This is a genomic window from Streptomyces kronopolitis (assembly GCF_014646275.1).
GTDB classification, from domain to species: Bacteria; Actinomycetota; Actinomycetes; order Streptomycetales; family Streptomycetaceae; genus Streptomyces; species Streptomyces kronopolitis.
The window spans coordinates 1-56,819 of record NZ_BMND01000034.1; the positions used below are offsets into that span (position 1 = coordinate 1).

Below are 56,819 nucleotides of genomic sequence, written 5' to 3' on the forward strand. Positions count from 1 at the left end.
TTGCGCCCGCCGGGGCGGCGGCGGCCGCGTGGCGGGCGGCGGCACACGGGGCGCCGGGCCGCCGGCTGCGCAGGGTCGGGCCGGTGATGATCCCGGTGCTGCTCGCGGTCGCCGACGCGATGCTGGTCAACGGCGTCGGACTGGGCCTGGAGCTGGGCGTCTCGATCGCCGCCGCGGTGGTGCTGCTGGTGCGCCGGCGCTTCCCGCTGCTGGTCTTCCTCCTCACCCTCCCCGGCCTCTACATCGGCTACATCTGGTTCGCGCCGATGATCGGGCTCTACACCCTGGCCGCCCTCCGGCCCGGCCGGAAGCGGCTGGGCGTCTGCGCGGTGCTGCTGATCGCCGCGCACTTCTTCCCGTATCCGATCTCCGACTTCGAACTCACCGACTACCGCGAGAACACCCTGGTGCTGATCGACGCCACCGTCACCTCGGCCGCGCCGATCGCCCTGGGCCTGCTGGTGCGCACCCGGCGGGAACTCGCCTCCCGCGTCGAGGACCTGACGCGCAGCCTGCGCCGCGAGGACCGGCTGCTCGCCGACCGGGTCAAGACCACCGAACGCGCCCGGCTCGCCCGGGAGATGCACGACGTGGTGGCCCACCAGGTCAGCCTGATCAGCCTTCAGGCGGGCGCGGTGCAGGTCAGCACGGAGGACGCGGCGGCGCGCGCCGGAGCCCGGACGATCCGCGAGCTGTCCGTGCGGACGCTGGAGGAGTTGCGGCACATGGTGGGCGTGCTGCGGGCGGACGGCGGCGGCGCCGGGGAGGCGCGGGACCTCGCGCCGCAGCCCGATCTGGCGGAGCTGCCGCGGCTGATCGAGATGAGCGCACTGGACGTGACGTACGAGGGCGGCGTGGTGGCCGGCGCGAAGGGCGCCAAGACGGTGGAACGGGCGGCCTTCCGCACGGTCCAGGAGGCGCTCACCAACATCCGCAAGCACGCACCGGGGGCGCGGGTGCGGATACGGGTGGATCCGCTGGACGCGGTGCGCGAGGACGGCGCGGGCCGGTCGGCGCGGGACGGGGAGAGCCCCGCGGGGCGCGGGCTGCTGGTGGAGATCCGCAACGGTCCGCCGGACGCGACGGCGGCGGCCCCCGGGCTGCCCGGCGGCGGACACGGGCTGGTCGGGCTGCGCGAGCGGGCCCAGAGCCTCGGCGGGACGCTGGAGGCGCGGCGCACGTCCGACGGCGGCTTCGTCGTACGGGCGGAGCTGCCGTACGGGCGGGTGGGGACGGAGGCGGGGTGAGGGCGGGGCCCGGCGCTCCGGGCGGCGGCCCGGGTCGGTGAGCGGGCGGGCGGGGCGTCAGGCGGAGAGCGGTGCGGCGGCCTCGTCGACGGCGGTGTGCAGGTCCGGGTAGACCTCGAAGAGCCGGCGGACGCCGAGCGCGGCCAGCACCCGGTTGACGTGCGAGCCGTCCACTGCGCCCTGCGCCGGGAGGATCAGCCGCAGCCGCCCCTGACAGGAACGCATCAGGCGGCGCGCGGCGATCAGCACGCCCACGCCGCTGGAATCGCAGAACCGCACCTCGGAGAGGTCGAGCACGAGGGAGCGCCGGCCGTCGGCCACCGCGTCGTGCACATGCTGGCGCACCGCAGGCGACGTGACCAGGTCCATCTCACCGGAGACCTGCAGCACGGCCCAGGGGCCTTGTTCGTCTTCTGCCACCTTCAACGACACGCGCTCGAAGCCTTTCGCTCGCTCTCGTACCGGATGATCCCCCCGCACTGTCCGGAACTCACCCTTCCCCGCCTCGACTGCCCGGCCTCTCTCCCCTGAAACACCTGGGAACCCTTGGCACAACAGGCTGTCCTGCCCAAGGCTATGCCTTGGCACCCCCTGCTTTTCGCCGACATCCGGTCACACACGGGTAACACATACCCCTGAGTGGACAAGAACGATCGGCATCGATCCGCTTCGAACGGGCAGTATCGCCACAAAGCGAGGGCATCCGGCGGCCGGCTTTTACCATTCCCCGCCCTCACGGGGCGCGGTTTGCCGCAAAGGAGCGTGCGTTGTCGGACCCGCCCATTACATTCGAGGCACAGCGGGCCCTGTGATCGTGCGCACAGGTCCCGGGAGCGGGTGCAGGAGTGACGGCTGAGGTGTGAGCCCGGTGGCGGCGGGCAGGGATGAGGACCCGATGGGACACGACGCGTCACCGCGTTGGGACAGGCGCATGCAGCAGCGGCTCGCGCACGGCGAGGCCGCCGCCCTCGGCGAGTTCTACGACCGCTTCGCCTCCCTCGTGCACAGCCTCGCCCACCGCGTCCTGGACGACGAGGACGCCGCCGACCGCGTCACCCGCGAAGTGTTCGCCTACATCTGGGAACACCCGGATTCCTACGACCCCAAGCAGGGCACCCTGCGCTCCTGGGTCGCCGCCGTCACCCGCCACCAGGCCGTCCAGCGGCTGCGCCAGACCGAGGCCGCCTCCGCGCGCGACGGCGGGACCGAGGCCCCCGAGCCCGCCGAGATAGAGCAGAAGATCCACGAGGCCTCCACCGCCGCCCGCGCCGACTACATCGTCACGTCCATGCCCGCACCCCTGCGCGCCGCCCTGGAACTGGCGTACTTCCAGCGCCGCGACTACCGCCAGACCGCCGCCGACCTGGGCGTCACCGAGGACGAGGCCCGCCGCCGGCTCCGCCTGGGACTGCAACTGCTGTCCACCGCCCACCACCACCAGGCCCTGCCGCCGGCCCACCGCGCCGCGCACCCGCCCCGCGCCCCGCACGCCCGCGTCCCGCGCCCGCCGCACACCCCGTACACCGCCCCGGGCACCTCCGCACCGCCCGGCCCGGGCCATGGACGGTCCCTGTGAACGGCCCGGACGAGTGGGACGGCCGCGAGCTGCCCAGCAGCCCCGGCGAGCGGCCGCGGATACCCTCACCGCGCACCGCCGCCGAGGACCACGGCCCGCTCCCCGACGCCCCGCCGGCGCCCGCCCCCGATCCGGACGGCGGCTTCCCGCCGGAGGCCGCGGCCGAGCCGCCCGCCGCGCCCGTGATCCTTCCGGCGCCGGCCGGCGCCCCGCCGCACCGCGTCCTCAAGTCGCTGCTCGGCGCCTGGGCGCTGTCGGCCTGCTCCGCACAGGAGACGGCCGCCGTCGAGGCCCATCTGACCGACTGCGCCTCCTGCGCCGACGAGGCACTGCGGCTGCGCGAGGCCGTCGGGCTGCTGCACCCCGCCGACAGCCTGGACCTCGATCCGCTGCTGCGCTCCCGTGTGCTGGAGGGCTGCCTGGGCCGGCGCCCGGCCCGCATCCCGGTGCCCGAGTGGGCGACGCCGTACGACGCGGAGGCCGCCAAGCTGGACGCGCTGCTGCGCGACATGGGCGAGGCGGAGTGGCGCGCCCCGGTGCGGCTGCGCTGGTTCGAGGGCGAGCGGCCGGTCGAGCGGGAGACCACCGTCGGCGGCGTCATGGGACATCTGATGGCGGTGGACGGCCTGGTCGCCACGGCCCTCGGGCTGACCGATCCGCTCGGCACCGCCGCCCCGCCGGGCACCCCCGATCCCCTCGTCCGGACGGAGACGTTCTGGCGGGCGGCGGACGAGGAGCAGAGCCCGCTCGCCACCCACGCCCCGTGGCGCGACCAGAGCAGCGCGCTGATCCGCCAGGTGTCGTTCGCCGGCACCCGGGTCGCCGAACTCGCCGTGCGCTACGGCGACTTCCGGCTCCCGCTGCGCGACGCGTTCCTCGACCGCGCCTTCGAGTGCTGGGTGCACGCCGGCGACATCGCCGAGGCGGTGGACTATCCGTACGAGCCGCCGGCCGCGTCCCATCTCCACCAGCTGGTCGACCTCGCCGCCCGGCTGCTGCCCAGCGCGCTGGCCGGGCGCCGGCGGGCCGGGCTCGCCGCGCCGCCGAAGCGGCTGGTCGAGGCGGGCGCCCCGGGCCGCACCCTCCATCTGGAGGTCGAGGGCAACGGCGGCGGCCACTGGTACATACCGCTGGACTCGCCGGCCGCCCTCGGCGCCCCGGAACACACCGTCGCCCATATCGCCCTGGACAGCGCCGAGTTCTGCCAGCTGGCCGCCGGCCACATCTCCCCGGAGGAGGCCGCGGCGGGCCAGCTCGGCGAACGCGACGCGATCCGCGATGTGCTGTTCGCGACGGCGTCGCTCTCGCGGCTGTAGAGCTGTAGAGAGGTCCAGGCTTCCGGGGTTGGCCAGTAGGGGGCGGTCGAACGGGTCCCGTAGGGGTCCGGGGCACCCCCTCGGGGCCCACAACGTGGCCGGTGCGGAGGGTATTCCGGCTGGCGGAGGCATTCAGCCGGCCAGAGGCAGAGGCGTTCCGGCTGCCGGAGGTGCCGACAGCCGGAGGCGGTCCGACAGCCGAAGGCCCCCCGTCGTCGGCGTCTTCCGGAGGGTTACGCGAAGACCACCGTGCGGCTGCCGTTGAGGAGGACGCGGCGTTCGCTGTGCCACTTCACGGCGCGGGCCAGGGCCTGGCACTCGACGTCGCGGCCGATCGCCACGAGCTGGTCGGGGGTGACCTCGTGGCCGACCCGCTCGACCTCCTGCTCGATGATCGGGCCCTCGTCGAGGTCCGCGGTGACGTAGTGCGCGGTGGCGCCGATGAGCTTCACACCGCGGGCGTGCGCCTGGTGGTAGGGCTTGGCGCCCTTGAAGCTCGGGAGGAAGGAGTGGTGGATGTTGATGATCCGGCCGGACAGCGCCTTGCACAGGTCGTCGGAGAGCACCTGCATGTAGCGGGCGAGCACCACCAGCTCGACCTGCTCGGCCTCCACCAGCTCCAGCAGCCGCGCCTCGGCGTCGGCCTTGGTGTCGCGGGTGACCGGAATGTGGTGGAAGGGGATGTTGTACGAGCCGACCAGCTCGGCGAAGTCCGTGTGGTTGGAGACCACGGCCGCGATCTCGACCGGCAGCGCGCCGATCCGGGAGCGGAAGAGCAGGTCGTTGAGGCAGTGCCCGAAGCGGGACACCATCAGGACGATCCGCATCTTCTCGTCGGCCCGGTGGATCTGCCAGTCCATGCCGAAGGAGTCGCCCACCGCCGCGAAGCTGGCCCGCAGCTTGTCGACGCTCACCGACGAGTCCGCGCTGAAGTGGACCCGCATGAAGAACAGCCCGGTGTCGTGGTCGCCGAACTGCTGGCTGTCCTCGATGTTGCAGCCGGTGATGAAGAGGTAGCTGGACACGGCGTGCACGATCCCCTGCTTGTCCGGGCAGGACAGGGTGAGGACGTACTGATCGTTCCGGCCGTGCGGACCGGGCTGGGTGGGCTGCGACTCGCTCATGACCTCATAGGGTCGCACACCCGCGGAGCAGGTCAGGCCGGGGCGTCCGCCTGACCGGTCATGATGGCCAGCACCTCCAGCGAGCGGGGCGCGGCGTCGGGGTCCTCGGCGTCCGCGGTCGCCAGCCGCACATGCGCCTCCCGGGCCGCGCGGACCGCGTCCGGCCAGCCCTGGTGCTCCACGTACGCGGCGACCGGTGCGTCCGCGCCGACCTGGTGCATGATGCGCAGCACCCGCAGCACGGCGGCGTCGACGAGCTGGGCCTCCTGGGCGTCCCGGAAGATCGTGCCGACGTATTTCTCGGCGGACCAGTTGTCCAGCCAGGTGTCCTCGACGAGCCGGTAGACGGCGTCGGTGACATCGCCGTAGCCGGGCCGGCTGGTCAGCCAGGTCTCCTGCTGGAAGGCGGGGTCGGAGAGCATGTGCAGCGCGGAGCGCACATTGCTGCGCCAGCGCCACCACGGCATGTCGTTGAGCGGCATGCCGCCCATGGTGGGGGAGCGACGGCCGCGACGGGAAGACTTCTCCGAACCTTGCACAGTATTGGATCGTACGTTCCGGGCCGGCGATCTCAAGCGGCCCCCCGGAGTTCACCTCTGCGTCACCCTTCGTTGCCTCGTCGTCACTCACCCGTTCCGGGCAGGACGGAAGGCTGCGGTGTCATGACCGCACGGCGACGCCTCCTCCCCCGCTCCTTGCCCCGCGCGCGCGTGGTCCCGATCGCCTCGGCGACGGCGTGTGCGGCGGCCATCGCGTCGCTGCTGTCGGGCTGCGGCGCGCTGCCCGGTGCGGGGGATTCCGGGGAGAAGGCGCCGCTGACGGTCATGACCTGGGCGCCCGAGGGCACCAAGGCGACCAATATGCCGGGGATGCCGGCCATGGCGCAGGCCTACGCCCGCTGGGTCAACTCCCGCGGCGGCATCCGGGGCCACCATCTGCGGGTGCTGACCTGCAACGAGCGCAACGACTCGGTGTACGCCGCGCAGTGCGCGCAGCGCGCGGTGGCCGAGAACGCGATCGCGGTCGTCGGCTCCTACAGCCAGTTCGGCCGCTCGTTCATGTCGCCGCTGGAGGTCAAGGGCATCCCCTTCATCGGCGGTTACGGCGCCTCCGACGAGGAGTTCGAGAGCCCGCTGTCCTACCCCGTCAACGGCGGCCAGGCCTCCCTGCTCGCCGGGAACGGCCGCCAGCTGGCCGGCGACTGCGAGCGCGTCGCGCTGGTCCGCCCGGACACCCTCCAGGGCGACCAGATGCCCTCGCTGCTCAACTCCGGCCTGACCAGCGGCCACCGGCACCCGGCCAAGGACATCAAGGCACCCGAGGACGGCACCGACTACTCGTCGGAGGTCAACCGCGCGCTGGACGGGGTCGGCGCCGACCCGGCGCTGCACGGCACGGCCCTCTCGGGCGGCACGGCGGACGGCTCGTGCGTGACCGCCTCGCTCGGCGACCACACCGACACCTTCTTCGACTCCTTCCGGCGGCTCCAGGAGGACAGCCCCCGGGTGCGGGTCGCCTCCGTCCTCGGCAGCGTCGGCCAGTCGCTGGTCAACCGCACGGGCGGCACGGCCGGGCCGCTGGAGGGCGCGGACATCACCGGCTGGTACCCGGTCGCCGGGGATCGCCGCTGGGACCCGATGCGCAAGGTCATCACCGACTTCGCCTTCGACGACAACCGCATCGACCCGGCCGATCAGGGCGTGCAGACCACCTGGATCGCCTACACCGTGCTGCGCTCCCTGATCGAGCAGCTCGACGACCGGGGCACCGAGGACATCACCGCGCACACCCTGCAGCAGGCGCTGGACCGCGGGGACCGCGCCGTCGACACCGGCGGGCTGACGCCGGAGCTGCGCTGGCGCGACGAGGACATGCTCGCCGTCCAGGACTTCCCGCGCATCGTGAACGGGACGGTGACCTACCAGGTCGTGCGGGACGGCGAGCTGGTCGCCGCGCGGAAGGGCTTCGTGAACGTCACCGGGACGCTGGAGCGGCGGCGCACCGACAACTGAGCTCTGCGGGGCGGGCCGGTGCCCGCCCCGCGGGGCTCAGAGCTGCTCGGGGCGGCGCTCGGTCAGGCCGTACTTCTTGGCCAGCGGGTTCCAGATCTGCGCCGCCTGCCGCTTGGCCTGGGTCGCCTGGCCGCTGGCCACGTTGGCCTGGGCGGCCTGGCCGGTGCCCCGGGCCCGGCCCTTGTGGCAGCCCTTCTTGCCGCCGACCTGGCCGGCCCAGGCCGCGTAGTGGTTGTCCGCGGCGGCCGAGGACTGCCAGGCCTTGGTGAGGGCGGCGGTCAGCCGGGCGTGGTCGGGGATCTTGTCGACGGAGAGCTGCTGGAGGCGCTTCACCAGGTCGTTGCGCTGCCCGGCCGCGGACCGCAGGTCCTTGGCGGCGCCGCCGAGGTTGCTGCACGTCTTGATGCCGTTGACGGCGCCGATCACCGAGGAGCGGCTGTTGTTGCTGTCGCCCAGCAGCGCGTCCAGGTCCTTGGCCTGCGCCTCGGCCGGGTCGGCGGACGGCTTGGGCTGCTCGGACTGCTTCGGCGCCGTGGAGGCACCGGCACCGGAGTCCTGCTTCTTGGCGCTGTCGTCGCTGCCGCCGCCGCTCAACGCCCAGCCGAGGCCGAGGCCGGCGCCGGCGAGCACCACGATGACGATGCCGATGACCGCGGCCGCGGGGAGCTTGCGGCGCCCGCCGCCGTCGTCGTACGAGGTCTGCGGGGCGTGGCCGCCGGGCGGCGGGAACTGCCGGCCGTACTGCTGCTGCGGCTGGCCGGGCCCGTACGGCGCGTGGCCCGGGTCCTCGAAGCGCGGCAGCTGCGCCGTGGAGTCCGGTGCGCCGCCGCCGGGCGTGCCCGGTCCGTCGCGGAAGAGGCCGTCGAACTCGGCGGGGGTGGGGCGGTCGCCGGGTGCGCCGGGGCGGACGCCGTAGGAGGCGCCGGGCGGCGGGGGCGCGCCCGCGCCCACCGGCGGGATGAGCTGGGTGGCGTCGCCGTCGCCCGCGCCCTGGGTGCCGGGCATCGGCTGGGCGGCGGCGCGGTGGCCGCCGTGCTGCGGCTTGATGGCGCGCAGCATGGTGGTGGACTCGTCGGGCGTCTCGGGCCGCGCCTCGGGCGGCAGCGGCGCGGCGCCGCCCGGCTGCCCGCCTATGGGGGGAATGAGCGCGGTGGCCTCGGCATCGCCGGAGACGGGCGGCAGCGGCGCACCGGTCTGCGGGTCGGCCTTCACCAGCGCGCCGGTGGGCTCCTGGGGCTGCTGCTGCCCCCAGGGCTGCTGGGGTGGTGCCGGCGGGGGCTGCTGGCCGTATGGCTGCTGCGGGGGCTGGTGGCCGGTGTCGTGGGCCCGGCCCTCGGGCGGCAGTGCGCCGGGGGCGCCCTGGCCGCCGTACGTCGGTGCGGCCTGGCTCTGGGGGCCGGCCGGCGGCTGCGGTGCGGCCTGCGGGGGCGCCGGCTGCTGCGGCATCGCGGGCGGGACGGGCGGCACCGGCGGCTGTCCCTGGGGCGGCGGCGGGAAGCCGTGGCCGCCCTGCTGCTGCGGCGCGGCGGGGGCCTGCGGGTGCGGTGGCCCCTGCGGTGCGCCGTAGCCCTGCTGTTGATCTTGGCCGAAACCGTACGGCTGGTCCTGGCCGTAGCCCTGCGGGGGCGCCTCGCCGTACGGCTGAGGTGCCGGGGCGGCCTGCTCGCCGGGGCCCCAGGGCTGCCCCCAGGGCTGGCCGGCGGCCGGCGCGGCCTGCTGTTCGGGCACCCACGGCTCGCCGTTGGCGGGCAGCACAATGCCCTCTCGGGCGGGACCGGCCGCAGAATTCTGCGGGTCGTGACCCTGTCCGCTCTGCGTCACCGTGACTCCTACCAACGTGCAGACCTACGGAATCGTCGGCTGCACGCTACCGGGTCGCAGCAACGTTCGACACGTCGCCTGGTCACCACCCCCGCCCGCCCAGCGGCCCGGCGGAAGGATCGCCTCCGCCGGGCCGCCCGCGCCGTACGACAAACCCGACGCCGCACGACAAATGCGGTGCGGGCGCCCGGACGAGGCGTTTCTCACGCCGCGGTGGCCCGCAGTTCCAGCCGCGCGCTGAACTCCCTGACGACGGGTTCGTCCCGGTAGGGCTCCAACCGCAGCTGGAAGTCCTCCAGATACTCCGCGCCGCGGTCCGAGCGCAGCCCGCCGAGCAGCTCCACCGCCTGGGTGCCCGTGTGGCAGGCCTGCTCCACCTCGCGCTGCTGCGCCTGCGCGCCGGCCAGCAGCAGCAGGCCGATGGCCCGGCGCCGCGCCCGGCCCTCCGGATGCCCGTCCAGCGCCTCCTGCGCGCGCTGCCCGGCGGGGCCCGGCTGCCCCAGATCCCGGTGGCAGTGGGCGAGTTCATCGGCCAGATAGGCCTGGTCGAAGTGGGCGATCCAGACCGGGTCGTCGCCCGCCTCGGCGGTCGCGTCGGCCCGCTCCATCGCGGCGACCGCCCGCCCGGCCACCACCTGGAAGGCCCGCCCGTCGCCCATCAGGGCATGGCCGCGCGCCTCCGCCGCGCAGAACATCGCCTCCGCGCGCGGGGTGACGTGGCCGCGGGCGCCCTCCTGCGCGGCGCGGGCGAGCTGGGCGATCTCGCGCGGGTTGCCGAGCGAGGCGGCGAGGTGGCTCATGCTCGCGGCGAGGACGTAGCCGCCGTAGCCGCGGTCGCCGGCCGCCTGCGCCAGCCGCAGCGCCTGGATGTAGTAGCGCTGGGCCAGGCCCGGCTGACCGGTGTCGACGGCCATGTACCCGCCCAGCTCCGTCAACCGTGCGACGGCGGCGAACAGTTCGCGCCCCACCGACTCGCGGTAGGAGCCGGCCAGCAGCCCCGAGACGACGCTGTTGAGGTAGTGCACGACGACCGGCCGGACGTGCCCGGCGCCGAAGCGGTGGTCGAGTTCGCTGAGCGCCGAGGTCATCGCACGGACCGCCTCGACGTCCGAGATCCCCACCCGGGCCCCGGCGTTGCGGGCGACCTGGACATCGGCGCCGGTGATCAGCCAGTCCCGGCTGGGCTCGACCAGCGCCGAGGCCGCGACCGTGGAGCCGCTGAGGAAGTCGCGCCGCCCGACATCGCTGCGCCACAGCTCGCAGACCTGCTCGATCGCCCCCAGGACGGTCGGCGAGAACTGCAGCCCCACTCCGGACGCGAGGTTCTTCCCGTCGGCCATCCCGATCTCGTCGATGGTGACCGTGCGCCCCAGCTTGCGGCCCAGCGCCTCGGCGATGACGGCCGGTGCCCGGCCCCGCGGCTGCTGTCCGCGCAGCCACCGGGCCACGGAGGTCTTGTCGTAGCGGAGGTCGAGACCGTGTTCCGCACCGCACATGTTGACGCGGCGGGCGAGCCCCGCGTTGGAGCAGGCGGCCTCCTGGATCAGCGACTGGAGCCGTTCGTTGGGCTGCCGTGCGACGAGTGGCCTGGCGGCCATGCTGTACCCCCTGGTTACTGCTGCGCGCGTTCACCGGCGAACGCCGTTCCCCGTGATCGATTCCCCAGGCATATACCGGATATCCGAGAGTTCCGGGATATGCACGATAAATGGGCTCACAGCGCCCTACACCGTGCCGAGGATGCGCGGTTGTGCGCGGTTGATGAGCGGGGTGGAGCCGGTTCCTGTGCGTCCTCGGTGCGCGGCGCTCGTTCAACGGGTGGGACGGTGCGCGGTGTCGCTGCGCGGCTCGCGGCGCCGCCGTGCCGGGCTCCCCCGGGGTCCACGCCGCCTGCCGCCGGGCGGTCTCTCCGCCCGTCACGCAGGTGGCTACCCGCTCCCCGGGCCCGGTCCGCACACGCGCCCCCACCGGTGCCCCCATGCGCCCCACGTGCGAGAACAATGCGCCGGGGCCGTCAGCCATTTGGGCGTAACCCTTGGTCACCACGGGAGTTGTCCCGGGCGTGGAAAAGACCATCGGCGTCACGGGGACCCCGCAGATCCCCGCACAGCGCGGCGAGCAACTGCTGGACACTGCGGTGCGTTACGCGCAGGAGCGCCACTGGGACGTGTTCCCCGGCGCATGGATGGAGCACGACGGCCACACGCCGCGCTGTTCGTGCCGCGCCCGCGACTGCGCTGCGCCCGGCGCGCATCCCCTCGCGCCCGGCTGGGCCGCCGAGGCCACCGGCAGCGCGAGCACCGTCCGCCGGCTGTGGAGCGGCCGGCCGGAGGCCTCGATCCTGCTGCCGACCGGGCGGGCCTTCGAGGCGCTGGAGGTCTCCGAGAGCGCGGGCTGCCTGGCGCTGGCCCGGATGGAGCGGATGGGACTGCCGCTCGGCCCCGTCCTGTCCACCCCCGACCGCCGGATGCTCTTCCTCGTCCTGACCGGCGCCTCGGCGAAGGTGCCCGCGCTCCTGCGGAGCCTGGGCTGGGTGCCGGCCGCGCTGGATCTGCGCTGCCGCGGCGAGGGCGAGTACATCACCGCGCCGCCGACCCGGGTGGGCGCGCACGGCGTGGTGCAGTGGGCCCGCCGCCCCGGTGCCGCCAACCGCTGGCTGCCGGACGCGGAAGACCTGATCAGCCCGCTCGGCTACGCCTGCGCCCGGGAGGCGGTCGCGGCCCGGACCCGCTGACCCGCGGCCCGTCCCGTCGGGGCGGTCCCGCCGGCACTTCGGCGCCCCGAGGGAACCGCCTCCACGGAACGGCTCACTCCGGCGCCCCGGCCGTATCGTGGGACGCCGGACGGGGGTCACGACCGGCCCCTGCGGGGACGTCGAAGGGCAGGACCGGTGGCGAACGAGCCGGAACACATCGAGGGGCGGGCCGAGACGGCGCCGCCGCAGCACACCACGCTCACTCCGGGCGGGCCGGTCACGGCCGCCGGCGGCGAGGTGACCGGCCCGCCGGCCGTCCGCATCCAGGGGCTGTGGAAGAAGTTCGGGGAGCAGACCGCCGTCCACGGCATCGACCTGACGCTGCCGGCCGGCCGCTTCATCGGCCTGGTCGGCCCCAACGGCGCCGGCAAGACCACCACCCTGTCCATGGTGACCGGCCTGCTGCGGCCGGACGCGGGGAAGGTCGAGATCGGCGGGTACGACGTCTGGCAGGACCCGGTGTCGGTCAAGTCCCGGATCGGGGTGCTGCCCGAGGGGCTGCGGCTCTTCGAGCGTCTGTCGGGACGCGAACTCCTCGGCTACATAGGCCGGTTGCGCGGCCTGCCGGGCGAGGAGGTCGACAAGCGCGCCGGGCAGCTCCTGGACGTGCTCGGACTGTCCGGCGCCCAGCACAAGCTGGTGGTGGACTACTCCACCGGTATGCGCAAGAAGATCGGGCTGGCGTCCGCGCTGCTGCACAACCCCGAGATCCTCTTCCTCGACGAGCCCTTCGAGGGCGTCGACCCGGTGTCGGCGCAGACCATCCGCGGCGTCCTGGAGCGCTACACCGCCTCCGGCGCCACCGTGATCTTCTCCAGCCATGTGATGGAGCTGGTCGAGTCGCTGTGCGACTGGGTCGCGGTGCTGGCCGCCGGGCGGATCCGGGCCGACGGCCCGCTCGCCGAGGTGCGCGGCGCGGCCCCCTCGCTCCAGGACGCGTTCCTCGAACTCGTCGGCGCGCAGGGCCGCGGCGCGGGCGCGGACCTCGACTGGCTGGGCGGTGGCCGCGCCCGATGAGCACCGAATCCGCGACGGCCGCCCGCCCCGCCGCCGCCCCCTCCCTGACCGCCGTCTTCGTCCGGCTGAAGCTGTCGCTGCTGCGCAACGGGCTGCGCCGGTCGACCGGGCGCACCCTGGCGTATGTCGCCTCGCTCCTCGTCGGCCTGCTGTTCGCCGCCGGGGTGGTGCTGGGGCTGACCGCGCTGCGCGGCAATCCGCACGCCGGTGCGCTGGCCGTGCTGCTCACTGGGATCCTCACCGTGGGCTGGGCGGTGATGCCGCTGTTCTTCCCCGGCGGTGACGAGACCCTCGACCCGACCCGGCTGGTCATGCTGCCGCTGCGGCCGCGGCCGCTGATCGTCTCGCTGCTGATGGCCTCGCTCGTCGGCATCGGCCCGGTGGTGACCCTCGCGCTGGTGACCGGCGCGGTGCTCGCGGTCGCGCACGGCGCGGTCGCCGCCGTCGTGGCGGTCGTGGCGGTCGTCCTGGTGCTGTTGGTGTGCGTGGCGCTGGCGCGGGCCATCGCCACCGCCTCGATCCGCCTGCTGACCAGCCGCCGCGGCCGCGATCTCGCCGTGCTGGGCGGGCTGTTCATCGCGCTCGGCGGGCAGGGCGTCAACATCGCCGCCCAGAAGCTGGGCCGACCGGACGGCCTGGCCGTACTGGAACCGCTGGGCGAGGTGCTGCGCTGGGTGCCGCCGGCCTCCGCGATCGGCGCGGTCGACGACGCCGGGCACGGGGCGTACGGGCGGGCGCTGGCCGGTCTGGCGCTGACGGCGCTGGCGCTCGGGCTGCTGCTGTGGTGGTGGCGGCGCACCCTGACGACGCTGATGACCTCCCCGGACTCCTCCACCCTCCAAGCGCTGGAGAAGGGCGGGGCCGGCACGTCCGGCACCGGTGAGCGCGGGCTCGCGCGGCTTCTGCCGGACAGCCGCACCGGCACCGTCATGCTCCGCTTCCTGCGCTACGCCTGGCGCGACCCCAAGTCGAAGATGGCCTGGGCCACCGCGCTCGGCGTCGGCCTGCTGGTCCCGATCGCCACCTCCGCGCAGGGCAACGGCAGCATCTACAGCGCCTTCTCGGCGTCCGCGCTGCTCGGCTCGCAGATGTACAACCAGTTCGGGCAGGACACCTCGGCGTTCTGGATGGTCGCCTCGACGATCGCCACGCCCCGGGACGCGTATCAGGAGCTGCGGGCCCGCGCGTTGACGCTGGCGCTGGTGGCCGTCCCGTACGTCACGCTGGTCGTCCTCGGCGCCGCGGCCCTCATCGGGCCGTGGTCGGACTTCATGGAGGTCTACGGGCTCTCGCTGGCGGTGCTCGGCGCACTGCTGGCCACCGGCTCGGTGTCGTCCGCGCTGTTCCCGTTCTCGATCCCCGCGGAGAGCAACAAGAGCGTCGCGCCGGGGCAGGGCGCGATCGCCTGGTTCAGCCTCTTCGGCGGCGTCCTGATCGCCGCGGTGCTGTGCAGCCCGCTGCTGGGCCTGACCATCTGGCTGCACGTGGCGGGCCTGCACCAGTTCCTGTGGGTGCTGCTCCCGATCGGAGCCCTCTACGGCACGGGCCTCGCCGCACTCGGCCTGCGGGTGGCGGCCCCGCGGGTGGTGGCACGCCTGCCGGAGATCCTGGCAGCGGTCAGCAAGGGCTGAGAGCTGAGCGATCCGGCGGCCCCGGCCCTTCCGGCCGGGGTCTGCCGGGGCTGGTGGGTCTGGTGGGGGGGGCGGGCGTTGCGGCTCGGTCCGGCCCGACGGAGTGGCCCGGCCTGGCGGAGTGGCGTGGCCTCTTCGGTTCAGCCGAGCCCGGTGGTGGCCCGGACCCACGCGCTGCCCCGCCCCGTTGGCACGGTGCCGGCGTGTGGTCAGCCCCGCACCGTGGCCGCGTGCAGAAAAGGTTCGATGGCGGCGTACCAGTCGTCGGGTTGTTCCCAGGGGAGCAGATGCCCGGCGTCGGGGATTTCGGCGTAGGCGCCGCGCGGCAGGACCCGGACCATCTCCTGCGCTTCGGCGCGGCCCAGTTCGGCGTCGAGGCCGCGGACGACGAGGGTCGGGCAGGACACCTGGGCCAGCTCCTCCCAATGGGCGTCGTGCACCCAGGTCTCGCGGGCGGTGAGCATCTGCCGGCGGGAGAAGACGGGGCGCCAGCCGTCGGCGCGCTCGGCCATCACCTCGGCGAAATACTCGCCGCGGGCCGGCCGGGGCCGCTCCAGGGTCGGGTCGTCCTCACCGAACCACTTGCGGACGTCGGCGAGGGTCGCGAACGGCATCGGCCAGGAGCGGAACCACTCGGTCCATTCGCGCTGCGAGGCCGCGCCCAGCGCCGACGCCCGCATGTCGCAGATCACCAGCGCACTGACCAGGTCCGGTCTCCGGGACGCTAACTGCCATGCCGTCAGCGCGCCCATGGCATGCCCCACCAGGGCGACGGGCGCGAGGTCGAGCTGCTCGATCGCGGCGATGGCGTCGTCGACATAGGCCTCGCGGTCGTACGGCCCCACGGCGGGCTTCTCGCTGCGGCCGTGGCCCCGCTGGTCCAGCGCGACCGGGCGATGGCGGGCGCTCAGCCGGCGGGCGGTGCCGGCCCAGTGCGAGGCGCGGCCCATCAGACCGTGGAGCAGCAGCACACCGGGACGCCGCTCGGGCTCCTCCAGGCCGCCGCCGCTCTTGGGCGGGTCGGAGAACTCCCAGGCGGCCAGCCGCACGCCGCCGGCCCCTGTTACCTCGATGCGTCGCACCATGTGCCCTGGCACCCCCAATCGTCCCGTGAGCACTTCCACACTATCGAACCCCTATTCGAACGCACCGCTCCGGCGCGGAATACCCCTCGTTCGAGTGACCTCACTCGGGGATTGTCCGCGCCCGCCACGGGGAGACATCTGCCGGGAGGCGGGCCCTACCGGGAAGGGGGCCCGTGGGGAAAGACCCTGGGAGCTCGGGGCTCCGGGTCTTGGGTGGGGGACATGGGGAGGCAGGGCCCCGGCTGCTCGCAGCGCCGGGGCCCTGACTGTTTCCCACCACGGGTGGATGCATCCGAGCCCCCTCCCGGCCGGGACCGGCCGCCGCACGACCATGCGTCAGGGTGCCACGGCCCCGGCCGTATCGCACGGATTCGCACAAGTCCGTTCAACAGGCAAGCACGTGCCGAGCCCGCCGTGCGGCGCGTCGGCGCAGCTCAGCGGGCTCGGCAGGGAAATACGGGCGGGAGTGCGAAAAGGAAAGCGTCCGAAACCGCTTTCAACGCTTGGCGACAAAGACATGCGCGGCGATCTCGGAGCCCAGCTCGGCGGCCTCACCGCTGCTGCCGACCAGCACCCCGGCCGGCGACTCCGTCACGCTCACCACCGCGCCCGGCTGCACACCGGCCCGCCGCAGCGTGTACATCAGCTGGGCGTCGGCCTGGATGGGCTCGCCGATCCGGCGCACCACGGCCGTCTTGCCGTCGGCCCCGGCGTCCAGGTCCATCAGGCTCACCATGCCGGCGTCGAGGAACGGGTCGACCTCGGACTTCTCGCCCAGCTCGGCCAGCCCGGGGATGGGGTTGCCGTACGGGGACTCCGTCGGGTGCCGCAGCAGCTCCAGGACGCGGCGCTCGACCGCCTCGCTCATGACGTGCTCCCAGCGGCAGGCCTCGGCGTGCACCTGCTCCCATTCGAGGCCGATGACGTCGACGAGCAGGCACTCGGCGAGGCGGTGCTTGCGCATCACCCGCGTCGCCAGCTGCCGGCCCTCTTCCGTGAGCTCCAGATGACGGTCGCCGGCGACCGTCAGCAGCCCGTCCCGCTCCATGCGCGCCACGGTCTGGCTCACCGTCGGGCCGCTCTGTTCGAGGCGCTCCGCGATGCGTGCGCGCATGGGCACCACACCTTCCTCTTCCAGCTCGAGGACGGTGCGGAGATACATCTCCGTGGTGTCGATCAGTCCTGACATGCGTGCCCCTCGATGTGTGGTGCGGTGGCCCTGTTCCCAATTCTGACGCATCCCACCGACAACGGTGCCGCGCCGTGGGCGGCGGCGGCCCCGCACCGCCGTATTGACAGCGCACTGGTCCAGACCGCAACGTGATCCGCGCCACTGATCACAGACGCCGAGATCCGACGAGAGGGGCCGCGGCAATGGCGGAGTGCGACCGGAGCGACCGGCTGGCCGGGAACTACTTCGACGCCGCGATCGACCTGCTGCGACAGGTCCGCGACGCGGAGGGCGACCGGATCACCGCGGCCGGGGAGCTGCTCGCCGACGCCGTCGCGGCGGGCGGGCGGATCTTCGCCTTCGGCGCCGGCCACTCCTCGCTGCCCGCGCAGGACACGGTCTACCGCGCGGGCGGCCTGGCGGTGATGAATCTGCTGTCGGTCCCGGGTGTGGTGGGCGTCGACGTGCGGCCGGCGACGCTCGGCAGCGCGCTGGAGCGGGTCGACGGGCTGGCCGCGGCGGTCCTGGACAGCAGCCCCCTGAGGGCGGGCGATGTGCTGGTGATCATCTCGCTGTCCGGGCGCAACCCGCTGCCCGTGGAGATGGCGGTCAACGCCCGCGCCCTGGGCATCAAGGTCATCGGCGTGACATCCGTGGCGTACGCGCAGGCCACCCGGTCCCGGCACGCCTCGGGCAGCTTCCTCAAGGACCACTGCGACCTCGTGCTGGACAACCGGATCCCGCTCGGCGACGCGGAGCTGACGCTGCCCGGCATCGACGCGCCGTTCGCCCCCGCCTCCACCGTCGTCACCAGCGCGATCATGCAGGCCATGGTGGCGACCGCGGCCGGCGTCCTCGCGGAGCGGGGCATCGACCCGCCGCTGCTGCGCTCGGGGAACGTCGACGGCGGCCACGACTGGAACGCGTCCGTGATGGGCGCCTACGCGGACCGGATCTTCTACCGGCAGTGAGCCGGCGGCGCGCCGAGCGCCGCGGCGCCCGCGAGGTCGAGGGCGGCGGCGATCCGGGCCGCCACCTCCTCCGCGTAGTCCGCGTCGGCCCGGTCGAACGGGCGGCGCGCGGGAGTCCGCAGAAACGTCACGACGCCCAGGGTGCGGCCGCGGCTGCGCAGCACCGCGCACAGGCCGTGCACGGTGCCGTCCGGCCAGTGGCGGGCGGCCGCCCAGCCCTCGGGGGCGGCGGATCCGGCACCGGTGCGCACCGGGCCGCGCCGCTCGCAGGCCTGGAGGGCGGGATGGCCCGGCGCGTACGGCACGGGCAGGCCGGTCGCCGGAAGCCGCTCGGCGGGACCGGGCTCCCCGGCCGGGGAGGCCAGCGTCCGCACCAGCCGGAGCCGGCCGCCGGGCGGCGGGCCCGCAGCGCCCGGGGCGCCCGCGCCGCCCCTGCCGTACGCACCCTCCTGGGGGCCGTCGTCCGCCGCGTCCGCGGCGACCGCCCCGAACGGCGCGGGCGGGGGCGCCGTGGCGAGGTCGACCAGGCCGTGGTCGGCGAAGCCCGCCAGGGCGAAGTCGAGGTGGACGGCGGCGGCCTCGGCCGGGTCCGGGCAGTCCGCGGCCGCCCGTCCCGCCCGGTGGAGCTGGCGGGCGCGGAACCGCAGCAGGGAGCCCTCCTGCTCGGCGCGCTTGGCGTCCGTGACGTCCTGGAAGAGCCAGGCCACGCCCAGCGGCACCGGCTCCTCGGCCAGCGGGGAGGCCAGCCGGACGAAGCCGCTGCGCCAGCACCGGCGCGGGAGTTCGGCCCCCTCGGAGCGCAGCGTCACCCACAGCTCGGCGGTGGCCGGCGGGGCGCCCTCGGCGAGGACGTGCTGCAGGGCGCCCTCCAACTCCTCGACGCCCTGCGCCAGCAGCTCGCCGAGGGGGCGCCCCAGCAGGGCCGTGCGCCCCACGCCGAGGATGCGGGCGGCGTGGGCGTTGACGACGGCGGGCCGCAGGTCGGCGTCGATCAGCACCACGCTCCACGGCGCGTCCTCGAACAGCGCCTCGGCCAGCGCCACGGACCGCTCCAGGTCCAGCTGGGTGTGCACCTTGCTGAAGGCGCAGTACACGCCCGCGATCCGGCCGCCGGGCCCGCGGACCGCGGAGGACTGGGTGCGAACGAGGACGCGGTGGCCCTCCTTGGTCAGCAGGGCGAACTCGTGCACCTGGCGGCCCGGGGAGCGCATCGCGGCGGCCAGGACGGCCTCGATCCCGTCGGCGTCCTCCTTGCGGACCGCCCATCCCGTCAGCCCCGTACGGCCGACGGCCTCGGCGGTGGTCCAGCCCAGGATGCGGGCCGCCTCGTGGTTCCAGTGGGTGACCGTGCCGTCCGCGGCGAAGGCGACGAGGGCGGCGTCCATGCCGTCCAGGAGCGCGGCGAGCAGACCGGAGTCGTCGCTCTCGCCGGCGGCACGGCGCGCCGGCGCCGTCGGGCCGGGGACGCCCGGAAGTCCGGGGGCCCCGGGGGGACCGGAAAGGTCGGAAGAAGCTGACGAAGCAGTCACTGGCACCCCTCACGAACGCGGCCACACATGCTCCACCTGGGAACATTCAACTGGAACGTGACACAGGGCACCCGCGATTCACGGAAATCGTTGCTTCCGGGAAATGTGGTTGTGCCGGGCGGGGCTGCTTCCTAATGTGTGGAGCACACGAGAAGGGAGGTGGTTCGGCCAATGATTTCGCACCGGACGCGTGAGGTGGCTGCGGGCTAGCGGCCCGTCGCTTCACCGAAGTGCAGCGCCGGACCGGCGCATACTGCAGATGCGCAGCCGGCCAATCCCAAGCAGTCACCCGACCCGCGGGCTGCCGGTTCGTCCGACCGGCCCTTCGCGCCACCGAGCGCGGAGGAGGCAGCCCGTGGGTCGTCTGCGTGTACGGACGGCCCGCCGCCCCCGGCCCGCGTGTCTCAGGGGGCCAGCCGCTCCACGCGCCAGCCGCCGGGCTCGGCGACGTAGCGCAGCCGGTCGTGCAGCCGGTTGAGCCGGCCCTGCCAGAATTCGACCGTCTCGGCGGCGATCCGGTAGCCGCCCCAGTGCGGCGGCGCCGGGACCTGCTCGCCCTCCGGGTAGCGGGCCGCCAATTCCTCGTAGGCGCCCTCCAGTTCCGCGCGCGAGGCGACCGGGGCGGACTGGTCGCTGGCCCAGGCGCCCAGCTGGGAGCCGTGCGGGCGGGTGCGGAAGTAGGCCGCGGTCTCGTCCCGGCCGATGCGTTGCGCGGTGCCGGTCACCACGACCTGGCGGGCGAGCGGGTGCCAGGGGAACAGCAGCGAAATGGCGGGATTTTCGGCCAGTTCACGCCCCTTGCGGCTGTTGTAGTTGGTGAAGAACACGAAGCCGCGGTCGTCGAACGCCTTGAGGAGCACGGTCCGCGAGCTGGGCCGGCCGGCGGCGTCCGCCGTCGAGACGATCATCGCGTTCGGCTCGTGCAGCCCGGCCACCGTCGCGTCCTTGAACCAGCGGGCGAACTGGTCGTAGGGGCCCGCGGCGAGGTCGGACTCGGCGAGTCCCTCGGCGCGGTAGTGCGCACGCATGGAGGAGGGGTCGGGGTTCTCGGCGTGGGACGCGTCGGCTGGATGCACGGCCTCATCTTGCAACATCGGCCGCGGCCCGGTCAGCTGGAGGGGCGAAAGTCTGCCCCCGGCCGCCGGGCGGTAACCCTCCCGACGGCAAATCGACGACTGTGCCGGATCTCACGCTTCCCCGCAGGTGGGGGACCCGACAAAATCATGGCCCGGCCCACTGTGGGCTTCGGACACGGAGAGCTATCGTGTCCGTCCGGCTGTACCGACGCACCACACGCCGCACCGCACCGCCCGCCCGCGGCCCGACCACTGCGGGCAGGACCCTCGCGTGAACGGTGCCCTGGCAGGGCATCACCTGGGCGCCCGGTTCGGACCGCGAGCTGCCAGCAGCCGCGTAGCCGCGCCGGCGCCGCACACCACGACCGCACGGCGGCCGCTCACGGAGCGTCTGCCGGCCCCAGCTTGAGGAGCCGCCTGATGTCCGACTTCGTACCCGGACTCGAGGGAATCGTCGCGTTCGAGACGGAGATCGCCGAACCCGACAAGGAAGGCGGTGCCCTTCGCTATCGCGGGGTCGACATCGAAGAGCTCGTCGGTCACGTGTCGTTCGGCAACGTCTGGGGGCTGCTGGTGGACGGGGCGTTCAACCCCGGCCTGCCGCCCGCCGAACCGTTCCCGATCCCGGTGCACTCCGGGGACATCCGGGTCGATGTGCAGTCCGCGCTCGCGATGCTGGCGCCCGTGTGGGGCCTCAAGCCGCTGCTGGACATCGACGAGGCGACGGCCCGTGACAACCTCGCCCGCGCCGCGGTGATGGCGCTCTCGTACGTCGCCCAGTCGGCGCGCGGGCAGGGCCTGCCGATGGTGCCGCAGAAGGAGATCGACACGGCGGAGACGGTCGTCGAGCGCTTCATGAAGCGCTGGCGCGGCGAGCCGGACCCCAAGCACGTCAAGGCCGTCGACGCCTACTGGACCTCGGCCGCCGAACACGGCATGAACGCCTCCACCTTCACCGCCCGCGTCATCGCGTCCACCGGCGCGGACGTGGCGGCGGCGCTCTCCGGCGCGGTCGGCGCGATGTCCGGTCCGCTGCACGGCGGCGCGCCCTCCCGCGTCCTGGGCATGATCGAGGAGATCGAGCGCACCGGCGACGCGGCCGCCTACGTCCGCAAGGCGCTGGACCAGGGCGAGCGGCTGATGGGCTTCGGCCACCGCGTCTACCGCGCCGAGGACCCGCGGGCACGAGTGCTGCGGCGCACCGCCAAGGAACTGGCCGCCCCGCGCTTCGAGGTCGCCGAAGCCCTGGAGAAGGCCGCGCTGGAGGAACTCCACAACCGCCGCCCCGACCGGGTGCTGGCCACCAACGTCGAGTTCTGGGCCGCGATCGTGCTGGACTTCGCGGAGGTCCCGGCGCACATGTTCACCTCGATGTTCACGTGTGCCCGCACGGCGGGCTGGAGCGCGCACATCCTCGAACAGAAGCGGACGGGCCGACTGGTGCGACCGTCGGCCCGGTATGTGGGCCCCAGCTCGCGGAGCCCGCGAGAAATTTCCGGGTATGGAGCGATTGCGCCTCGCTGAGGCTTCTGGCTTCCCACGTTGTCGGCTGGCCCGCCGTGGTGGCTTCTCGCCGTTGCGCCTGCGGCGGGCGGGGGCCGCTGCGCGGGGCTGTCGGGTGCGGTGACGGACCTCCGGGGTCGGTGTGTGGGACTGCTTCGCTTTACGTCCCACACACCGACCCCTCCGGCCCGCCCCTCCCGTTGAGGGGTGGGGGAAAGGCCGGTGGGGGTGCATGTGGCTGGGCGAGCGCGCCTCGTGGTCGTACCGAAACAGCCGACGACGGACCGAAGCTCTGGCCGGACACCACGCCCGCCCCCACCCACCGTTACGTACTCCCCCACGGGAGGGGACGGGCCGGAGGGGGTGGGTGTTCGGACGTAAAGCGAAGCAGTCCGAACACCCACCCCCGGAGGTCCGTCACCGCACCCAACAACCCACCGCCCGCCGCAGGCGCAACGGCGAGAAGCCCCCACGGCGGGAAAGCCGACAACGTAGGAGGCCCTACCGAAGCGCCTCGTCCAGGAGTCTGGCCCACTGTTCGACCACCCGGTCGCGCCGCGACGAGTCATCCGTCAGGAGGTTGGCGAGGCCCAGGCCGCGGGCCATGTCGAGGAGGCCTTGGACCGTCTCCCGGACGCCGGGTACGGATTCGTCGGCGTCCAGGAGAGTCACGGCCGTTCGGTGGGCCTCACGGCCCACCTTCGCTTCGAGGGCAGTGACCCGCTCCCGGAGTTGTTCCTCGTCGGAGGCGGCCACCCACAGGTGGAGCGCGGCGCGGAACAGCGGGCCGGTGTAGAGGCCGACGAGTTCCTCGACGATGATCCAGGTGCGGGCGACGGAGCCGGCCGGCGGGAGGTTGTGGGCGACGGCCTTGACCGCGTTCCGGCGTTTCTCCGCGACGTGTTCGACGGCGGCGGTGAAGAGGTCCTCGCGGGTGCGGAAGTGGTGCTGGGCGGCGCCCCGGGAGACGCCCGCGCGTTCGGCGACCACGGAGACCGTGCTGCCGCTCCAGCCGTGCTCGGCGAGGCAGGAGACGGCGGCTTCCAGCAGTTTGAGGCGGGTGGCGCGGCTGCGTTCCTGCTGGGGCCCCTTGGGGCCGCGGGCGGGGGTCAGCGCGCCCATGCGGGGGCCCGTCGCTCCAGGAAGGCGGTCATGCCCTCGCGGGCCTCGGCGGAGCCGAAGAGCGCTGCGGAGCGTTCGGCGAGCGCCTCGGTGTCGCGGTCGAAGGTGTCCAGGACCTGGGCGGTGACCAGCTTCTTCGACTCGGCCAGGCCCTGGGGCGAGCCCTTGCGCAGCCCGTCCAGTACGGGCGCCAGGCCGCTGTCGACGTCGTCGGCGGCGAGGGTGACCAGGCCGATCCGGGCCGCCTCGGCCGCGTCGAACTTCTCGCCGGTCAGGTAGTAGCGGCCGGCGGCGCGCGGGTCCAGGCGGGGCAGCAGGGGCAGGGAGATGACGGCGGGGGCGAGGCCGAGGCGGGCCTCGGTGAAGGCGAAGGTGGCGCCCGGTCCGGCGGCGGAGATGTCGCAGGCGCCGAGCAGGCCCAGGCCGCCGGCCCGGACGTGTCCGGTGACCCGGGCGACGACCGGTTTGGGCAGTGCCACGATGCCGCGCAGCAGCCGGGCCAGGCCCAGCGGTCCGTCCGTGGCCGCGCCCGAGGTGGCCTCGGAGAGGTCGGCGCCGGCGCAGAAGGTGGTGCCGGTGTGTGTGAGGACGACGGCGCGGGTCCCCTGGTCGGCGGCGGCGTCCGCGAGGGCCTGGTGCAGTTCGGCGACCAGGCGGGTGGAGAGGGCGTTGCGGTTGTGCGGGGAGTCCAGGGTCAGGGTGGTGATGCCGCGCTCGTGGGAGCGCAGCACCAGGGGGGTCGCGGGGGCGTCGGTCATCGGGGCGTCGTGCTCCTTTCCCTGGCGCGCAGTTCGCGCCGCAGGATCTTGCCGGTGGCGGCGCGCGGCACGCTGTCCAGGAATTCCACGCGGCGCACTTTCTTGTACGGGGCCACCTGCCCGGCAACGTACGTGATGACCTCGTCCTCGCTGAGCCGGGCCCCCCGCTGCCGGACCACGAACGCCTTGGGGACCTCGTTGCCGTCCGCGTCGGGGACGCCGATGACGGCGGCGTCGGCGATCGACTCGTGGCCGAGCAGCAGCGCTTCGAGGTCGGCCGGGGCGACTCCTTGACGCGGTCGACGACATGGAGCCAGCCGTCGCCGTCCGCCCGCCCGACGTCGCCGGTGTGCAGCCAGCCGTCGGGGTCGATCATCGCGTCGGTGTCGGCGGGCCGTCCCAGGTAGCCCTTCATGACCTGGGGGCCGCGGATCAGGATCTCGCCGCTCTCTCCCGGCGGCACGTCCGCGCCGGTCTCCAGGGAGACCAGCCGCATCTCCGTGTTGGGGATCAGCTTGCCGACGGTACCCGGGGGCGGGTGCGGGGCGTCGAGGGGGACGACATGGGTGCCCGGGCTCAACTCCGTCATGCCGTAGGCCTGGAGGACCGGGGGCAGGCCCAGGCGCCGGGAGCAGGCCGCGGCCAGGTCGGCGTCGAGCGGGGCCGCGGCGCTGACGAGGTAGCGCAGCGAGGACAGGTCGTAGTCGGTGACCCGGGGGTCCTTGGCCAGGGCCAGCACGATCGGGGGCGCGACGTAGACGGCGGTGATGCGGTGGCGTTCGATCGCGGTGAGGAACTGCGCGAGGTCGAAGCGGGGCAGCACGACGACGGTGGCGCCCTGCCGCAGCGGGGCGTTCATCAGGGCGGTCAGGCCGTAGATGTGGAAGAACGGCAGGACGGCCAGCACCCGGTCGTCGGGGCCGGTGGAGACCAGCGGGGTGAGCTGGGCGAGGTTGGTGGCGATGCTGCGGTGGGTGAGCATCACGCCCTTGGGGGCGCCGGTGGTGCCGGAGGAGTACGGCAGGGCGGCGAGGTCGGTGGCCGGGTCGAGGGCGACGGAGGGTTCGGGGCCGGTGCAGGCGGCCAGGTCCTGGATGCCACGGTGCCCGGGGGCTCGGTCGCAGACGAGGATCTCGGCGATGCCGCCGGCCTTGCGTGCGGCGCCGCGGGCGGTGTCCAGCAGCGCCGACACGGTGACGATCCAGCGGGCCCCGGAGTCGGTCAGCTGCTTGCTGAACTCGTCCTCGGTGGCCAGCGGGTGGACGGTGGTGACGGCCGCGCCGCAGCGGGTGGCGGCGTAGAACACGACGGGGAAGAGGACGGAGTTGGGGCTGTGCAGGGCGAGGACGTCGCCCTTGCGGAGGCCGGAGGCGGCGAGGGCGGCGGCGGTCCGGCGGCTGAGGTGGTCGAGCCGGGCGTAGCTGAGGGTGGTGCCGTCGAGGGCGTCGACGAGGGCGGGCCGCTCGCCGTACTCCGCCGCCCTCCCGAGGACCGCGTCGTGGATCGGCAGTTCCACGGGGGCGATGTCGGCGTACTCGCTGCGGAAGACATGGGACACCATCCTGGGCCTTTCCCTTCGGGGCGGGAGGACGACGGGCGGCAGGGTGCCGCCCGGCCGGGCGGGCGGGCGGGCGGGCGGGCGGGCGGGCGGGCGGGCGGACACGGCCTAGCAGCATCGCGCGCTCAGTACGACTTGGGCAGTCCCAGCGTCTGGTGTGAGACAAAGTTGAGGATCATCTCGCGGCTGACCGGGGCGATCCGCGCCACCTTGGCCGCCGTGACCATCGAGGCGAGGCCGTACTCCCGGGTGAGGCCGTTGCCGCCGAGGGTGTGGACGGCCTGGTCGACGGCGTGGACGGCGGCCTCGGCGGCGGCGTACTTGGCCATGTTGGCGGCCTCGCCGGCGCCCATGTCGTCGCCTGCGTCGTAGAGATGGGCGGCCTTCTGCATCATCAGCCGGGCGAGTTCCAGCTCGATGTGGGCCTGGGCGAGGGGGTGGGCGATGGCCTGGTGGGCGCCGATGGGCTCCTTCCAGACCTGCCGGGTACGGGCGTAGTCGACGGCCCGGTCCAGCGCGTAGCGGCCCATGCCCAGGGCGAACGCGGCGGTCATGATCCGCTCGGGGTTGAGCCCGGCGAACAGCTGGAGCAGCCCGGCGTCCTCATCGCCGACCAGCGCCCCGGCGGGCAGCCGCACCTCGTCCAGGGTCAGCTCGAACTGCTTCTCCGCGGCGGCCAGTTCCATGTCGATGGGGTGGCGGCCGAAGCCGGGGGTCTCGCGCGGGACGATGAACAGGCAGGGCTTGAGCCGTCCGGTCCTGGCGTCCTCGGTGCGGCCGACGATCAGGGTGGCGTCGGCGATGTCGACACCGGAGATGAAGACCTTCCGGCCGTTGAGGACCCATTCCTCGCCGTCCCGGCGGGCGGTGGTCGTGATGCGATGCGAGTTGGAGCCGGCGTCCGGTTCGGTGATGCCGAAGGCCATGGTGCGGGTGCCGTCGGCGAGGCCCGGGAGCCATTCCCGCTTCTGCGCCTCGGTGCCGAAGCGGGCGATGACCGTGCCGCAGATCGCGGGCGAGACCACCAGCATCAGCAGTGGACACCCGGCCGCCCCCAACTCCTCCAGGACGAGCGAGAGTTCGGCGATTCCGCCGCCTCCGCCGCCGTACTCCTCGGGGAGGTTGACGCCGAGGTAGCCGAGCTTGGCGGCCTCCGCCCAGAGCGCGTCGGCGTGCCCGCCCTCGGCCACGACCCGTGCGATGTACTCCCGGCCGTAGCGTTTGCCGAGGGCGGCGACGGAGCTGCGGAGGGCGCGGTGTTCCTCGGACTCGATCACAGGGTTGCTCATGGCGGGCTCCATGTGTGCGGTGGGTGAGGTGGTGCGCGAGTGAGGGAGGCGGCGGGGTCAGGCCGTGGTGTCGACGACGGCGAGCAGGGTGCCGACCTCGACCTGCCGTCCGGTGTGGACGGGCAGCGAGGTGAGGGTGCCGGCGGCGGGTGCGGTGATCTTGTGCTCCATCTTCATCGCCTCCAGCCACAGCAGCGGCTGGCCGGCCTCGACCCGGTCGCCCTCGGTCAGGCCGGGGGCGATCCGGACGACCGTGCCGGGCATCGGCGCCAGCAGGGAGCCGGGTTCGGTGCGGGCGGCGGGGTCGGGGAAGCGGGGCAGCGCGGTGAACGTCCAGGCGCAGGGGGCGTCCGTGCCGTTCAGCGGGGGCGCGTCGACATGGACCCGGTCGCCGTGGCGCGCGACCGCGAACCGCCGCCGGACGCCGTCGACCTCCAGCACCACCTCGTCGGCGCCGTGGGTCAGCAGCCGTACGCCAGGGAATTCCTCGGCCGACAGCCCGTCCCGGCCGAGCCGGTAGCGGATCGCGTACTCGGTGTCCCCGCAGGCGTAGGTCTTGGTCTGCGGCCCGGAGGGGACGTTGCGGAAGCCCCCGAAGCGGGAGCGGCCGGCCGCGTCGGCGAGGGCGGCGGCGAGCGCGAAGACGCCGCCGCCGTCCGCTCCGTCCGCGGTGAGCGCGGCGAGGTTGCGGTCGTAGAAGCCGGTGTCCAGCGCGCCGGGGTCGGTGAACTCCGGGTGGCGCAGGGAGCGTACGAGCAGGTCGCGGTTGGTGACGGGGCCGTGGATCGCGGCCCGTTCCAGGGCGCCGGCCAGCTTGCGCACCGCCTCGTCGCGGGTCGGCGCCCAAGCGATGACCTTGGCGAGCATCGGGTCGTAGTGGACGCCGATGGTGTCGCCGTCGCGCACCCCGGAGTCCAGCCGGACGCCGTCGAGCAGGGCCAGCCGGTGCAGGGTGCCGGTCTGCGGCTGCCAGTCGGCGGCGGGGTCCTCGGCGTACAGCCGCGCCTCCACGGCGTGTCCGTGCGGCCGGGGCGGCTCGCCGTCCAGGGGCCGGCCCTCGGCGACCCGCAGTTGGAGGGCGACCAGGTCGAGGCCGTGGACGGCCTCGGTGACCGGGTGTTCGACCTGGAGGCGGGTGTTCATCTCCAGGAAGTAGGCCCGGCCGTCCGCGGAGACCAGGAACTCCACGGTGCCCGCGCCGCGGTAGTCGATGGCGCGCGCGGCCCGGTCCGCGGCCCGGTGCAGGGTCTCCCGCAGGTCGTCGGGCAGGGCGGGGGCCGGGGCCTCCTCGATGACCTTCTGGTGGCGGCGCTGGAGGGAGCAGTCGCGGGTGCCGAGCGTCCAGACGGTGCCGTGCGCGTCGGCGAGGATCTGCACCTCGACGTGGCGTCCGCCGACGACGTACGGCTCGACGAACACCTCGCCGTCCCCGAAGGCGGCCGCCGCCTCGGCCTTGGCGGCCGTCAACTCCTCGTCAAGTGCGGCGAGTTCGGTGACCAGGCGCATGCCGCGGCCGCCGCCGCCGGACGCCGCCTTCACCAGCAGCGGCAGGTCGGCCGCGGTGGCGGCGCCGGGGTCGACGGGGGCCAGCAGCGGCACCCCGGCGGCCGCCATCAGCTCCTTGGCCCGTGTCTTGGAGGCCATGGCCTCGATGGCGGCGGGCGGCGGGCCGATCCAGGCCAGGCCCGCCGCGGCCACCGCCGCGGCGAAGCCGGCGTTCTCGGAGAGGAAGCCGTAGCCGGGGTGGACGGCGTCGGCGCCGGCGGCCCGGGCGGCCGCCACGATCAGGTCGCCGCGCAGATAGGTGTCGGCGGGGGCCTCGCCCGGGAGCCGGACGGCGGTGTCGGCCTCCTGGACGAAGCAGGCGCCGGCGTCCGCGTCCGAGTAGACGGCGACGGTGGAGATGCCCAGCTCACGGCAGGTACGGAAGACGCGCCGGGCTATTTCGCCGCGGTTGGCGACGAGGACGGAACGGATCACTTCTGCCTCACATCCGGAAGACGCCGAAGCCGCCCCGCGCGCCCTCGACCGGGGCGGTGTGGAGGGCGGACAGGCACAGGCCGAGGACGGTTCGGGTGTCGCGCGGGTCGATGACCCCGTCGTCGTAGAGCCGTCCGGACAGGAACATCGGCAGCGACTCCGACTCGATCTGCTGCTCGACCATGGCGCGCAGCCCGGCGTCCGCCTCCTCGTCGTAGGGCTGCCCCTTGGCGGCGGCCGAGGCGCGGGCGACGAGGGAGAGCACCCCGGCCAGCTGCTGCGGCCCCATGACGGCGGACTTGGCGCTCGGCCAGGCGAACAGGAAGCGGGGGTCGTAGGCGCGGCCGCACATGCCGTAGTGGCCGGCGCCGTAGGAGGCGCCCATGAGGACGGACAGGTGCGGGACCTTCGAGTTGGACACCGCGTTGATCATCATCGCGCCGTGCTTGATGATGCCGCCCTGCTCGTACTCCTTGCCGACCATGTAGCCGGTGGTGTTGTGGAGGAACAGCAGCGGGATGTCGCGCTGGTTGGCCAGCTGGATGAACTGGGCGGCCTTCTGCGACTCCGCGCTGAACAGCACGCCCTGGGCGTTCGCGAGGATGCCGACCGGATAGCCGTGCAATCGCGCCCAGCCGGTGGTCAGGCTCGGCCCGTAGAGCGGCTTGAACTCGTCGAAGTCGGAGCCGTCCACGATCCGGGCGATGACCTCGCGGGGGTCGAACGGGGCCTTGAGGTCGCCGGGGACGATGCCGAGCAGCTCCTCCTCGTCGTACGCGGGCGGGGCGGCCGGGGCCGGATCCGGGTGCGCCTTGCGCCAGTTGAGGCGGGCGACGACCCGGCGGGCCTGGCGCAGCGCGTCCGGCTCGTCCAGCGCGAAGTAGTCCGCGAGGCCGGAGGTGCGGGCGTGCATCTCGGCGCCGCCCAGCGACTCGTCGTCGCTCTCCTCGCCGGTCGCCATCTTCACCAGCGGCGGCCCGCCGAGGAACACCTTGGCGCGTTCCTTGACCATGATCACGTGGTCGGACATGCCGGGGACGTAGGCGCCGCCGGCGGTGGAGTTGCCGAAGACCACGGCGACGGTGGGGATGCCGGCCGCCGACAGCCGGGTGAGGTCGCGGAACAGCGCCCCGCCCGGGATGAAGATCTCCTTCTGGCTGGGCAGGTCGGCGCCGCCGGACTCGACGAGCGAGATCAGCGGCAGCCGGTTGGCGAAGGCGATCTCGTTGGCCCGCAGCGCCTTCTTCAGCGACCAGGGGTTGCTGGCGCCGCCGCGCACCGTCGGGTCGTTGGCGGTGATCAGGCACTCCACGCCCTCGACGGTGCCGATGCCGGTGACCACCGAGGCGCCGACGGGGTAGTCGCTGCCCCAGGCGGCGAGCGGCGACAGCTCCAGGAACGGGGTGTCGGGGTCGAGCAGCAGCTCGATGCGCTCCCGGGCGAGCAGTTTTCCGCGCTTGCGGTGCCGGGCGACGTACTTCTCCCCGCCGCCCGCGGTCGCCTCGGCGTGCGCGGACCCGACCTCCGTCAGCTTCGCGAGCATCTGCGCCCGGCGCTCGGTGTACTCGGCGCCCGTCGTGTCGAGCCCGGTTGCGAGCACGGTCAAAACAACACCTCCGGTATGTCCATGTGCCGCGCGCGCAGCCACTCCCCCACGGCCTTGGCCTGCGGGTCGAACCGGGCTTGGGCAGCGACGCCCTCGCCGAGCAGTCCGCCGACGACGAAGTTGAGCGCGCGCAGATTCGGCAGTACGTGCCGGTCGACGGGCAGGCCGGCGGTCTCCGGCAGCAGCTGCCGCAGCCGCTCGACGGTCAGTTCGTGGGCCAGCCAGCGCCAGCCCTGTTCCGTGCGGGCCCAGACCCCGATGTTCGCCGCGCCGCCCTTGTCGCCGCTGCGGGCACCGGCGACCAGGCCGAGCGGCGCCCGCCGGGTGCCCGCGGCGGGCAGCGGCGCGGGCAGCTCCGGGTCGGGCAGGCGCACCAACTCGCTCTTCTCGCCGCTGGGTTGGCAGCGCACCGAGGTCCCGTCCGGGAGGACGGCCAGGTGGGGCACCTCGGCCGCGTCCACCGCCACCGCCTCGAAGACCCCGTACGGGGTGCCCCTGCCGGGTGGTGCGGTGACGTGGAAGCCGGGGTAGCTGGCGAGCGCGAGTTCGACGGCGGCGCCGCTGACCACCCGCCCCACCGCGTCCTGGTCGGCGTCGCGCACCACCAGCCGCAGCAGCGCGCTGGCCTCCTCCTGGACGTCCGCGTCGTCGTGGTCGGTGCGGGCCAGCGTCCAGCGCACCTCGGCCGGGCGGTGCCCCGCGGCGTCGAGGGCCGCCTCCAACTGCCCGCGGACCAGCGCGGCCTTGGCCGGCACGTCCAGCCCGGTCAGCACGAAGGTGACCTCGTTGCGCCAGCCGCCGAGCCGGGTCAGCCCGGCCTTGAGGGTCGGCGGCGGCGCCTCGCCGCGCACCGGCCCGATCCGGACCCGGTCCGGCCCGTCCTCCGCCAGCCGCACGGTGTCCAGCCGCGCGGTCACGTCCGGCCCGGCGTAGCGGGCGCCGGAGGTCTCGTAGAGCAGCTGGGCGGTGACCGTGCCGAGGGTGACCGCGCCGCCGGTGCCGGGGTGCTTGGTGATCACCGAGCTGCCGTCGGCGGCGATCTCGGCGAGCGGGAAGCCGGGCCGCCGCACGTCGTGGTCTTCGAAGAAGGAGTAGTTGCCGCCGGTGGCCTGGGTGCCGCACTCCAGCACATGCCCGGCGACCATGGCCCCGGCCAGCTGGTCGAACTGCTCCGGCCGCCAGCCGAAGTGGGCCTGTGCCGCGCCGCTGACCAGCGCGGCATCGGTGACCCGCCCGGTCACCACCACATCGGCGCCGGCCCGCAGACACGCGGCGATCCCGGCGCCGCCCAGGTAGGCGTTGGCGGTCAGCACCCCCTCGCCCCATCCCCCACGGGCCAGCAGGTCGTCACCCTCCACATGCGCGACCCGTACGGGAACCCCGACCTTGTCCGCCAACTCCCTCACGGCATCGGCGAGTCCGGCCGGGTTCAGCCCGCCCGCGTTGGTGACGATCCGCACCCCGCGCTCGACGGCCGCCCCGAGCCCCTCCTCCAGCTGCCGCAGAAAGGTCTTGGCGTAGCCGCGGGCGGGGTCCTTCAGCCGGTCGCGGCCGAGGATCAGCATGGTCAGCTCGGCGAGGTAGTCGCCGGTCAGCACGTCCAGGGGGCCGCCGGTGAGCATCTCGTGCAGCGCGTCGAAGCGGTCGCCGTAGAAGCCGGAGGCGTTGCCTATCCGGAGCAGGTCGGGGTCCGCACCTAGGGGGCGCACGGGTCCGGTGCCGCCGGCGGAAGCGCCGGGCCCGGGGGCGCCGCTCATGCCGTGGGGCCCTTCCCCGACGGGGCGCGCCCCTTGCCCGGCGGGCCGGCGAAGGCCTGCGCGATCCCCAGCCACCGCTCCGCGTCGGCGCCCTCGGCGCGCAGGGACGGCAGGTCACGGCGGTGCGCCCGCTGGGTCACCAGCAGGCAGAACTCCCGCGCCTCCCCGGTCACCCGCTGCGCCGCCTCCGCCGGCCCGTACTCCCACACGCCGCCGTCCGGCGCCCGCAGCTCGACCCGGACCTCCTCGGCAGGCGGCACGAGTTGATGGGTGGCATAGGCGAAGTCGCGGGTGCGCACCCCGATCCGGGCGATGTGCCGCAGCCGCGCGGTGGGCTCCCGGGTGACGCCCAGCGCGTCGGCGACGTCCTGGCCGTGCGCCCAGGTCTCCATCAGCCGTGCGGTGGCCATCGACGCCACGCTCATCGGCGGGCCGTACCACGGCAGCTTCTCGCCCGGCGGCCGCTCGGCGAGCGCGGTCAGCAGCCGTGCGCGACCGGCCCGCCAGTCGTCGAGCAGCTGCCCCGGCGGGGTGCGGGCCCCGGCCTCGGCGGCCTCGTCGACGAAGGTCAGCGGCGCGGCGAAGGCCTCCTGGGCGGCGCGCGCGAACCCTTCCGGGTCGGTGGCCGAGAGCAGCGCCTGCCGGTCGGTCCAGGCCAGGTGGGCGATCTGGTGGGTGATGCTCCACCCCTCGGCGGGCGTCGGGGCCGCCCAGCGCGCGGCGGGCAGCTCGGCGACCAGCGCGTCCAACTCCTCGCTCTCCGCCCTGAGATCCGCCAGTACGGCGCCGGGATCGGACACGCGACACTCCCCTCATCATCCCAACTGCCGTGGCAGCGGGGCATGCTGGCATGCGCGACGGCCGCTGCTGCGGCCGTGCGGGTGCGGTGTGGTGCGGGTGCGCTCCGAGCGTGGCAGCGCGACAGGAAACAATCAAGCACGCCTGCATGATTTTCTGGCCGATGCCGTGAAAGACGGCGGGGTCCGTAGGCGCACGGCGCGAGCGCATACGGACCCCGCGGGAGGAGCCGGGCCACGGGGGCGGTCAGACGGTGGCCTTCACCGGCTCCCGGTCCTCGTCGGGCTCGCTGCTTTCTCCGGCCTTGCGGGCGCGGACGTACTCCAGGAAGGAGTTCAACTCACGCTTGACGACCGGGGCGAGGAGGTAGAGGCCGATGATGTTGATGACGGCCAGCATGAAGAGCACGGCATCCGCCATGTCGATCAGGGTCTGGAGCGTGAGCAGGGAGCCCGCGACGGCGAACAGCGTGTAGAGGACCTTGAAGGTCAGCTCGCTGGTCCGGCTGCGGCCGAAGAGGTACGTCCACGCCTTGAGGCAGTAGTAGCCCCAGGTCAGCACCGTGGAAATGGCGAACAGCAGGACCGCGACGGTGAGCAGGTACGGGAACCAGGGCAGCACCGTGCCGAAGGCGTCGGAAGTGATGGTGACACCGCCGATGTCCCCGCCCTCGCGGGCCTCGCGCCAGCTGGCGGGGTTGGCGATGACGATGGTCAGCGCGGTCATCGTGCAGACGAAGACGGTGTCGATGAACGGCTCCAGCAGAGCGACCAGCCCCTCGCTGGCGGGGTGCTTGGTCTTGACCGCGGAGTGGGCGATCGGGGCGGAGCCGAGACCCGCCTCGTTGGAGAACGCGGCCCGCTTGAAGCCGATGATCAGGGCGCCCAGGACACCGCCGGCGACACCTTCGGGACGGAAGGCGCCCTCGATGATCGTGGCGACGGCGCCGGGGACGGCGGTGACGTTCACCAGGATGACGGCCAGGCACGCGGCGATGTAGACGGCGGCCATGGCCGGCACCAGCGTGCTGGTGACCCGGGCGATGGAGCGGATGCCGCCGAGCAGGACGATGCCGACGAGCGCGGCGATGAGGACACCGAAGAACAGGGCACCGGCGGAGGAGCCCATGATTCCGCTCTCGCCGCCGGTGACGGAGACGAGCTGGGCGTAACTCTGGTTGACCTGAAACAGGTTGCCGCCGAAGAGGCCGAAGAAGAGCACCATGGCCGAGGCGAGAACGGCGAGGACCTTGCCGAACTTCTTGCCGTTGCTGCCGAAGCGGTCGGCGAGGCCCTTGGGCAGGTAGTGCATCGGACCGCCGGAGACGGTGCCGTCGGCATGCACCTCGCGGTACTTCACGCCGAGGGTGACCTCGACGAACTTGGTGGCCATGCCGAGCAGACCGCAGAGGATCATCCAGAACGTCGCGCCGGGACCACCGATGGAGACCGCGACGGCGACACCCGCGATGTTGCCGAGGCCGACCGTGCCGGAGACGGCCGCGGTCAGCGCCTGGAAGTGGTTGACCTCGCCGGCCGACCCCTTCTCGTCGTACTTGCCGCGCACCACGTCGACGGCGAGCCGGAATTTGCGGATCTGCACGAACCCGAACCAGCCGGTGAAGACGAGACCGGCGACGACGAGCCAGGCGACGATGAGGGGCAACTCCGTCCCGGCGACAGGAACGGAGTAGAAGACGACTTCGCCGAGCCAGGTGGCTATGGGTTCGAAGAACGAGCTGACTGCTTTGTCAACGGAGCTGGTGAATGCGTCGAGAGACACGGTGGCTACCTCGATGGCGCAGGGACCGGCGCACGGGATGTGGCACCGGTGGATGTGCGGTCTTTGAGCGAACGCCGGTGTCCGATCGGCGACCCGCGGTGGACGGTCCGCGGACCCGGACCGTGATCACTGGTCGTGCTGCCGGTGCGCGCCGGCACTCCGCACTACGGCGAGGGGGGAAGCCGCTGCGGTATTGCAAAGTTTTAGCACGCTCTTTACCATTTCATGGGTGACGTGCCTCACATAGCGGCAGGTAATTCCCAAATGCCTCGGCGCGCGAGATCGATCTCTTACTCAGGCGTGTGCCGAGGAAGATCGCCCCCTCGGCGAGGGCAGCTCGCGGATCGCCGAGGACCGGCGTCGCTGCCGGGGCCGGGCGAGAGGAGTGGGAACTGGCTCCCCCGGGGCGCTCAGTAGCCCCGGCGCACGTTGTCCACGGCCGCGTCGTCGCGTCGCCGGTCGCGCCGCTGCCGTTCGGCCGCCAGCTCCTGAACCGCGTCCTCCAGGGCGGTGATCACCGTCGTCACGTCGTCGTCCATCGCGTCCGGTGCCTCGTCGGGCCGCTCCTCGTCGGGCCGCTCCGCGCCGATGCCGGCGGCCGCGGCCAGGGCGGTGAGGACGGGTTCGCCGGAGCTCCAGCGGTGCGCCGCCTCGCGACGGGCGGGCGTATCGACCAGCACCACCTCGTCGGTCCGCAGCAGCAGCCAGCGGCGGTGCCGCTGCCGGGTCAGCTGGCCGTCCGCCTCCAGCGCGGCCAGATACGCCTCGGACAGGCCGCGGCCCCTGCGCCACAGCCACTCGCCGATCGGCTCGTACGGCGGCTGCTGGACCACCGAGGACGCCGCCTCGTCCAGCAGGCGGTCGGTGAGGGCGGGCCGGTAGCCGGGCACGAGGCGTTCGCCGTCCAGCGCGATGGCGCGGGCCGTCAGCAGGTCGATCGCCTCGGCCGCGGCCAGCGCGAGCGCCAGATCGCCGCGCTCCACGGCACGCACCGGCGCGGTGTCCATGGCCACCATCAGCAGATCCCGCGGTGTGGTCATCCCCGATCAGCCCCTGGCGCCGCAGGCCGCCCCGGCGGCTTCCCGTACCGCGGATGGTTGGTCGAACAGGCGCTCATCGCAAACACTCCTGCGTCACGCGGCAAGTGCCACACCGCACCTCAGAGTTGCCGCCCGCCACCCCGCCCCCACGGGGCACGAAAGCTCGCACGCGGAAGCCCGCATGCCGCGAAGGAGGGAATGCCTCCTTCTCCCTTCCCAGCATAGGTGCGTCGGCCTTTTCCCACGCCTCCACGCGATGCCGTGCGGCCGGGCCCGTCACCCACGCCGCGACCTGTCGCCCGGCCCGCGGAGCCTCGGCGCGACAACCGTCCGCCCGGCAGGCTCAGTGCCTGCCCCCCGTCGCGCTGCGCACCGCCCCCACGCTCGCCACCACGACCAGCCCGATCGCCAGCACCTCGGCCCAGCCCAGCGCCTGGTGCAGCACGAGGAATCCGGCGGTGGCCGCCGCGGCCGGCTCCAGGCTCATCATGACGGCGAAGCCGGAGGCCGGGAGCTTGCGCAGGGCCAGCAGCTCCAGGGTGTACGGCAGCACCGACGACATCATGGCGACCGCGGCGCCCAGCCCCACGGTGACCGGGTCCAGCAGCGCCGTCCCCGCGCCGGCGATGCCGAGCGGCAGACTCAGCAGCGCCGCGACGGTCATCGCCAGCGCCAGCCCGTCCGCCTGCGGGAAGCGCTGTCCCGTACGGGCGGAGAGCAGGATGTACGCGGCCCACAGCCCGCCGGCGGCCAGCGCGAACGCCGCCCCGGCGAGGTTCAGCCCGTCGAGCCCCTCCCGGCCCAGCAGCACCACACCGCCCAGCGCCAGCGCCGCCCACACCAGGCTCAGCATCCGGCGCGAGGTGGCCACCGACAGGATCAGCGGCCCGAGGAACTCCAGGGTGACCGCGGCGCCCAGCGGAATGCGGTCGATCGCCTGGTAGAACAGCGAGTTCATGCCGGCCAGGGCGACGCCGAAGGCCAGCACCGTCGCCCAGTCGCCGCGGGTGTACCCGCGCACCTTCGGGCGGCAGACGACCAGCAGCACCAGCGCGGCGACCACCAGCCGCAGCGTGACCACGCCCAGCGCGCCGGCCCGCGGGAAGAGCAGCACCGCCACCGAGGAGCCGAACTGCAGCGAGACGATCCCGCCAATGACCAGCGCCACCGACCCGATCCGCCCCCGCGCGCCCGCCGCCCCGGCGGTCCCGGCCTGCGCCTCCGCCGTCAGCACCTCGGGCGAGGGCGGCACGGGGTAGGGAATGCCCTCACCGGCGGCGGGCGCGGTGGGGGCATCAGGGGCGGCGGGTACACGGCCGTCAGGGCTCTCGGGCGAAGCGTTCACGCCACCACGCTACGGGCCGCCCTCGGTCCGTGAAATGCCACTTTCCCTGTTGTTATGCTCCCCGCGCATGAGCATCGAGCTGCGTCATTTCCGCTGCTTTCTCGCCATCGCCGACACCCTGAGCATCACCCGCGCCGCCGAGCGGCTGCATCTGACCCAGCCCGCCGTCTCCCGCACCCTGCGCCAGCTGGAACAGGAGCTGGGCATCCGGCTCGTCGACCGCTCCACACACCATCTCGTGCTCACCCCGGACGGCGAGACGTTCCGCGACCGGGCCCGGATCGCGGTCACCGCCTTCGACCGGGCGCTGGCCACCGCCCACCACACCGACTGGCCGCTGCGCCTGGGCCACGCCTGGTCGGCCGCCGGGACGGACACCACCGCGCTGCTGCGCCGCTGGCACGAGGAGCACCCGGGCACCCCGCTGGAACTCCTGCGCATCGACGACCGCACGGCCGGCCTGGCCCGCGGAGACGTGGACGCCGCCCTGCTGCGCGGCGAGGTGCGCGCCCCCGGCCTGATCACCGAGCGGCTCACCACCGAACCCCGGGTCGCCGGCCTCCCCGCCGACGACCCGCTCGCCGGCCGCGCCGCCCTCTCCCTAGCGGACCTGGCCGACCGCACCATCGCCCTCAACACCGTCTCCGGCACCACGACACTCGACCTGTGGCCGGCCGGTGCCCGGCCCGCCTCGTCGATCACCATCGGCAACACCGACGACTGGCTGGCCGCCATCACCGGCGGCCGCGCCGTGGGCGTCACCACCTCCGCCACCGCCGAGATGCACCCGCACCCCGCGATGTCCTACGTCCCGCTGACCGACGCCCCGCCCGTCCCCGTCGTCCTCGCCTGGCGCGACGGCCCGGGCCACCCCCGCATCCGGGACCTGATCACGCTGGCACACGAGGTGATGGGCGGGACGGCGACGGAGCGGGGCTGAGGAGCCGGGGAGGGGCCGCGGGCACGGCGGGTCCTCCCCGACGACCGCGGAGGTTGTGCCCGTGGCGCCCTCAACGACCGTCCGGGGCAAGCCCGTCGAAGGCGACCAGCAGCTTTTCCGGGCCGCGCAGGATGGCGTTCTCCCGGTACGGCGGCGGGTCGGCGACCAGGCGCGGCGACCGGAGCCGGCGGGCCAGGGCGGTGAGCGCTATCTGCGCCTCGGCGCGGGCGAGGGTGGCGCCGATGCAGTAGTGGATGCCGCCGCCGAAGCCGAGATGGGCGTTGTCCCGGCGGTCGGGGACGAACCGGTCGGGGTCCTCGAACCGGGTGGCGTCGCGGTTGCCCGCGGCGAGCAGGAGGCGGATGCGGGACCCCTCGGGGATGGTGGTGCCGCCGAGGTCGATATCGGCCAGGGCGCTGCGGCCGGACATCTGCACCGGCGGGTCGTAGCGCAGCACCTCCTCCACCAGCGGGGTGGCCAGGTCGGGGTCGGCGCGCAGCCGGGCGAGGGCGTCGGGGTTGCGCAGCAGGGCGAGGGTGCCGTTGGCGATGAGGTTGACGGTGGTCTCGTGACCGGCGATCAGCAGCAGCCCCAGGGTGACGCGCAGCTGGATCGGACCCATCACGTCGTCGGGGTCCTGGTGGAACATCAGGCCGGACAGCAGGTCGGAGCCCGGTTCGGCGCGGCGCTCGGTGATCAGCCCTTCCAGGTACTGGATCAACTCGTTCCGCGCCTGGTCGAGTTCGCGGAGTTCCTCCTCGGTCTGGGTGTCGACGGGATCCAGACCGCGGGTGAGGCGGCGGGCGATGCTGCCGAAGAGGGCCTCGTCCTCGCGGGGCACGCCGAGCAGTTCGCAGATCACCGTGACCGGCAGCGGGTAGGCGAGATCGGCGACGACGTCGAGTCGCCCGGGGCGGTCGGAGATATGGGCGTCGAGGAGCCCGGAGACCAGGTCGCCGAGGTGGTCGCGCATGCCCATGACGCGGGGGACGAACTCCTCGGTGACCACGCGGCGCAGCTGGTCGTGCAGCGGCGGGTCCTGCATCAGCAGGCTCCGGGCGGCCTGGGGGGCCTTGTTCTGCGGGTCGCGCCGGTCGGCGCTGCTGCGCGGGTCGTGCAGCAGCTGCCTGATCTCCCGGTAGCCGCTGACCAGCCAGGTGCCGTCGTCCATCCGTACGACCGGATCGCGGCGGAGCTGCGCGTAGCAGGGGTAGGGGTCAGCGCGCCGGTCCTGGCGCAGGACCTGGGCGAAGAGGTCGGTGGCCGGGGTGGTGGTGGAAGGTGTCATGAGAGGTCTCCGTTCACCGGTGTGCGGTCTGGGCCGGGGCGGGGGCCGACGGCGGGTGGATGTCCTGTTGCGGGACGCCTGCGGCATCGCGGCCGGGGAAGTCGGCGTCGACGGGGTCGAGCCGGTCCGGTCCGTCGGTGGCGCCCAGCCGGGGCGGGAACGGCGCGCGGGCCTCGATGAGGGCCGCGTAGCCGTCCAGCACGCGCGGGGAGTCGACCGCCACGACGCCGACCAGCCTGCCCTTGAGCCCGTAGGCGGCCACGAACCGCCGCTGGTCGAGCGCCCCTTGGGTGACGGCGACCTGATCCGCGACGGCGGGCACCCCGACGGACTTGAGGTAGCGGCCGAACTGCTGGGACCAGAAGGCGGGCAGCGGCCGGTGGTCGCGCCGTTCGCCCGGATCCCGGGTGAGGTTGTGCGCGGCGGTGCGGGCCTGGGCGAGCGCGTTGTCCCAGTGGTCCAGGCGCAGCAGCTGCCCCGGGAAGAGGAGGTGGGGCCAGCGGGCGACATCACCGGCGACGTAGATGTCCTCGGCCGTGCTGCCGCAGTCGGCCACCGCCCGGCAGTCGCCGCGGCTCACCACGCCGCGGTGGTCGGCGGCGAGCCCGGAGCCGGCCAGCCACTCGGTGTTGGCCACGGCGCCGGTGGCGATCACGGCCACCTCGACGGGCATCGCCGTGCCGTCGGACAGCACGGCTCGGCGCAGCCGGCCGGCGGAGTCGCCCTCCAGGGCCTCGACCGTGGTGTTCAGCCGCAGGTCCACCCCCGCCTCGCGGTACCAGTCGGCGGCGGCGCGGCCGATCACCCCGCCCAGCGCACCGGCCAGCGGGGCCGCGCTGCGCTGGGTCACCGTCACCGGGAGCCCCAACTCCCGGCAGGCGGAGGCCACTTCGCCACCCGTGAAGCCGCCGCCGACCACCAGCACCCGCCGCGGACCGGCCGCCAGCGCGCCGCGCAGCCGCTCGGCGTCCTCGCGGGCACGCAGCACATGCACGCCCGCCAGCCCGCCGCCGGCCTCGACGGGCCAGCGGCGCGCGCGGGTGCCGGTGGCGATCACCAGCCGGTCGTACGCCAGCTGCCGGCCGTCGGCGAGTTCCACCCGGCGGCCGGGCACGTCCAGCCCGGTGGCGGGCGTGCCCAGCAGCCAGCGGGCGCCGATGTCGCGGATCCGGGGCAGTTCGATGTGGTCGCAGGCCAGCCGGCCGGTCAGCACCGCCTTCGACAGCGGCGGCCGGTCGTACGGCGCATGCGGCTCCTCCCCGATCAAGGTGAGGTCGCCGGTGAACCCCTCGTCGCGGAGGGCTTCGGCGGCACGCAACCCGGCCAGCGAGGCGCCGACCACCACCACCCGGCCGGTACGCAGCCCTGCCGCGCCCGCCCCGGTCATCGGTCGTCCCCGCACGCGACGGGCGCGGGCTCGGTGGCCCCGCCGAGCGTGATCGCCTGCACGGGGCAGGCGACCGCGGCGCGCTCCACCTCGCGCCGGACACCGGCGTCGGGTGCGTAGTCGTACTCCAGCGACTCCTCGTCGTGGAACCGGAAGACGGTCGGGGCGGCGTAGACGCACTGTCCGTAGCTCTGGCAGCGGTTCAGGTCCACCACCAGCCGCAGGGGCTGCGTGTTCATCTCTCTTCCCTTTCCTTGCTGGTCAGGGGGCCGAATGCGGCGGTTCCCGGGCCCTGTGCGGCCGGTCGCCGGTGGCCCGAACTGCGATAGCGGGCAACATTCAAATAGTGCTTGCTATTCGGACTGTACACGCTATCCGAGCTTTGACATAGCGATCCCTATCTGAATAGCCTCGGCCACATGAACGCTGAGAGTGCTGCACCCGCCCGCCGGCGCCTGAGCCGGGCGGAGGCCAAGGCCCGCACCCGGTCGCTGCTGCTGGACGCGGCGGCCCGGGTCTTCGCCCGCAAGGGCTTCACCGGCGCCTCCGTGGAAGAGATCGCCGAGGCGGCGGGGTTCTCCATCGGCGCGCTGTACTCCAACTTCGGCAGCAAGGAGGCGCTGTTCCTCGAACTGCTCGCCGACCGCCACACCGACCGCATCGCCGAGGCCGCCCAGGCGCTGGAGCGCCACCCGTCGGGCACCGGGGAGGCCGCCGCCGAACTCAGCCGGCTGCTGATCGCCGTCGCCGACAAGGACACCGATTTCGCGCCGCTCCAGGCCGAGTTCTGGCTCTACGCGGTCCGCAACCCCGAGGTCCTGGACACCATGGCGGCCAACCAGCGCGCACCCCGCCACGCGCTGGAGCAGGTCATCAGCACGTCCCTGACCCGGCACGACGCCCCCGCCGACGTCTCCGCCGAGGCCGTGGCGACGGTGGTGGCGGCCCTCTTCGGCGGCCTGGTGCGCCAGCGGCGCATCGACCCCGCCAGCGTGCCCGAGGAACTCTTCGGCGACGCCCTGAGGTGGCTGTTCACCGGCATCCGCACCGGCGCGGCAGCCCCTTCCGACACCGACGACACCGCCTGATCACACCTCCCGAGCGGCCCGCCCCCCCGCAGGAGCGCGCCGCCCCGGCAGCAATGACGGAATGACGGTCGGCCGCCGAGCTGACCGCGGGGGCGCTGCGGCCCGTCCACCCGCACGCCGCAGCGCCCCGTGAGCGCACTCCTCCTGCCACCCGAAGGACGCCACCTTCATGAACGCACCCCGCCACACCCCGGCCCCCGACGGCGCCTCCGCCACCACCGCCACCACCGCCACCACCGCCCGCAAACTCCGCCTGCGCTACGTGGGCATCGGCCTGTGGATGGCCTTCACCTGGTGCGGCGAGGGCAACGCACCGGCCTGGGAACACGCCCTGCGCACCCTCGTCATCCTGCTGATCCTGCCGCCCCTCCTCCTGCGGGCCAACCGCCACCTCACCCACAAGCTCTACGAGAGCGCCCGCCCCGGCCGGATCATCGCCCAGCTGATCACGGCACGGATCGCCGCCGTCACGATCGCCTTCGGCGCCGGATTCCTGCTCGGCCACCTGCTGGACCCGCAGGCCGCCCGCTCCCCGGTCCTCCCGGCCCTCGGCTTCCTGCTCCTCCTCGCCAGCATCCCCGCCCAGATCCGCCACGCCCACCGCACCCGCACCGCCACCACCCACCCCGCGACCCAACCCGCCCTCTCCGCACCACGCCTGATCGCCACCAAACTCACCCTCATCACCACCGCGCTGCTAGCCCAACTCCTCCTCACCCCCTACCTCCCCGACGCCACCTTCGCCGTAGCCGCAGCCCTCTTCCTCACCACCGCCACCCTCGGCCCCAAAGCCCACAGCCGTTTCCTGCTCACCGACCCGGCGCCCACGAACGAGCAAGCGGCACACGCGCCGACCTGAGGCACCGCCCCAGCCCCCGCAATGACCGGTGGACGAGAGGCCATTGACCGGTGTGCGAGAGGCCATTCGGCCAGGGAAAACGCAACTTCGACAGGGTTCGCGGAGGTCGCTACCTTCGCCTGGTCTTCGGCGATCGGGCACGGTCGCGCGGGAGTTGCTTCGGGCTGGATCACCCGCGACGGGATGAGTGGGTCACGGCCCGCGATTCCTCGCCCCCGTGCGTAAGCCGTCGAACCCGGTCCACGCCAGGCAGCCCCAATCAGGGAGAGACGCATGCCTCATCTTGTGCTGTACACCTTCGGCGTCCTGAAGTCGCCTCTCGACGATCCCGGGCCTCTCACGCGCGAACTCCACGACAGCGGCGAGGCCATCTACCGGAAGATCAGCGAGCACCCTGGGTACCTCGCCCGTGCGGAAGCGGCGGACCGCGGGCGGGGCACACACTTCGACTTGGACTGGGGTGTGTGGGGAGAGTTCGCCGTACCGGCTTGGTACGGCAAGGGCCGAGCGGTGGGAACCGCCGCCTTGGACGCGACCCTCTCGCTCTGGACCGACCTGCGCTCCGCCCTCGACGCCGTCTACACCGGTCTGCACCGTGAGGCGCTGAACAGGCGTTACGACTGGTTCGAGCGGACCGAACACCCGAATTATGTGTGCTGGTGGGTCCCCGACGGCGTGATACCCACCTGGCAGGACGGGGTTTCCAGGCTGGAACACCTCCGCGAGCACGGCTCCGCGCCGCACGCCTTCACCTTCCGCCACGCGTTCACCCCGGACGGAACTCCGGACGGAACTCCGGCCAGGATCAAAGACGTCCCGTAAGGGACGGCGTCCCGTAGGGGAAGCGGAGGGCAGCCTCCGTGACCGGTCAGTCGCGGAGGTCGCCGCGCCAGGACCTCACGCCTCCTCCCCCAGCGCCTCCGCCAGTACCTCTGCCAGGTGGCGTCCCGGGCGGTTGGCCAGTTGGTCCAGTTGGGTGCGGCAGGAGAAGCCGTCGGCGAGGATTTCGGTGTCGGGGGTGGCCTCGCGTACGGCGGGGAGGAGTTGGTCCTCGGCGCAGGAGACCGAGACGTCGTAGTGGCCGCGTTCGAAGCCGAAGTTGCCGGCCAGGCCGCAGCAGCCGCCGGTCAACGTTCCGGTGAGGCCGGCGCGTTCGCGCAGACGGCGGTCGGCGGCGTCGCCCAGGACCGCGTGCTGGTGGCAGTGGGTCTGGCCGGCGACGGGGCGGTCGACGCGCGGGGGGCGCCAGTCGGGGGCCAGTTCCTCCAGGGCCTGGGCGAAGGTCCGTACGGAGCGGGCCAGGCGGGCAGCGCGGGGGTCGTCGGGGAGGAGTTCGGGCAGGTCGGTGCGGAGGGCGGCGGCGCAGCTGGGTTCGAGAACGACCAGGGGGCGGCCGTCGCGCAGGAGGGGGCCGAGCACGTCCACCGTGCGGCGCATGACGGCGCGGGCCCGGTCGAGCTGCCCGGTGGAGACGTAGGTCAGGCCGCAGCACAGGGGGCGGTGGCGGCGCGGGAGGCGGGCCGGCATGCCCGTGCGCGGGGGTGCGGTCGGGGGGAGGAGGGGGCGCAGGCCGGCGGCTTCCAGGACGCGGACGGCGGCGTGGCCGACCTGCGGGGAGAGGTGGTTGGTGAAGGTGTCGGGCCAGAGGACGACGGTGCGGCCGGAGGTGCCATGAGGTGCGCCGGTGGTCCGGCGGCGGTGCCACCACCAGCGGGTGAAGGTCTCGGTGGCGAGTGCGGGGATCGGGCGCTCGGGGGCGATTCCGCCGAGGCGTTTGCCGACGGCGGCCAGGGGTGTACGGGCCAGCGCGTTGAGGGCGGGGGCCACGGGGGCGGCGGCGTGCAGCCACTGCGGGAGGCGGCCCATGGAGTAGTGGGCGGCGGGCCGCAGCCGGCCCTCGTAGTGGTGGTGGAGGAACTCCGCCTTGTAGGTGGCCATGTCGACGCCCACGGGGCAGTCGCTGCGGCAGCCCTTGCAGGACAGGCACAGGTCGAGGGCGTCGCGTACCTCCGGCGACTGCCAGCCGTCCGTGATCACCTCGCCGGAGAGCATCTCGTGCAGCAGCCGGGCCCGGCCCCGGGTGGAGTGCTGCTCCTCGCCGGTGGCGCGGAAGGACGGGCACATGACGTCCGCCGAGCCCGGCGCGGTGGTGGTGTTGCGGCATTTGGCGACGCCGACGCAGCGGCGGACGGCGGCGGAGAAGTCGCCGTGGTCGTGCGGGTAGCCGAACTCGACGGGGACCGGGTTCTTGGGCAGCGGCGCGAAGCGGAGGTTCTCGTCGAGCCGGGCGGGGCGGACCAGCATGCCGGGGTTGAGGCCGGCGGCCGGGTCCCAGAGCGACTTGAACCGCTCGAAGACGCCGACGAGTTCGGGCCCGTACATCTTCGGGAGGAGTTCGGCGCGGGCCTGGCCGTCGCCGTGTTCGCCGGAGAGCGAGCCGCCGTGCGCGACGACCAGCTCCCCCAGGCCGTAGGAGAACTCCCGGAAGCGGCGGATGCCGGGGTCGGTCAGCAGGTCGAAGTCGATACGGATGTGGATGCAGCCGTCGCCGAAGTGCCCGTAGGGGGTGCCGCGCAGGCCGTGCTGGGCGAGCAGGGCGCGGAAGTCCCGCAGATACGGGCCGAGTCGGGCCGGGGGGACGGCGCAGTCCTCCCACCCGGGCCACGCCTCACTGCCGTCCGTCAGCCGGGTGGCGGTGCCGGAGGCGTCCTCGCGGATCCGCCAGAGCGTGCGCTGGCCGGCCGGGTCGGTGACGAGGGTGTGGTCGGTGGTGCCGTCCGCGGCCGCCCGGCACAGCGCCTCGGCGCGGGCCGCCGCCTCGCCGGGGCTCGCGCCGCCCATCTCCACGAACAGCCAGGCGCCGCCCTTGGGCAGCCCGGCCGCGTCGCCCACCAGGTCGGCGGCCATGCCCTCGACGGTCATCGGGTGGTGCGGCAGGAGGGTGTGCGCGGCCTCGGCGGCGGCGCTCTCGTCGGGGTAGCCGAGGACGGCGAGGGCCCGGGCGGCGGGGGTCTCCACGAGCCGCACCGTCGCCTCGGTCAGCACCCCTAGGGTGCCCTCGCTGCCGGTGAGGGCGCGGGCGAGGTCGGTGCCGGCCTCCGGGAGCAGCGCGTCCAGGGCGTACCCGGAGATCCGCCGGGGAAGGTCGGGGTAGCCGGTGCGCAGCAGCGCCAACTCGGCGTCCACCAGCGCTTTCACGCCGTCCCGCAGGCGCGGCGGGAGACCGGTGGGGGCGCCGGTGCGGTCCGTGCCGCGCCCGGCCCGCACGTGCTCGCCGCCGTACGTCAGCAGCTCCAGCTCGCGGACGCTGTCGGCGGTGGTGCCCCAGGCCACCGAGTGCGAGCCGCAGGAGTTGTTGCCGATCATGCCGCCGAGGGTGCAGCGGCTGTGGGTGGAGGGGTCGGGGCCGAAGGTCAGCCCGTGGGCGCCGGCCGCCGCCCGCAGGTCGTCCAGGATGACGCCGGGCTGGACGACGGCGGTGCGAGCCGCGGGGTCCAGCGACACGATGCGGTTCAGGTGCCGGGTGAAGTCCAGCACCACGCCCACCCCGGTCGCCTGTCCGGCGATGCTGGTCCCGCCGCCGCGCGGCACCACCGGCACCGCGTGCTCCCGGCACACCCGCAGCGCCGCCGCCACGTCCTCGGCGTCCCGGGGCGCGACGACCGCCAGCGGCACCCGCCGGTAGTTCGACGCGTCCATCGTCATCAGTGCCCGGTCGGCCGCGGCGAACGAGACCTCCCCCCGCACCGCGGCCGCCAACTCCTTCGCCAGATTCCGCTTCTCCGTCTCCGTGCGCTCAGCCATGTCCCCAGCCTGCCCACTACGACGGGGTCATGGCCCGTCGGCGGGGCCGTTGTTTGCGGATAGCGGGGGGATGGATTCCGGGCGGGGCGGGCGGCCGATCCCCCGTAGGCGGCCTCACCAGGCTCTGTACGCGGCCTCACCCGTCCCCGTCATACGCGTCCTGATCCGCGGTCCCGGCCTCTATTCCGCGGCCCCGGCCCCCTCGCCGGCTCCCGCCGGGTGGAAGCGGAAGAGGTTCTCCGGATCGTGCACGGCCTTGAGCGCGGCCAGATGCGCGTGCTCGGCGGCGTCGTGCACGCTGCGTGCCACCTCGGCGGCGTCCGGCCGCGCCCCATGGCCGCCGAAGAGGAAGTTCACGCTCCGGCCGAGCCGCCAGGGCGCGACGGCCGCCAGCACCTCGGCGTGCAGCGCCCGGACGGTGGCCAGGGACGGACCGCCGCCCTCGTCACCGGCCCCGCCCAGCGGCGACAGCACCCGCAGCGCGAACCGCGCGTCCCGGTGCCCGACGGCGCCGGCGGCCCCGCCCCGCCTCGCCATCGCCCCGCCCAGATGGTTCAGCTGGACCACGCACATGGCCGGGGCCGTCGGCCCGGTCAGCGCCGCCACCCGCCGCAGCGCCGCCGCGTCCAGGCCGCTCAGCAGCGCGTTGTCGCCGTCGTAGGCGTGCGGATCGCTCGGGTCGCGGTGGATGGTGTGCGACTCGGCGTACGGCATCTCGCGCAGGTCGTCGGACACCCGCGGCCCGAGGGCCCGCAGCGGCGCCACCAGCCGCTCGCCCTCGGCGGCGCCGCCCGTGAAGGCGATCCGGACATGCGCGAGATGGCGGCCGCGCAGTTCCTCGGGCAGCTGCGGGAGGTCGGGGTAGGCGAGCAGCGCGAGGGACGAGGTCAGCTCGTCGGGGAGGGTCGCGGTCCAGTCCGGGTACGCCGCCAGGACCGCGTCGAGCTGCGCTCCGCCGAACACCAGCTGCCCGCCGTACACCCGGGCCACCGGCACCAGCGCGCACTCCATCGCCGTCACCACCCCGAGGCCGTGCCCGCCGCCCAGCAGCGCCCCGAACAGCTCGGGGTCGCGGTCCGCGGTCAGCTGCCGCAGCCGGCCGTCGGCGGTGACGAGGTCGACCGAACGCACCAGGTCGGCGGCGTATCCGTAGGTGCGGGCCAGGATCCCGACGCCGCCCCCGAGGGTGTACGAGATGACGCCGACGCCCGGGGAGGAGCCGTTGAGCGGCGCCAGCCCGTGGGGCGCCGCCGCCGCGACGACCTGCCCCCAGACGCCGCCGGCCGCCACCCGCGCGGTGCGGGCGGCCGGGTCGACCGTCACCCCGGCCATCCGCCGGGTGCTGATCAGCAGCCCGCCGTCGGTGGCCGCCGACAGCCCGTGCCCGGTGGCCTGCACGGCGACCGGCAGCCCCTGGTCGCGGGCGAAGCGGACCGCGGCGACGACGTCCCCGGCGGACTCCGCCCCGACGATCACGGCCGGGCGGTGCCGGTACGCCAGCTGGAACCCGGACCGCTCGGCGTCGTACCCCTCGTCCCCGGGGGCCAGGACCGGGCCGCCGACCCGGCGCGCGAGGGCTGCGAGGGAGGCGGCGTCGGGAGCGGCGGTGGCCGCGGTGGTTCCCGTGGCGGGGACGGGCAGGAGTGCCAGGTCATCGTGGGTCATGCCGCGCACTCTGGCCCGATAACATGACACCCGCCGTCATATATAAAGGCGGGAATGAAATCGGACCGCCTGCTCTCGATCCTCCTGCTGCTGCAGACCCGCGGCCGGGTGCCGGCCGGCGAGCTGGCCGAGCGGTTGGAGGTCTCCCGGCGCACCGTCTACCGCGATGTCGAGGCGCTGTCGGCGGCCGGGGTGCCGGTCTACGCCGAGCGCGGCCGGCACGGCGGGATCGCCCTGCTGCCCGGCTTCCGTACGGATGTCACGGGCATGACCGCCGACGAGGCCCGTGCCCTGTTCATCCTGGCCGCCGAGGGCGCCCACACCGCCCTCGGCCTGGACGAGGCGCTGGGCTCGGCGCTGCGCAAGGTGATGGCGGCGCTGCCCGCCCCGCACCGCCCCGCCGCGGAGCTGACCGGCCGCCGCATCCTGGTCGACCCGGACCGCTGGATGGGCGGGCCCCGCCCCTCGGCCGATCTCGACGAGCTGCAGTCCGCCGTCCTCACCGATCTGCGGCTGCGCATCCGCTACCGCCACAGCGGCGAGACCCGGCTGCGGACCTACACCGTCGACCCGTACGGGCTGGTCGCCAAGGCCGGCACCTGGTACCTCGTCGCGGACCGGCGCGGCGCCCCGCAGCTCTTCCGGGCCGACCGGGTGGCGTCCGCGACCCTCACCGACGCCCCGGTACGGCGCCGCGCGGGCGTGGAGCTGGCGGAGGTCTGGCGGCAGCTGCGGCGCCAGGTGGAGGACCGGCCCGCGGGCGTCCGGGTGACCGCGCGGATCCGCCGGGACCGGCTGGATCTGGCGGTACGGATCCTCGGCGGGGCGCTGACCGGGCCGCCCCGCGAGGAGCCCGGCGATCAGCCCAGCGGCGAGACCGGCGACGAGCCCGGTGACCGGCCCGGCGACGAGCCCGGCTGGGCGGTGATCGAGCTGGCCTATCCGGTCGTCCGGGCCGTCCGCCAGCTGCTGCAGTTCGGCGACTCCCTGGAGGTCCTCGGCCCGCCCGAGGCCCGCCATGTGATGGCCGACGCGGCGGCCGCGCTCACCGCCGTCTACGCCGCCGATCCACCGCCGTGAGGCCGCCGTGAGGCCACCGTGAGGCCCCCTCCCGGCCGTCCACCGTACGGGCGCCCGGCATCTCACCCGCTGGACGCGCCGCAGAACGCCACCGCACGACGGATTAGGCTTCCCCCGTGGCTGATATCCAGATTCCCGCTGACATCAAGCCCGCCGACGGACGCTTCGGCGCGGGCCCTTCCAAGGTGCGAACGGAGGCGCTCGGCGCCCTGGCCGCGACCGGTAGCTCCCTTCTCGGCACCTCCCACCGCCAGGCCCCGGTCAAGAACCTGGTCGGCTCGGTGCGCGACGGCGTACGCGACCTCTTCCAGCTCCCCGAGGGCTACGAGGTCGTCCTCGGCAACGGCGGCTCCACCGCGTTCTGGGACATCGCGACGCACGGCCTGATCGAGCGCAAGTCCCAGCACCTGTCCTTCGGCGAGTTCTCCTCGAAGTTCGCCAAGGCCGCCAAGCTGGCCCCGTGGCTGGACGAGCCCACCGTCCTTTCGGCGGAGCCGGGCGACCACCCGCAGCCGCAGGCCGAGGCGGGTGTCGACGTCTACGGCTTCACCCACAACGAGACCTCGACCGGCGTCGCCGCCCCCATCAAGCGGGTCGCGGGCGCGGACGAGGGCTCCCTGGTCCTGGTCGACGCCACCTCCGGCGCCGGCGGCCTGCCCGTGGACATCGCCGAGACCGACGTCTACTACTTCGCCCCGCAGAAGTCGTTCGCCTCCGACGGCGGCCTGTGGCTGGCGGCCTTCTCGCCCGCCGCCCTGGAGCGCGCCCGCGCCGTGCACGCCTCGGGCCGCCACATCCCGGAGTTCTTCTCGCTGCCCACGGCGATCGACAACTCCCTGAAGAACCAGACGTACAACACCCCGGCGCTGTCCACCCTCTTCCTGCTCAACGAGCAGCTGGAGTGGATGAACGGCCAGGGCGGCCTGGACTGGGCGGTGCGCCGCACGGCCACCTCCTCGCGCACCCTCTACGGCTGGGCCGAGGACTCCAAGTACGCCACCCCGTTCGTCACCGACCCGGCGAAGCGCTCGCAGGTCATCGGCACCATCGACTTCGACGAGGGCATCGACGCCGCGGCCGTCGCCAAGGCCCTGCGCGCCAACGGCATCGTCGACACCGAGCCCTACCGCAAGCTCGGCCGCAACCAGCTGCGGATCGCGATGTTCCCGGCGATCGACCCGGCGGACGTCGAGGCCCTGACGGTTTGCATCGACCACGTGATCGGCAAGCTGTAGCGCGGCGCACCACGCCCGTCCGCACCACGCGGCACAGGCCCCGGCGGAGATCCGCCGGGGCCTGTGCCGTTCACGCTCTGGGACCGAGTGCCGGACACCGGGGGCCCGGGTGCCGGGTCGTCGGGCTCACGCGCCACGGAGCGTGGCACCACACCCGGACGCGGACTCCCCCGAACGGACGCACCGCATTGTGGCCGAACGGGCGGATATGCCTGGATGGATGCCATGACGAATCCCCCGGTGCCCGGCCTCGCGCCCTTCGAGCGGCAGGCGACGGTCTTGCTGACCACGTACAAGCGCGACGGCAACGGCGTCGGCACCCCGGTCAATCTCGCCGTCGACGGCGACCACGCCTATCTGCGGACGTACGGCAGCGCCTGGAAGGTCAAGCGGATGCGGAACTTCCCGGAGGTGGAGATCTGCGCGTCCACCTGGCGCGGACGGCCCACCGGGCCCGCCGTCCGGGCGCGGGTGCGGCTGCTGGACCCGCAGACTCGCGAGTACCGGCGCGCGGAGCGCTCGCTGACCCGCAAGTACCCGCTGATCCACGGCCTGCTGGTGCCGCTGGCCCACCGCCTCAAGAAGGAACGGACCCTCCACTACGAGCTGCGGCTGACCGAGGACGCCCCGGGCGCCGGAGCGTAGGCACGGACCGGGACGCCCCGGGTGGCGCCTCGCCAGGGACTTTGAAGACGGCCCCTAGTCGCCGAGGTCCTGCCCCACCGTGACGGTGCCGCCGGGGGACGGGAGGGACCGCAGCTGGGCGCCGGGGGCGACCTTCCCGACCGTGGCGTACTGGTAGCACGGGAAGCGGACGCAGGTCACCTTCCGCGCGGGGCCGTACCGCAGGGTGAAGTGCGTCCCGTTGGCGAACGACCGGGCCGACGCGGGCAGCTTCACGCCGTCGGTCCCCGCCTTCTCCATGTCCGACGCCGGGATCACCGTGCGGGCGCCCGACAGCCCGGTCCCGCTGTAGGTACACAGGCTCCCCGCCGGACAGCTCGGGGCGGCCTGCGCCGGAGCGGTGAAGCCGACGGCACCGAGCACGAGGGTGAGGGCCGAGCCGGCGAGGCCTAACGCACGCTTGCGGACCATTGTCTACTCCGAATTCTTCGGTGGATGACGTGGGTACGGAACTATGGAATTCCCTAAATCCCGAACCGCACTCACTGTGCCACGAGTTCCGGACCGCGCCGACCCCATGGACCCGATTGCGCCTCACGACATCCCATTAGCGGACACCACACTTTTGTCCGGTTGCGCTCGCCCCGCACCCCGTTCTTTGTGGCGAACCCACTCCCCCGCAGGCACCACATTCCTCCCCTCACCGCCACCCCCACCCCGACGATGACCGAATCCCCTCCCCCACCCGCCGACAAGAAGCCCCTTACGCCCCAACGCCTCTACCTCCCTCGCCACCTCCCACGGAAAAACAATTTCCAACAATTCCCCCGTACACGGGAGACATCCAGGGATTCCGCACGACCCCTGTGCAGAAGCGGCAGCACAAGATCCGACCGAGGAACAGCCACAAGAGAGGAACGAGACCCGACCGACCACGGGAGTTCGACACAAAGCCATCACCCACCCGCTTTGACACCCCCGCACCCACTCGGTACGTTCCCTTCCACCCGAACCTGACGATCCGTCAGATTCATTTCCTCAGTTATCCCCACGGAGAGAACATGCAGGTGAAGAGGGCCATTACCGCCGCGATGCTGGTGGCGGCATGCACGTCCGGCCTCGCGGTCACGACGGGCGGCACCGCCTGGGCGCAGGGCGGGGACGGCGACGAGAAATCGACCGGCAACTCCGTCTCGGTGAATGCGCAGACCGCGCGCAACAAGTACGGCATACCCGAGGGCAACTACGAGAAGTTCCGGGATTTCGCCAACAAGTACCACGTGGTGATCGACGTCCGCCCGTCGAATGCCTCCGCCCCCAACTGGCTGGACAAGGGCGCCAAGCCGAAGCCGGAGGACATCAAGTCCAAGACGGTGAACGATCTCGATTGCTACCTCGGCGCCGAGGAGTGGCAGATCGGCCTCGTCGGCTACTTCAAGCCGCAGAAGCCGAACGTTCCCTGGTACACGCTCCCCGGCAAGAGAAACGCGATCGAGGAGCGCTACCGGCAGCGGCTCCATGAATTCAAGACCCTGGCCCCGAAGATCGAGAGCTTGTCGAAGAAGGGCAAGTTCATCCACGACAACAAGCTGATCTGGAAGGTCGACGAGGACGGCCAGGTATGGGAGCTGACCGGCGACCACGACCTCTACAACATCCACACCGCCGACGGCGAGAAGATCTCCCCCGAACTGCACGACGAAATCATCGGGCAGATGAAGCGGCAGAACATGGCCGTGGCCCACGGCGCCCACCGCTTCTGGCAGCCGCAGTCGTCCTTCGACCACATCATCTTCGAGAAGATCGTGAAGTCCCACCAGCCCGGCGGCGAACCCCTGCTGAGGTTCGAGCCGAACGCGAAAACCGCCACCCTGACCTGGGACACCGCCTCCTAGGACACCACCCGATCCACCGACGCCCCGTCAAGCAACTGGCTCACCTCCACATACCCGGAGGTGAGCCACGTGCTGTTCTGATGTGCGGCCCCGGCACGGGCGCTACCGCCGCCGCACCAACCTCCGGAGGCCGACGAGCAGGGCCGTGGCGGCGGCGAGGACCATGGCGCCCTTGATGAAGGACGGGTTCAGTTCGGAGTCGGAAGTGCCCTTTCCGGCGTGGTTGTTGGCGGGGTCGCCGTTGCCGGGGTCGTCCTTCGTGGTGTCCGGGAGTTGGTCGTCGCTCAGGCCGACCGGCTTGACGTCGCTGTCCGCGCCCTCGGAGCCGTACATCAGGGTGCGGCCGTCGGGGGTGAAGGTGACCGACTCGCCCTGCTGCTGGATCGGGACGCCCACGCTGCCGAGGTCCTTGGGGCGGCCGTCCTGCCAGCGGAAGATCCGGGCGCCGAAGTAGCTGCGCAGCACCAGCCGGGTGCCGTCCGGGGAGAACGCGCCGTCGGTCACCCACAGATCGACCGGCGCGACCTTGCGGAAGGTGTTGGTGGCGCCGGCGGTCAGCCGCTCGGGGCCCGCGTAGAGCGCGCCGCCGCCGTCCTGCTTCTTGCTGGCGATGTAGACGCGGCCCGTCTTGGGGTGGACCATCAGCGCCTCCGCGTCCCGCGGGCCGTCCGCGTACTTCACGGTGAACTGGGTGGCGGTGACGGTGGCATCGCGCAGCGTCTTGGGCTCGGGGAAGCGGTAGATCCAGACGTGGTCCCACTTGCCGCCGAGGTTGTCGCCGATGTCGCCGAGGTAGATGTTGCCGTCCGGGCCGAGCGAGATCGCCTCGACGTCGCGGGGCGCGCCGATACCGCGCAGGGTGATCCGGGCGACCGTACGGCCAGACCGGGAGTCGACGGCGTAGACGTAGGGGCCGTCGTCGCTGTCGTTGTGGGTCCAGTAGATCCCGGGGTGCGCACGGCTGGCGGCCAGGCCGCTGGACTCGGTGATCCGGGGATCGCTGATCGTGAAGCCGTCGGGCTCGTCGGCGGCGGCGGGCACCATGGACGCCGACCACAGGATTCCCGCGGCACCGGCCGCGCACAGAAGCGAACGCATGGGCACAGAGTGCCATCCCGCGCGGCGGCCCGGGGCCGCCTGTGGACAGCGGCGGAGCCCGGCGGCCGGGCGTGGCCAGCGTCACGTACCGAGCGGTAAGGGTTCTCCGCCATCATGACCGGATGAGGATCATGTTCGTCGGTGACTCGATGACGATAGGAAGCACCGGCGATTTCACGTGGCGCTACCGGATGTGGCAGCACCTGAACGCGACGGCCGCCGGCCCGTACCGCATCGTCGGCCCGCGCCGCACGCTCCATGACCCCGTCACCGGCACCGCCGATTCGTCCGGCTACGCCGACCCCGGCTTCCCCGAGGAGGCGCGCGGCCATCTCGCCGGCTGGGGTGAGGGCTGGCTGCACATGGCGCCGGTGATCGGCGACGCGGTGCGCCGGTACGGAGCCGACACCCTGCTGGTCTCGCTGGGCCTGATAGACCTCGGCTTCTACACGAACGCCGAGCAGACCGCGGAGAACGTCCGGCTCTTCGTGGCGCGGGCCCGGGAGGCCGCGCCGCACATCCGGGCGGTGCTGATGCCGGTGATCCCCAATGTGCGGGCCGCGACGGACCCCGCGTTCGGGGCCCAGTGCGCGCGCTTCAACGAGCTGCTGGCCAAGGCCGTCGCGGATCTCTCCATTCCCGGCTCGCCGCTGCTGCTGGCCTCCGAGCCGGAGGGGTGGGACATCGAGGGCGCGACCTACGACGGGACGCACCCCTCGGAGCGGGGCGAGCGGCTGCTGGCGGGGGCGTTCGCCGGGGCGATGCACCAGGCGTGGGGCGTCGGCGGGCGGTATGCCGCCGCCGGGCCGCGGGAGGCCGTGCCGGCGTCGTGAGGTGCCGCGGCGTGCGGCGCCCGTAGGCCGTGCCGGCGCCGTGAGTGCCGCGCGTGCGGCGCCTCGTGACGTGCTCAGGAAGGCGCCGGCGCCGTCCAGGAGTCAGCCAGCGCGCACAGGTCGGCCAGCGCCGCCTCCGTGCGCGCACGGTCGCCGGTGACCAGGAAGTCGCTCCGCAGGCCCGCGTAGGCGCTGTTCAGGAACGTGGCGCGGACCTGTGCCGGACCGGCGGCGAGACCGCGGGCCCGGAAGGCGCCGGCGACGAACTCGGCGCGGTCCGCGAGGAACTTCGGGACCCTGCCGCCGAGCCGGCCGGCCGCCGCCAGCCCCTCGATCTCGTGGAGGAGGCGGGTGGCGCCGAGGTGTTCGGGCTCCAGCTGGCGCCGCCAGGAGTCCTGGACGAGCCCGCCGATGCCGCGCGAGACATCGCCCCAGCCCTCGGTGGCGCGCAGCTGGGCGTGCTGGAGTTCGTCCAACCGCGCGAGGACGGCCGTGAGGAGGTCGTCCTTGTCCGCGAAGTGGTGGGTGAGCACCCGGGTGCTGTGCCCCAGCGCCCGGGCCAGCGGGCGCAGGGAGAGATTGACGAGCCCGGTCTCGGCGAGGTGGCCGATGGCCGCGTCGAGGATCTCGGTGCGGCGGTGGGGGTCGCGGGGCCTGGCCATCGGTCGGACTCCTCGTGGGGCGGGATCGCGGGGCGAACGGGCGCTCCGGGCGCGGTGAGCTGCGCGGGTCCTGCGCGGACCCGCCACCCACCCTAATTAAGAAAACGGACGTTGCGTCAACGGCCGCCCGGTACGCCCCTGGCCGCGGAGGCGCCGCGCGCCCCTCCCGCTCTGCGCCCCGACACCCCGCATCGTCACTCCCGCACCGCGCGGCCGCCCGCCCACGCGGCGCACCGCGCGCACCGGTCAACAACTTGACGCCCCATCAGACACATCCCGCCAGGCACGTCCCGTCAGGCACATGACGAACAAGGGGGCATCCGGCGGCACTGTCCACAGGTCCTTGCTTCGAGCGCACTTCAGGGCGTTGGCTGAGGAACCATGAAGTACACGCAGCTCGGACGCACCGGACTCAAGGTCAGCCGACTCGTCCTCGGCACGATGAACTTCGGCCCCCAGACGGACGAGGCCCAGAGCCACACCATCATGGACGCGGCGCAGAGCGCGGGCGTCAACTTCTTCGACACCGCCAACGTCTACGGCTTCGGCGCCGACAAGGGCCGCACGGAGGAGATCGTCGGCTCCTGGTTCGCCAAGGGCGGCGGCCGGCGGGACAAGACCGTGCTGGCCACCAAGGGCTACGCCAACATGGCGCCGGAGGGCGGCCCGGTCTGGCCCAACCACGACAAGCTCTCCGCGCTCAACATCCGCCGCTCGGTCGACGCCAGCCTCAAGCGCCTGGGCACCGACTACATCGACCTCTACCAGTTCCACCACGTCGACCGGGACACGCCCTGGGACGAGATCTGGCAGGCGATGGACGTCCTGGTCCAGCAGGGCAAGGTCGTCTACGTCGGCTCCTCCAACCACGCCGGCTGGCACCTCGCCCGCGCCAACGAGACCGCCGCCCGCCGCGGTACGTACGGCCTGGTCAGCGAGCAGTGCCTGTACAACCTCGCCGAGCGGCGCGCCGAGATGGAGGTCATCCCGGCCGCCGAGGGCTACGGCCTGGGCGTGATCCCCTGGTCGCCGCTGCACGGCGGGCTGCTGGGCGGCGCGCTGCGCAAGGAGCGCGAGGGCGGCGGGGCCCGCTCGGCCGTCGGGCGCTCGGCCGAGGCCCTCGCCAACTCCACGATCCGCGCCCGAATCCAGTCCTACGAGGACCTGCTCGACAAGCACGGCCTGGAGCCCGGCGAGACCGCGCTGGCCTGGCTGCTCACCCGTCCCGGCGTCACCGGCCCGATCGTCGGCCCGCGCACGGAGGACCAGCTCGCCTCCGCGCTGCGCGCCGTCGAGCTGACCCTCACCGACGAGCTCCTCGGCTCGCTCGACGAGATCTTCCCCGGCCCGGGGCCGAGCCCGGAGGCCTTCGCCTGGTGAACGGTCCGAGCGCCCGGAGCCGGCGAGGGCCGGACGCCGGGCGCTCGGCGACGGCCCCGAGGGGGGCCGGCGAAGTCACTGCCACTGCCGCTGCCGCCGGCGCTACAGGTGT

At 73.6% G+C, this 56,819-nt stretch carries 46 protein-coding genes and 1 pseudogene; 19 read left to right on the forward strand and 28 right to left on the reverse strand.

Annotated elements, in window-relative coordinates; genetic code table 11:
• Positions 1 to 86 precede the first annotated feature (86 nt).
• Positions 87 to 1,247, forward strand: a complete 1,161-nt coding sequence (locus tag IEY78_RS27515) for a sensor histidine kinase (RefSeq protein WP_189102838.1) — start codon at positions 87 to 89, stop codon at positions 1,245 to 1,247.
• 57 nt (positions 1,248 to 1,304) lie between these two features.
• On the opposite strand, the gene IEY78_RS27520 is transcribed toward IEY78_RS27515, so the two are convergent.
• A complete protein-coding gene (locus IEY78_RS27520; RefSeq protein WP_026169623.1) occupies positions 1,305 to 1,679 on the reverse strand; it encodes an STAS domain-containing protein in 375 nt (124 codons plus the stop codon).
• Positions 1,680 to 2,142: 463 nt separating this feature from the next.
• Between IEY78_RS27520 and IEY78_RS27525 the strand changes: the two genes are divergently transcribed.
• Both IEY78_RS27525 and IEY78_RS27530 read left to right on the forward strand, forming a co-directional pair.
• Positions 2,143 to 2,823 carry a sigma-70 family RNA polymerase sigma factor gene (locus IEY78_RS27525; RefSeq protein WP_189102770.1) on the forward strand — a complete coding sequence of 227 codons (681 nt, stop codon included), beginning with the start codon at positions 2,143 to 2,145 and terminating at the stop codon, positions 2,821 to 2,823.
• Positions 2,820 to 4,139, forward strand: coding sequence for a zf-HC2 domain-containing protein (locus IEY78_RS27530; protein ID WP_189102772.1), 1,320 nt, complete (start codon positions 2,820 to 2,822; stop codon positions 4,137 to 4,139). The genes IEY78_RS27525 and IEY78_RS27530 overlap by 4 nt, the downstream gene beginning before the upstream one ends.
• A 233-nt stretch (positions 4,140 to 4,372) precedes the next feature.
• Here IEY78_RS27530 and purU read toward each other — a convergent pair whose 3' ends face one another.
• Both purU and IEY78_RS27540 read right to left on the reverse strand, forming a co-directional pair.
• Positions 4,373 to 5,263 (reverse strand): formyltetrahydrofolate deformylase, encoded by an 891-nt coding sequence (gene purU / locus IEY78_RS27535; RefSeq protein WP_189102774.1) that lies wholly within the window; start codon positions 5,261 to 5,263, stop codon positions 4,373 to 4,375.
• 32 nt (positions 5,264 to 5,295) lie between these two features.
• Positions 5,296 to 5,754 (reverse strand): SCO4402 family protein, encoded by a 459-nt coding sequence (locus tag IEY78_RS27540; RefSeq protein WP_189102776.1) that lies wholly within the window; start codon positions 5,752 to 5,754, stop codon positions 5,296 to 5,298.
• A gap of 171 nt (positions 5,755 to 5,925) precedes the next feature.
• On the opposite strand from IEY78_RS27540, the gene IEY78_RS27545 reads away from it, so the two are divergent.
• Complete coding sequence (locus IEY78_RS27545; protein ID WP_229700206.1) at positions 5,926 to 7,275, forward strand: ABC transporter substrate-binding protein; 1,350 nt, start codon at positions 5,926 to 5,928, stop codon at positions 7,273 to 7,275.
• 36 nt (positions 7,276 to 7,311) lie between these two features.
• Here the strand turns inward: IEY78_RS27545 and IEY78_RS27550 are convergent, their stop codons facing one another.
• Together IEY78_RS27550 and IEY78_RS27555 are read right to left on the reverse strand one after the other, a co-directional pair.
• Positions 7,312 to 9,096: a hypothetical protein gene (locus tag IEY78_RS27550; RefSeq protein ID WP_373294258.1), complete on the reverse strand. Its 1,785-nt coding sequence runs from the start codon at positions 9,094 to 9,096 to the stop codon at positions 7,312 to 7,314.
• Between the two features lie 203 nt (positions 9,097 to 9,299).
• Positions 9,300 to 10,694, reverse strand: coding sequence for an NsdA family TPR-like regulatory protein (locus IEY78_RS27555; RefSeq protein ID WP_189102778.1), 1,395 nt, complete (start codon positions 10,692 to 10,694; stop codon positions 9,300 to 9,302).
• 464 nt (positions 10,695 to 11,158) lie between these two features.
• Here IEY78_RS27555 and IEY78_RS27560 point away from each other — a divergent pair, with 464 nt between their 5' ends.
• From IEY78_RS27560 to IEY78_RS27570, 3 genes are all read left to right on the forward strand, one after another.
• Positions 11,159 to 11,830: a bifunctional DNA primase/polymerase gene (locus tag IEY78_RS27560; protein WP_189102780.1), complete on the forward strand. Its 672-nt coding sequence runs from the start codon at positions 11,159 to 11,161 to the stop codon at positions 11,828 to 11,830.
• A gap of 258 nt (positions 11,831 to 12,088) precedes the next feature.
• Entirely contained in the window at positions 12,089 to 12,868 is a 780-nt protein-coding gene (locus IEY78_RS27565; RefSeq protein ID WP_189102844.1) for an ABC transporter ATP-binding protein, read from the forward strand.
• Entirely contained in the window at positions 12,865 to 14,499 is a 1,635-nt protein-coding gene (locus tag IEY78_RS27570; RefSeq protein ID WP_189102782.1) for a GumC domain-containing protein, read from the forward strand. The genes IEY78_RS27565 and IEY78_RS27570 overlap by 4 nt, the downstream gene beginning before the upstream one ends.
• Positions 14,500 to 14,708: 209 nt before the next feature.
• Here the strand turns inward: IEY78_RS27570 and IEY78_RS27575 are convergent, their stop codons facing one another.
• The gene (locus IEY78_RS27575) at positions 14,709 to 15,584 is read right to left on the reverse strand and encodes an alpha/beta fold hydrolase (protein WP_189102784.1); all 876 of its coding nucleotides are present in this window, start codon (positions 15,582 to 15,584) and stop codon (positions 14,709 to 14,711) included.
• Positions 15,585 to 16,080: 496 nt separating this feature from the next.
• Positions 16,081 to 16,773: an iron-dependent transcriptional repressor DtxR gene (locus IEY78_RS27580; RefSeq protein WP_189102785.1), complete on the reverse strand. Its 693-nt coding sequence runs from the start codon at positions 16,771 to 16,773 to the stop codon at positions 16,081 to 16,083.
• A gap of 185 nt (positions 16,774 to 16,958) precedes the next feature.
• On the opposite strand from IEY78_RS27580, the gene IEY78_RS27585 reads away from it, so the two are divergent.
• Complete coding sequence (locus tag IEY78_RS27585) at positions 16,959 to 17,726, forward strand: SIS domain-containing protein (protein ID WP_189102786.1); 768 nt, start codon at positions 16,959 to 16,961, stop codon at positions 17,724 to 17,726.
• Here IEY78_RS27585 and IEY78_RS27590 read toward each other — a convergent pair.
• Entirely contained in the window at positions 17,714 to 19,255 is a 1,542-nt protein-coding gene (locus tag IEY78_RS27590) for a PAS domain-containing protein (protein ID WP_189102787.1), read from the reverse strand. The two genes, IEY78_RS27585 and IEY78_RS27590, sit on opposite strands and share 13 nt — an antisense overlap.
• Positions 19,256 to 19,659: 404 nt before the next feature.
• Positions 19,660 to 20,283, reverse strand: coding sequence for a pyridoxamine 5'-phosphate oxidase (gene pdxH, locus IEY78_RS27595; protein WP_189102846.1), 624 nt, complete (start codon positions 20,281 to 20,283; stop codon positions 19,660 to 19,662).
• Positions 20,284 to 20,751: 468 nt separating this feature from the next.
• On the opposite strand from pdxH, the gene IEY78_RS27600 reads away from it, so the two are divergent.
• A complete protein-coding gene (locus IEY78_RS27600) occupies positions 20,752 to 21,855 on the forward strand; it encodes a citrate synthase 2 (RefSeq protein ID WP_189102788.1) in 1,104 nt (367 codons plus the stop codon).
• Between the two features lie 480 nt (positions 21,856 to 22,335).
• On the opposite strand, the gene IEY78_RS27605 is transcribed toward IEY78_RS27600, so the two are convergent.
• The 11 genes and pseudogenes from IEY78_RS27605 to IEY78_RS27655 all read right to left on the reverse strand — a co-directional run bounded on the left by IEY78_RS27605 (position 22,336) and on the right by IEY78_RS27655 (position 36,755).
• The gene (locus IEY78_RS27605; protein WP_189102789.1) at positions 22,336 to 22,956 is read right to left on the reverse strand and encodes a TetR/AcrR family transcriptional regulator; all 621 of its coding nucleotides are present in this window, start codon (positions 22,954 to 22,956) and stop codon (positions 22,336 to 22,338) included.
• Positions 22,944 to 23,714 (reverse strand): enoyl-CoA hydratase family protein, encoded by a 771-nt coding sequence (locus IEY78_RS27610; protein ID WP_189102790.1) that lies wholly within the window; start codon positions 23,712 to 23,714, stop codon positions 22,944 to 22,946. Before IEY78_RS27610 ends, IEY78_RS27605 begins: the two co-directional genes overlap by 13 nt.
• Positions 23,711 to 25,275 (reverse strand): annotated as a pseudogene (locus IEY78_RS27615) (AMP-binding protein). Before IEY78_RS27615 ends, IEY78_RS27610 begins: the two are co-directional and overlap by 4 nt.
• Before the next feature lie 122 nt (positions 25,276 to 25,397).
• Positions 25,398 to 26,561 (reverse strand): acyl-CoA dehydrogenase family protein, encoded by a 1,164-nt coding sequence (locus IEY78_RS27620; protein WP_189102791.1) that lies wholly within the window; start codon positions 26,559 to 26,561, stop codon positions 25,398 to 25,400.
• A 57-nt stretch (positions 26,562 to 26,618) separates the two neighbouring features.
• Positions 26,619 to 28,541 (reverse strand): acetyl/propionyl/methylcrotonyl-CoA carboxylase subunit alpha, encoded by a 1,923-nt coding sequence (locus IEY78_RS27625; protein WP_189102792.1) that lies wholly within the window; start codon positions 28,539 to 28,541, stop codon positions 26,619 to 26,621.
• 7 nt (positions 28,542 to 28,548) lie between these two features.
• Positions 28,549 to 30,147, reverse strand: coding sequence for an acyl-CoA carboxylase subunit beta (locus IEY78_RS27630; protein WP_189102793.1), 1,599 nt, complete (start codon positions 30,145 to 30,147; stop codon positions 28,549 to 28,551).
• Positions 30,144 to 31,904 carry an acyclic terpene utilization AtuA family protein gene (locus IEY78_RS27635; RefSeq protein WP_229700208.1) on the reverse strand — a complete coding sequence of 587 codons (1,761 nt, stop codon included), beginning with the start codon at positions 31,902 to 31,904 and terminating at the stop codon, positions 30,144 to 30,146. Before IEY78_RS27635 ends, IEY78_RS27630 begins: the two co-directional genes overlap by 4 nt.
• Positions 31,901 to 32,704: a TIGR03084 family metal-binding protein gene (locus IEY78_RS27640; RefSeq protein ID WP_189102794.1), complete on the reverse strand. Its 804-nt coding sequence runs from the start codon at positions 32,702 to 32,704 to the stop codon at positions 31,901 to 31,903. Before IEY78_RS27640 ends, IEY78_RS27635 begins: the two co-directional genes overlap by 4 nt.
• A 244-nt stretch (positions 32,705 to 32,948) precedes the next feature.
• Entirely contained in the window at positions 32,949 to 34,484 is a 1,536-nt protein-coding gene (locus tag IEY78_RS27645) for an alanine/glycine:cation symporter family protein (protein WP_189102795.1), read from the reverse strand.
• Between the two features lie 410 nt (positions 34,485 to 34,894).
• Entirely contained in the window at positions 34,895 to 35,524 is a 630-nt protein-coding gene (locus tag IEY78_RS27650) for a GPP34 family phosphoprotein (protein ID WP_189102796.1), read from the reverse strand.
• Between the two features lie 343 nt (positions 35,525 to 35,867).
• Positions 35,868 to 36,755: an EamA family transporter gene (locus tag IEY78_RS27655; RefSeq protein ID WP_229700211.1), complete on the reverse strand. Its 888-nt coding sequence runs from the start codon at positions 36,753 to 36,755 to the stop codon at positions 35,868 to 35,870.
• 181 nt (positions 36,756 to 36,936) lie between these two features.
• On the opposite strand from IEY78_RS27655, the gene IEY78_RS27660 reads away from it, so the two are divergent.
• Positions 36,937 to 37,809, forward strand: a complete 873-nt coding sequence (locus IEY78_RS27660) for a LysR family transcriptional regulator (RefSeq protein WP_189102797.1) — start codon at positions 36,937 to 36,939, stop codon at positions 37,807 to 37,809.
• Positions 37,810 to 37,879: 70 nt separating this feature from the next.
• Here the strand turns inward: IEY78_RS27660 and IEY78_RS27665 are convergent, their stop codons facing one another.
• The 3 genes from IEY78_RS27665 to IEY78_RS27675 are packed head-to-tail and all read right to left on the reverse strand — an operon-like array spanning position 37,880 to position 40,723.
• Complete coding sequence (locus IEY78_RS27665) at positions 37,880 to 39,097, reverse strand: cytochrome P450 (RefSeq protein ID WP_189102798.1); 1,218 nt, start codon at positions 39,095 to 39,097, stop codon at positions 37,880 to 37,882.
• A gap of 13 nt (positions 39,098 to 39,110) precedes the next feature.
• Positions 39,111 to 40,484 (reverse strand): NAD(P)/FAD-dependent oxidoreductase, encoded by a 1,374-nt coding sequence (locus IEY78_RS27670; protein ID WP_189102799.1) that lies wholly within the window; start codon positions 40,482 to 40,484, stop codon positions 39,111 to 39,113.
• Positions 40,481 to 40,723, reverse strand: coding sequence for a ferredoxin (locus IEY78_RS27675; RefSeq protein WP_372509287.1), 243 nt, complete (start codon positions 40,721 to 40,723; stop codon positions 40,481 to 40,483). Before IEY78_RS27675 ends, IEY78_RS27670 begins: the two co-directional genes overlap by 4 nt.
• 180 nt (positions 40,724 to 40,903) lie before the next feature.
• Here IEY78_RS27675 and IEY78_RS27680 point away from each other — a divergent pair, with 180 nt between their 5' ends.
• From IEY78_RS27680 to IEY78_RS27690, 3 genes are all read left to right on the forward strand, one after another.
• The gene (locus tag IEY78_RS27680) at positions 40,904 to 41,572 is read left to right on the forward strand and encodes a TetR/AcrR family transcriptional regulator (RefSeq protein WP_189102800.1); all 669 of its coding nucleotides are present in this window, start codon (positions 40,904 to 40,906) and stop codon (positions 41,570 to 41,572) included.
• 169 nt (positions 41,573 to 41,741) lie between these two features.
• Positions 41,742 to 42,431: a hypothetical protein gene (locus IEY78_RS27685; RefSeq protein WP_189102801.1), complete on the forward strand. Its 690-nt coding sequence runs from the start codon at positions 41,742 to 41,744 to the stop codon at positions 42,429 to 42,431.
• Between the two features lie 273 nt (positions 42,432 to 42,704).
• Complete coding sequence (locus IEY78_RS27690; RefSeq protein WP_189102803.1) at positions 42,705 to 43,253, forward strand: DUF3291 domain-containing protein; 549 nt, start codon at positions 42,705 to 42,707, stop codon at positions 43,251 to 43,253.
• A 75-nt stretch (positions 43,254 to 43,328) separates the two neighbouring features.
• On the opposite strand, the gene IEY78_RS27695 is transcribed toward IEY78_RS27690, so the two are convergent.
• Together IEY78_RS27695 and IEY78_RS27700 are read right to left on the reverse strand one after the other, a co-directional pair.
• The gene (locus tag IEY78_RS27695; RefSeq protein ID WP_189102805.1) at positions 43,329 to 46,235 is read right to left on the reverse strand and encodes an FAD-binding and (Fe-S)-binding domain-containing protein; all 2,907 of its coding nucleotides are present in this window, start codon (positions 46,233 to 46,235) and stop codon (positions 43,329 to 43,331) included.
• A 180-nt stretch (positions 46,236 to 46,415) separates the two neighbouring features.
• Positions 46,416 to 47,900: an FAD-binding oxidoreductase gene (locus IEY78_RS27700; protein WP_189102807.1), complete on the reverse strand. Its 1,485-nt coding sequence runs from the start codon at positions 47,898 to 47,900 to the stop codon at positions 46,416 to 46,418.
• A 54-nt stretch (positions 47,901 to 47,954) separates the two neighbouring features.
• Between IEY78_RS27700 and IEY78_RS27705 the strand changes: the two genes are divergently transcribed.
• The 3 genes from IEY78_RS27705 (at position 47,955) to IEY78_RS27715 (ending at position 50,860) form a co-directional block, all read left to right on the forward strand.
• Positions 47,955 to 48,980, forward strand: a complete 1,026-nt coding sequence (locus IEY78_RS27705) for a helix-turn-helix transcriptional regulator (RefSeq protein ID WP_189102809.1) — start codon at positions 47,955 to 47,957, stop codon at positions 48,978 to 48,980.
• A gap of 116 nt (positions 48,981 to 49,096) precedes the next feature.
• Positions 49,097 to 50,215, forward strand: coding sequence for a phosphoserine transaminase (gene serC / locus IEY78_RS27710; RefSeq protein ID WP_189102811.1), 1,119 nt, complete (start codon positions 49,097 to 49,099; stop codon positions 50,213 to 50,215).
• Positions 50,216 to 50,440: 225 nt separating this feature from the next.
• Positions 50,441 to 50,860 (forward strand): PPOX class F420-dependent oxidoreductase, encoded by a 420-nt coding sequence (locus IEY78_RS27715; protein ID WP_189102813.1) that lies wholly within the window; start codon positions 50,441 to 50,443, stop codon positions 50,858 to 50,860.
• A gap of 54 nt (positions 50,861 to 50,914) precedes the next feature.
• On the opposite strand, the gene IEY78_RS27720 is transcribed toward IEY78_RS27715, so the two are convergent.
• Positions 50,915 to 51,310, reverse strand: a complete 396-nt coding sequence (locus IEY78_RS27720) for a peptidase inhibitor family I36 protein (protein WP_189102815.1) — start codon at positions 51,308 to 51,310, stop codon at positions 50,915 to 50,917.
• Between the two features lie 590 nt (positions 51,311 to 51,900).
• Here IEY78_RS27720 and IEY78_RS27725 point away from each other — a divergent pair.
• Positions 51,901 to 52,734, forward strand: a complete 834-nt coding sequence (locus IEY78_RS27725; protein ID WP_189102816.1) for a hypothetical protein — start codon at positions 51,901 to 51,903, stop codon at positions 52,732 to 52,734.
• Between the two features lie 102 nt (positions 52,735 to 52,836).
• Here the strand turns inward: IEY78_RS27725 and IEY78_RS27730 are convergent, their stop codons facing one another.
• Positions 52,837 to 53,832: an esterase-like activity of phytase family protein gene (locus IEY78_RS27730; protein ID WP_189102817.1), complete on the reverse strand. Its 996-nt coding sequence runs from the start codon at positions 53,830 to 53,832 to the stop codon at positions 52,837 to 52,839.
• Between the two features lie 131 nt (positions 53,833 to 53,963).
• Here IEY78_RS27730 and IEY78_RS27735 point away from each other — a divergent pair, with 131 nt between their 5' ends.
• Positions 53,964 to 54,665: a GDSL-type esterase/lipase family protein gene (locus IEY78_RS27735; RefSeq protein WP_189102852.1), complete on the forward strand. Its 702-nt coding sequence runs from the start codon at positions 53,964 to 53,966 to the stop codon at positions 54,663 to 54,665.
• A 74-nt stretch (positions 54,666 to 54,739) separates the two neighbouring features.
• Here IEY78_RS27735 and IEY78_RS27740 read toward each other — a convergent pair whose 3' ends face one another.
• Positions 54,740 to 55,327, reverse strand: coding sequence for a TetR/AcrR family transcriptional regulator (locus IEY78_RS27740; protein ID WP_189102818.1), 588 nt, complete (start codon positions 55,325 to 55,327; stop codon positions 54,740 to 54,742).
• A 381-nt stretch (positions 55,328 to 55,708) separates the two neighbouring features.
• On the opposite strand from IEY78_RS27740, the gene IEY78_RS27745 reads away from it, so the two are divergent.
• Positions 55,709 to 56,707 (forward strand): aldo/keto reductase, encoded by a 999-nt coding sequence (locus IEY78_RS27745; RefSeq protein ID WP_189102819.1) that lies wholly within the window; start codon positions 55,709 to 55,711, stop codon positions 56,705 to 56,707.
• Positions 56,708 to 56,819: the final 112 nt, after the last annotated feature.

Bases quoted from the DNA above. Each gene is read 5' to 3' on its own strand.
- IEY78_RS27515 (WP_189102838.1), top strand. From the start codon at position 87: ATGATCCCGGTGCTGCTCGCGGTCGCCGACGCGATGCTGGTCAACGGC.
- IEY78_RS27525 (WP_189102770.1), top strand. From the start codon at position 2,143: ATGGGACACGACGCGTCACCGCGTTGGGACAGGCGCATGCAGCAGCGG.
- purU (WP_189102774.1), bottom strand. From the start codon at position 5,263: ATGAGCGAGTCGCAGCCCACCCAGCCCGGTCCGCACGGCCGGAACGAT.
- IEY78_RS27540 (WP_189102776.1), bottom strand. From the start codon at position 5,754: ATGGGCGGCATGCCGCTCAACGACATGCCGTGGTGGCGCTGGCGCAGC.
- IEY78_RS27545 (WP_229700206.1), top strand. From the start codon at position 5,926: ATGACCGCACGGCGACGCCTCCTCCCCCGCTCCTTGCCCCGCGCGCGC.
- IEY78_RS27555 (WP_189102778.1), bottom strand. From the start codon at position 10,694: ATGGCCGCCAGGCCACTCGTCGCACGGCAGCCCAACGAACGGCTCCAG.
- IEY78_RS27570 (WP_189102782.1), top strand. From the start codon at position 12,865: ATGAGCACCGAATCCGCGACGGCCGCCCGCCCCGCCGCCGCCCCCTCC.
- IEY78_RS27575 (WP_189102784.1), bottom strand. From the start codon at position 15,584: ATGGTGCGACGCATCGAGGTAACAGGGGCCGGCGGCGTGCGGCTGGCC.
- IEY78_RS27580 (WP_189102785.1), bottom strand. From the start codon at position 16,773: ATGTCAGGACTGATCGACACCACGGAGATGTATCTCCGCACCGTCCTC.
- IEY78_RS27585 (WP_189102786.1), top strand. From the start codon at position 16,959: ATGGCGGAGTGCGACCGGAGCGACCGGCTGGCCGGGAACTACTTCGAC.
- pdxH (WP_189102846.1), bottom strand. From the start codon at position 20,283: ATGCGTGCGCACTACCGCGCCGAGGGACTCGCCGAGTCCGACCTCGCC.
- IEY78_RS27600 (WP_189102788.1), top strand. From the start codon at position 20,752: ATGTCCGACTTCGTACCCGGACTCGAGGGAATCGTCGCGTTCGAGACG.
- IEY78_RS27605 (WP_189102789.1), bottom strand. From the start codon at position 22,956: ATGGGCGCGCTGACCCCCGCCCGCGGCCCCAAGGGGCCCCAGCAGGAA.
- IEY78_RS27610 (WP_189102790.1), bottom strand. From the start codon at position 23,714: ATGACCGACGCCCCCGCGACCCCCCTGGTGCTGCGCTCCCACGAGCGC.
- IEY78_RS27620 (WP_189102791.1), bottom strand. From the start codon at position 26,561: ATGAGCAACCCTGTGATCGAGTCCGAGGAACACCGCGCCCTCCGCAGC.
- IEY78_RS27635 (WP_229700208.1), bottom strand. From the start codon at position 31,904: ATGAGCGGCGCCCCCGGGCCCGGCGCTTCCGCCGGCGGCACCGGACCC.
- IEY78_RS27650 (WP_189102796.1), bottom strand. From the start codon at position 35,524: ATGACCACACCGCGGGATCTGCTGATGGTGGCCATGGACACCGCGCCG.
- IEY78_RS27660 (WP_189102797.1), top strand. From the start codon at position 36,937: ATGAGCATCGAGCTGCGTCATTTCCGCTGCTTTCTCGCCATCGCCGAC.
- IEY78_RS27665 (WP_189102798.1), bottom strand. From the start codon at position 39,097: ATGACACCTTCCACCACCACCCCGGCCACCGACCTCTTCGCCCAGGTC.
- IEY78_RS27670 (WP_189102799.1), bottom strand. From the start codon at position 40,484: ATGACCGGGGCGGGCGCGGCAGGGCTGCGTACCGGCCGGGTGGTGGTG.
- IEY78_RS27675 (WP_372509287.1), bottom strand. From the start codon at position 40,723: ATGAACACGCAGCCCCTGCGGCTGGTGGTGGACCTGAACCGCTGCCAG.
- IEY78_RS27680 (WP_189102800.1), top strand. From the start codon at position 40,904: ATGAACGCTGAGAGTGCTGCACCCGCCCGCCGGCGCCTGAGCCGGGCG.
- IEY78_RS27685 (WP_189102801.1), top strand. From the start codon at position 41,742: ATGAACGCACCCCGCCACACCCCGGCCCCCGACGGCGCCTCCGCCACC.
- IEY78_RS27690 (WP_189102803.1), top strand. From the start codon at position 42,705: ATGCCTCATCTTGTGCTGTACACCTTCGGCGTCCTGAAGTCGCCTCTC.
- IEY78_RS27695 (WP_189102805.1), bottom strand. From the start codon at position 46,235: ATGGCTGAGCGCACGGAGACGGAGAAGCGGAATCTGGCGAAGGAGTTG.
- IEY78_RS27700 (WP_189102807.1), bottom strand. From the start codon at position 47,900: ATGACCCACGATGACCTGGCACTCCTGCCCGTCCCCGCCACGGGAACC.
- IEY78_RS27705 (WP_189102809.1), top strand. From the start codon at position 47,955: ATGAAATCGGACCGCCTGCTCTCGATCCTCCTGCTGCTGCAGACCCGC.
- IEY78_RS27715 (WP_189102813.1), top strand. From the start codon at position 50,441: ATGACGAATCCCCCGGTGCCCGGCCTCGCGCCCTTCGAGCGGCAGGCG.
- IEY78_RS27720 (WP_189102815.1), bottom strand. From the start codon at position 51,310: ATGGTCCGCAAGCGTGCGTTAGGCCTCGCCGGCTCGGCCCTCACCCTC.
- IEY78_RS27725 (WP_189102816.1), top strand. From the start codon at position 51,901: ATGCAGGTGAAGAGGGCCATTACCGCCGCGATGCTGGTGGCGGCATGC.
- IEY78_RS27730 (WP_189102817.1), bottom strand. From the start codon at position 53,832: ATGCGTTCGCTTCTGTGCGCGGCCGGTGCCGCGGGAATCCTGTGGTCG.
- IEY78_RS27735 (WP_189102852.1), top strand. From the start codon at position 53,964: ATGTTCGTCGGTGACTCGATGACGATAGGAAGCACCGGCGATTTCACG.
- IEY78_RS27740 (WP_189102818.1), bottom strand. From the start codon at position 55,327: ATGGCCAGGCCCCGCGACCCCCACCGCCGCACCGAGATCCTCGACGCG.
- IEY78_RS27745 (WP_189102819.1), top strand. From the start codon at position 55,709: ATGAAGTACACGCAGCTCGGACGCACCGGACTCAAGGTCAGCCGACTC.